51 protein-coding genes (2 of these 51 running past the window's edge) are annotated in these 57,072 nt (G+C 71.1%); 29 read left to right on the top strand and 22 right to left on the bottom strand.

The window, feature by feature from the left end; genetic code table 11:
- The 3 genes from tenA to KIK05_RS37230 form a co-directional block, all read left to right on the top strand.
- Positions 1 to 454: the 3' portion of a thiaminase II gene (gene tenA, locus KIK05_RS37240; RefSeq protein ID WP_250564069.1), read on the top strand. Its footprint begins 296 nt before the window's first position; the window shows 454 of its 750 coding nt (coding positions 297-750); its start codon lies off the left edge, out of view; its stop codon occupies positions 452 to 454.
- Positions 455 to 534: 80 nt separating this feature from the next.
- Positions 535 to 1,215 carry an alpha/beta fold hydrolase gene (locus KIK05_RS37235; RefSeq protein WP_250564068.1) on the top strand — a complete coding sequence of 227 codons (681 nt, stop codon included), beginning with the start codon at positions 535 to 537 and terminating at the stop codon, positions 1,213 to 1,215.
- A 156-nt stretch (positions 1,216 to 1,371) separates the two neighbouring features.
- Positions 1,372 to 2,571: a SpoIIE family protein phosphatase gene (locus KIK05_RS37230; RefSeq protein WP_250564067.1), complete on the top strand. Its 1,200-nt coding sequence runs from the start codon at positions 1,372 to 1,374 to the stop codon at positions 2,569 to 2,571.
- Here the strand turns inward: KIK05_RS37230 and corA are convergent.
- On the bottom strand, positions 2,538 to 3,671 hold the full coding sequence (gene corA, locus KIK05_RS37225) for a magnesium/cobalt transporter CorA (protein ID WP_214415559.1): 1,134 nt from the start codon (positions 3,669 to 3,671) through the stop codon (positions 2,538 to 2,540). The two genes, KIK05_RS37230 and corA, sit on opposite strands and share 34 nt — an antisense overlap.
- 403 nt (positions 3,672 to 4,074) lie before the next feature.
- Here corA and purD point away from each other — a divergent pair, with 403 nt between their 5' ends.
- From purD to KIK05_RS37200, 5 genes are all read left to right on the top strand, one after another.
- Positions 4,075 to 5,307 carry a phosphoribosylamine--glycine ligase gene (gene purD, locus KIK05_RS37220; RefSeq protein WP_214415558.1) on the top strand — a complete coding sequence of 411 codons (1,233 nt, stop codon included), beginning with the start codon at positions 4,075 to 4,077 and terminating at the stop codon, positions 5,305 to 5,307.
- Positions 5,308 to 5,388: 81 nt separating this feature from the next.
- Positions 5,389 to 6,429 (top strand): hypothetical protein, encoded by a 1,041-nt coding sequence (locus KIK05_RS37215; protein WP_214415557.1) that lies wholly within the window; start codon positions 5,389 to 5,391, stop codon positions 6,427 to 6,429.
- A 140-nt stretch (positions 6,430 to 6,569) separates the two neighbouring features.
- Positions 6,570 to 7,841 (top strand): UDP-N-acetylglucosamine 1-carboxyvinyltransferase, encoded by a 1,272-nt coding sequence (gene murA, locus KIK05_RS37210; protein WP_214415556.1) that lies wholly within the window; start codon positions 6,570 to 6,572, stop codon positions 7,839 to 7,841.
- 426 nt (positions 7,842 to 8,267) lie between these two features.
- A complete protein-coding gene (locus KIK05_RS37205) occupies positions 8,268 to 9,515 on the top strand; it encodes a transcriptional regulator (protein WP_214415584.1) in 1,248 nt (415 codons plus the stop codon).
- A 644-nt stretch (positions 9,516 to 10,159) separates the two neighbouring features.
- Positions 10,160 to 11,116: an EamA family transporter gene (locus tag KIK05_RS37200; protein WP_214415555.1), complete on the top strand. Its 957-nt coding sequence runs from the start codon at positions 10,160 to 10,162 to the stop codon at positions 11,114 to 11,116.
- Positions 11,117 to 11,130: 14 nt separating this feature from the next.
- On the opposite strand, the gene hisC is transcribed toward KIK05_RS37200, so the two are convergent.
- The 6 genes from hisC to KIK05_RS37170 all read right to left on the bottom strand — a co-directional run bounded on the left by hisC (position 11,131) and on the right by KIK05_RS37170 (position 19,000).
- Positions 11,131 to 12,192 (bottom strand): histidinol-phosphate transaminase, encoded by a 1,062-nt coding sequence (gene hisC / locus KIK05_RS37195; protein WP_214415583.1) that lies wholly within the window; start codon positions 12,190 to 12,192, stop codon positions 11,131 to 11,133.
- A 44-nt stretch (positions 12,193 to 12,236) separates the two neighbouring features.
- A complete protein-coding gene (locus KIK05_RS37190) occupies positions 12,237 to 12,899 on the bottom strand; it encodes an NUDIX hydrolase (protein WP_214415554.1) in 663 nt (220 codons plus the stop codon).
- Between the two features lie 72 nt (positions 12,900 to 12,971).
- Positions 12,972 to 14,783 carry a DUF4434 domain-containing protein gene (locus tag KIK05_RS37185; protein WP_214415553.1) on the bottom strand — a complete coding sequence of 604 codons (1,812 nt, stop codon included), beginning with the start codon at positions 14,781 to 14,783 and terminating at the stop codon, positions 12,972 to 12,974.
- Positions 14,784 to 14,835: 52 nt separating this feature from the next.
- Positions 14,836 to 15,927: a glycosyltransferase gene (locus tag KIK05_RS37180; protein WP_214415552.1), complete on the bottom strand. Its 1,092-nt coding sequence runs from the start codon at positions 15,925 to 15,927 to the stop codon at positions 14,836 to 14,838.
- Between the two features lie 16 nt (positions 15,928 to 15,943).
- Positions 15,944 to 17,209: a nucleotide sugar dehydrogenase gene (locus KIK05_RS37175; protein WP_214415551.1), complete on the bottom strand. Its 1,266-nt coding sequence runs from the start codon at positions 17,207 to 17,209 to the stop codon at positions 15,944 to 15,946.
- A gap of 129 nt (positions 17,210 to 17,338) precedes the next feature.
- Complete coding sequence (locus KIK05_RS37170; protein WP_308250273.1) at positions 17,339 to 19,000, bottom strand: glycosyltransferase family 4 protein; 1,662 nt, start codon at positions 18,998 to 19,000, stop codon at positions 17,339 to 17,341.
- 76 nt (positions 19,001 to 19,076) lie between these two features.
- Here KIK05_RS37170 and wecB point away from each other — a divergent pair, with 76 nt between their 5' ends.
- The 3 genes from wecB to KIK05_RS37155 all read left to right on the top strand — a co-directional run bounded on the left by wecB (position 19,077) and on the right by KIK05_RS37155 (position 22,948).
- Complete coding sequence (wecB, locus tag KIK05_RS37165) at positions 19,077 to 20,210, top strand: non-hydrolyzing UDP-N-acetylglucosamine 2-epimerase (protein WP_214415549.1); 1,134 nt, start codon at positions 19,077 to 19,079, stop codon at positions 20,208 to 20,210.
- Positions 20,211 to 20,330: 120 nt separating this feature from the next.
- Positions 20,331 to 22,409, top strand: a complete 2,079-nt coding sequence (locus tag KIK05_RS37160) for a glycosyltransferase family protein (RefSeq protein WP_214415548.1) — start codon at positions 20,331 to 20,333, stop codon at positions 22,407 to 22,409.
- A 143-nt stretch (positions 22,410 to 22,552) separates the two neighbouring features.
- Positions 22,553 to 22,948 (top strand): VOC family protein, encoded by a 396-nt coding sequence (locus KIK05_RS37155; RefSeq protein ID WP_214415547.1) that lies wholly within the window; start codon positions 22,553 to 22,555, stop codon positions 22,946 to 22,948.
- A 105-nt stretch (positions 22,949 to 23,053) separates the two neighbouring features.
- On the opposite strand, the gene KIK05_RS49175 is transcribed toward KIK05_RS37155, so the two are convergent.
- Positions 23,054 to 23,827 carry a MerR family transcriptional regulator gene (locus KIK05_RS49175; protein ID WP_214415546.1) on the bottom strand — a complete coding sequence of 258 codons (774 nt, stop codon included), beginning with the start codon at positions 23,825 to 23,827 and terminating at the stop codon, positions 23,054 to 23,056.
- A 57-nt stretch (positions 23,828 to 23,884) separates the two neighbouring features.
- On the opposite strand from KIK05_RS49175, the gene KIK05_RS37145 reads away from it, so the two are divergent.
- The 4 genes from KIK05_RS37145 to KIK05_RS37130 all read left to right on the top strand — a co-directional run bounded on the left by KIK05_RS37145 (position 23,885) and on the right by KIK05_RS37130 (position 29,280).
- On the top strand, positions 23,885 to 25,528 hold the full coding sequence (locus tag KIK05_RS37145; RefSeq protein ID WP_214415545.1) for an amidohydrolase family protein: 1,644 nt from the start codon (positions 23,885 to 23,887) through the stop codon (positions 25,526 to 25,528).
- A gap of 66 nt (positions 25,529 to 25,594) precedes the next feature.
- On the top strand, positions 25,595 to 27,016 hold the full coding sequence (locus tag KIK05_RS49170; RefSeq protein WP_214415544.1) for an ATP-binding protein: 1,422 nt from the start codon (positions 25,595 to 25,597) through the stop codon (positions 27,014 to 27,016).
- 180 nt (positions 27,017 to 27,196) lie between these two features.
- The gene (locus tag KIK05_RS37135; RefSeq protein ID WP_214415543.1) at positions 27,197 to 28,711 is read left to right on the top strand and encodes an MDR family MFS transporter; all 1,515 of its coding nucleotides are present in this window, start codon (positions 27,197 to 27,199) and stop codon (positions 28,709 to 28,711) included.
- A 62-nt stretch (positions 28,712 to 28,773) separates the two neighbouring features.
- Positions 28,774 to 29,280 carry a protein-tyrosine phosphatase family protein gene (locus KIK05_RS37130; protein ID WP_308250272.1) on the top strand — a complete coding sequence of 169 codons (507 nt, stop codon included), beginning with the start codon at positions 28,774 to 28,776 and terminating at the stop codon, positions 29,278 to 29,280.
- Positions 29,281 to 29,288: 8 nt separating this feature from the next.
- Here KIK05_RS37130 and KIK05_RS37125 read toward each other — a convergent pair whose 3' ends face one another.
- Complete coding sequence (locus KIK05_RS37125; protein WP_214415542.1) at positions 29,289 to 30,224, bottom strand: 2-dehydropantoate 2-reductase; 936 nt, start codon at positions 30,222 to 30,224, stop codon at positions 29,289 to 29,291.
- Positions 30,225 to 30,312: 88 nt separating this feature from the next.
- On the opposite strand from KIK05_RS37125, the gene KIK05_RS37120 reads away from it, so the two are divergent.
- Entirely contained in the window at positions 30,313 to 31,050 is a 738-nt protein-coding gene (locus tag KIK05_RS37120) for a CGNR zinc finger domain-containing protein (protein ID WP_214415541.1), read from the top strand.
- Here KIK05_RS37120 and KIK05_RS37115 read toward each other — a convergent pair.
- Complete coding sequence (locus KIK05_RS37115) at positions 31,033 to 31,617, bottom strand: TetR/AcrR family transcriptional regulator (protein WP_214415540.1); 585 nt, start codon at positions 31,615 to 31,617, stop codon at positions 31,033 to 31,035. The two genes, KIK05_RS37120 and KIK05_RS37115, sit on opposite strands and share 18 nt — an antisense overlap.
- A gap of 81 nt (positions 31,618 to 31,698) precedes the next feature.
- On the opposite strand from KIK05_RS37115, the gene KIK05_RS37110 reads away from it, so the two are divergent.
- Positions 31,699 to 32,547: an alpha/beta fold hydrolase gene (locus KIK05_RS37110; protein ID WP_214415539.1), complete on the top strand. Its 849-nt coding sequence runs from the start codon at positions 31,699 to 31,701 to the stop codon at positions 32,545 to 32,547.
- On the opposite strand, the gene KIK05_RS37105 is transcribed toward KIK05_RS37110, so the two are convergent.
- A complete protein-coding gene (locus KIK05_RS37105) occupies positions 32,498 to 33,451 on the bottom strand; it encodes a LysR family transcriptional regulator (protein ID WP_214415538.1) in 954 nt (317 codons plus the stop codon). The genes KIK05_RS37110 and KIK05_RS37105 overlap by 50 nt on opposite strands.
- A 119-nt stretch (positions 33,452 to 33,570) precedes the next feature.
- Here KIK05_RS37105 and KIK05_RS37100 point away from each other — a divergent pair, with 119 nt between their 5' ends.
- On the top strand, positions 33,571 to 33,972 hold the full coding sequence (locus KIK05_RS37100; protein ID WP_214415537.1) for a carboxymuconolactone decarboxylase family protein: 402 nt from the start codon (positions 33,571 to 33,573) through the stop codon (positions 33,970 to 33,972).
- Between the two features lie 79 nt (positions 33,973 to 34,051).
- Here KIK05_RS37100 and KIK05_RS37095 read toward each other — a convergent pair whose 3' ends face one another.
- Both KIK05_RS37095 and KIK05_RS48445 read right to left on the bottom strand, forming a co-directional pair.
- Positions 34,052 to 34,507: a group II truncated hemoglobin gene (locus tag KIK05_RS37095; protein ID WP_214415536.1), complete on the bottom strand. Its 456-nt coding sequence runs from the start codon at positions 34,505 to 34,507 to the stop codon at positions 34,052 to 34,054.
- A gap of 157 nt (positions 34,508 to 34,664) precedes the next feature.
- Positions 34,665 to 35,378 carry a TetR/AcrR family transcriptional regulator gene (locus KIK05_RS48445; RefSeq protein WP_308250271.1) on the bottom strand — a complete coding sequence of 238 codons (714 nt, stop codon included), beginning with the start codon at positions 35,376 to 35,378 and terminating at the stop codon, positions 34,665 to 34,667.
- 157 nt (positions 35,379 to 35,535) lie between these two features.
- On the opposite strand from KIK05_RS48445, the gene KIK05_RS37085 reads away from it, so the two are divergent.
- Both KIK05_RS37085 and KIK05_RS37080 read left to right on the top strand, forming a co-directional pair.
- The gene (locus KIK05_RS37085; RefSeq protein ID WP_214415535.1) at positions 35,536 to 36,969 is read left to right on the top strand and encodes an MFS transporter; all 1,434 of its coding nucleotides are present in this window, start codon (positions 35,536 to 35,538) and stop codon (positions 36,967 to 36,969) included.
- Positions 36,966 to 37,301, top strand: coding sequence for a nuclear transport factor 2 family protein (locus KIK05_RS37080; RefSeq protein ID WP_214415534.1), 336 nt, complete (start codon positions 36,966 to 36,968; stop codon positions 37,299 to 37,301). The genes KIK05_RS37085 and KIK05_RS37080 overlap by 4 nt, the downstream gene beginning before the upstream one ends.
- Before the next feature lie 57 nt (positions 37,302 to 37,358).
- Here KIK05_RS37080 and KIK05_RS37075 read toward each other — a convergent pair whose 3' ends face one another.
- From KIK05_RS37075 to KIK05_RS37065, 3 genes are all read right to left on the bottom strand, one after another.
- Positions 37,359 to 38,378, bottom strand: a complete 1,020-nt coding sequence (locus KIK05_RS37075; RefSeq protein WP_214415533.1) for a CU044_5270 family protein — start codon at positions 38,376 to 38,378, stop codon at positions 37,359 to 37,361.
- The gene (locus KIK05_RS37070) at positions 38,375 to 39,004 is read right to left on the bottom strand and encodes an RNA polymerase sigma factor (RefSeq protein WP_308250270.1); all 630 of its coding nucleotides are present in this window, start codon (positions 39,002 to 39,004) and stop codon (positions 38,375 to 38,377) included. The genes KIK05_RS37075 and KIK05_RS37070 overlap by 4 nt, the downstream gene beginning before the upstream one ends.
- 93 nt (positions 39,005 to 39,097) lie before the next feature.
- Entirely contained in the window at positions 39,098 to 39,685 is a 588-nt protein-coding gene (locus KIK05_RS37065; protein WP_214415532.1) for an ArsR/SmtB family transcription factor, read from the bottom strand.
- A 79-nt stretch (positions 39,686 to 39,764) separates the two neighbouring features.
- Between KIK05_RS37065 and KIK05_RS37060 the strand changes: the two genes are divergently transcribed.
- Complete coding sequence (locus KIK05_RS37060) at positions 39,765 to 41,177, top strand: alpha/beta hydrolase family protein (RefSeq protein ID WP_214415531.1); 1,413 nt, start codon at positions 39,765 to 39,767, stop codon at positions 41,175 to 41,177.
- 19 nt (positions 41,178 to 41,196) lie between these two features.
- Here KIK05_RS37060 and KIK05_RS37055 read toward each other — a convergent pair whose 3' ends face one another.
- Both KIK05_RS37055 and KIK05_RS37050 read right to left on the bottom strand, forming a co-directional pair.
- A complete protein-coding gene (locus KIK05_RS37055; RefSeq protein WP_308250269.1) occupies positions 41,197 to 42,063 on the bottom strand; it encodes a class I SAM-dependent methyltransferase in 867 nt (288 codons plus the stop codon).
- Positions 42,064 to 42,312: 249 nt separating this feature from the next.
- A complete protein-coding gene (locus KIK05_RS37050) occupies positions 42,313 to 43,089 on the bottom strand; it encodes an isocitrate lyase/PEP mutase family protein (protein ID WP_214415530.1) in 777 nt (258 codons plus the stop codon).
- A gap of 47 nt (positions 43,090 to 43,136) precedes the next feature.
- Here KIK05_RS37050 and pdxR point away from each other — a divergent pair, with 47 nt between their 5' ends.
- Positions 43,137 to 44,561 carry a MocR-like pyridoxine biosynthesis transcription factor PdxR gene (pdxR, locus tag KIK05_RS37045; RefSeq protein ID WP_214415529.1) on the top strand — a complete coding sequence of 475 codons (1,425 nt, stop codon included), beginning with the start codon at positions 43,137 to 43,139 and terminating at the stop codon, positions 44,559 to 44,561.
- 244 nt (positions 44,562 to 44,805) lie between these two features.
- Here pdxR and KIK05_RS37040 read toward each other — a convergent pair whose 3' ends face one another.
- Positions 44,806 to 46,338 (bottom strand): SPFH domain-containing protein, encoded by a 1,533-nt coding sequence (locus KIK05_RS37040; protein WP_250564066.1) that lies wholly within the window; start codon positions 46,336 to 46,338, stop codon positions 44,806 to 44,808.
- Between the two features lie 30 nt (positions 46,339 to 46,368).
- Complete coding sequence (locus KIK05_RS37035; RefSeq protein WP_214415528.1) at positions 46,369 to 46,569, bottom strand: NfeD C-terminal domain-containing protein; 201 nt, start codon at positions 46,567 to 46,569, stop codon at positions 46,369 to 46,371.
- A gap of 385 nt (positions 46,570 to 46,954) precedes the next feature.
- Here KIK05_RS37035 and KIK05_RS37030 point away from each other — a divergent pair, with 385 nt between their 5' ends.
- Entirely contained in the window at positions 46,955 to 48,838 is a 1,884-nt protein-coding gene (locus KIK05_RS37030) for an NAD(P)-binding protein (protein ID WP_214415527.1), read from the top strand.
- A 101-nt stretch (positions 48,839 to 48,939) separates the two neighbouring features.
- Here KIK05_RS37030 and KIK05_RS37025 read toward each other — a convergent pair whose 3' ends face one another.
- Complete coding sequence (locus KIK05_RS37025) at positions 48,940 to 49,764, bottom strand: SDR family NAD(P)-dependent oxidoreductase (RefSeq protein WP_214415526.1); 825 nt, start codon at positions 49,762 to 49,764, stop codon at positions 48,940 to 48,942.
- Between the two features lie 110 nt (positions 49,765 to 49,874).
- Here KIK05_RS37025 and KIK05_RS37020 point away from each other — a divergent pair, with 110 nt between their 5' ends.
- From KIK05_RS37020 to KIK05_RS37000, 5 genes are all read left to right on the top strand, one after another.
- Positions 49,875 to 52,493, top strand: coding sequence for a sensor histidine kinase (locus KIK05_RS37020; RefSeq protein ID WP_214415525.1), 2,619 nt, complete (start codon positions 49,875 to 49,877; stop codon positions 52,491 to 52,493).
- The gene (locus KIK05_RS37015; RefSeq protein ID WP_214415524.1) at positions 52,490 to 52,897 is read left to right on the top strand and encodes a roadblock/LC7 domain-containing protein; all 408 of its coding nucleotides are present in this window, start codon (positions 52,490 to 52,492) and stop codon (positions 52,895 to 52,897) included. The genes KIK05_RS37020 and KIK05_RS37015 overlap by 4 nt, the downstream gene beginning before the upstream one ends.
- Before the next feature lie 44 nt (positions 52,898 to 52,941).
- Positions 52,942 to 53,268 (top strand): DUF742 domain-containing protein, encoded by a 327-nt coding sequence (locus tag KIK05_RS37010; RefSeq protein WP_308250268.1) that lies wholly within the window; start codon positions 52,942 to 52,944, stop codon positions 53,266 to 53,268.
- Positions 53,249 to 53,824 (top strand): GTP-binding protein, encoded by a 576-nt coding sequence (locus KIK05_RS37005; protein ID WP_214415522.1) that lies wholly within the window; start codon positions 53,249 to 53,251, stop codon positions 53,822 to 53,824. Before KIK05_RS37010 ends, KIK05_RS37005 begins: the two co-directional genes overlap by 20 nt.
- Before the next feature lie 139 nt (positions 53,825 to 53,963).
- Entirely contained in the window at positions 53,964 to 56,141 is a 2,178-nt protein-coding gene (locus KIK05_RS37000) for a M20/M25/M40 family metallo-hydrolase (protein WP_214415521.1), read from the top strand.
- Between the two features lie 9 nt (positions 56,142 to 56,150).
- Here the strand turns inward: KIK05_RS37000 and KIK05_RS49585 are convergent, their stop codons facing one another.
- Positions 56,151 to 56,417: a response regulator gene (locus KIK05_RS49585; protein ID WP_372455643.1), complete on the bottom strand. Its 267-nt coding sequence runs from the start codon at positions 56,415 to 56,417 to the stop codon at positions 56,151 to 56,153.
- Here KIK05_RS49585 and KIK05_RS36990 point away from each other — a divergent pair.
- Positions 56,416 to 57,072: the 5' portion of a metallophosphoesterase family protein gene (locus KIK05_RS36990; RefSeq protein WP_214415520.1), read on the top strand. It continues 84 nt past the right edge of the window; only the first 657 of its 741 coding nucleotides appear in the window; its start codon is at positions 56,416 to 56,418; its stop codon lies off the right edge, out of view. The two genes, KIK05_RS49585 and KIK05_RS36990, sit on opposite strands and share 2 nt — an antisense overlap.

Genomic DNA, 57,072 nt, shown 5'->3' with positions numbered 1-57,072 from the left:
CTTCGCCGCCGACGCGGTCGGGGCGATCGCCGCCGAGCAGGAGATGCACGCGGAGTTCATGTCGCAGCTCGGCGGGTCGGCCGGGGAGGCGGCGGCGCTGCCCGTCGGGCCGACGACCCGCGCCTACACCAGTTATCTGCTGGCGACGGTGTACGGCGGGTCGTTCCTCGACGGTCTCGCCGCGGTGCTCCCCTGCTACTGGATCTACGCCCGGGTCGGCGAGGCGCTGCTCGAACGTTCGTCTCCCGACCCGCTGTACCGCCGGTGGATCGCGACCTACGGGGACGAGGCCTTCCAGAGCGTGGTGCGCCGCGTGGTCGCCCTCGCCGACCGCACCGGCCGGGAGGCCACCCCCGCGCAGCGCGCCCGGGCCACCGAGCACTTCGTCACGACGTCGCGCTACGAGTGGATGTTCTGGGACGCCGCCTGGCGGCGGGAGACCTGGCCACTCTGAACCCGCCGCGCCGTGATTTGCCCGTTTTCTGGGTAGATGTGGCGAGTCAAGAATTATCGGCGGAATGAGACGATGTCCAGATGGACGTACGGAGCAGGAACAACGTTGTGGTGAACGGTCGGCCCGGTGCGCCGGTGGTGATGCTCGCGCACGGGTTCGGCTGTGACCAGAACCTCTGGCGGCTGGTGGCACCGGTGCTGGCCGAGGAGTTCCCGGTGGTCCTGTTCGACTACGTCGGCTCGGGCCGGTCGGACCTGTCGGCCTGGAGCGAGGAGCGCTACGGCTCGCTGGACGGCTACGCCCAGGACGTGCTGGACATCTGCCAGGAGCTCGACCTGCGGAACGTGGTGTTCGTGGGGCATTCGGTGAGCGCCATGGTCGGGGTGCTGGCCGCGGCCCGCGAACCCGAGCGGTTCGGCAAGCTGGTGCTCCTGGTGCCCTCGCCCCGTTACATCGACGACGGCGACTACCGGGGCGGGTTCAGCGCCGCCGACATCGAGGAGCTCCTGGACTCGCTGGAGGCCAACTACCTGGGCTGGTCCGCCGCCATGGGACCGGTGATCATGGGCAACCCGGAGCGGCCCGAGCTCGGCGAGGAGCTGACCAACGCGTTCTGCCGCACCGACCCGGCGATCGCCCGGGTGTTCGCCCGCACCACCTTCCTGGCCGACCACCGGGACGACCTGGCGACGGTCACGCTGCCGACGTTGATCCTGGAATGCGAGCAGGACGTGATCGCACCGCGCGAGGTCGGCGCCTGAGTGCACGCGGCGATCGGCGGCAGCCGGCTGATCACGCTCGACGCGACCGGCCACTGTCCGCAGCTGAGCGCCCCCGAAGCCACTTGAGGCCATCGCCGGCTTCGCCCGGGAATGATGAACCGATCGCGGCAGACGGATACGGAATTCACGGCACTATTGGAGGACAGCGCCGAGGATCTCTACGAGAACGCCCCGTGCGGTTACCTGTCCACCCTGCTGGACGGCAAGATCGCCAAGATCAACCAGACGCTGCTCGGCTGGCTCGGCCACCGGCGCGAGGAGGTGGTGGGCCGGAAGTACTTCTCCGACCTGCTCACCGTCGGCGGGAAGCTCTACCACGAGACCCACTTCGCGCCCCTGCTGCGCATGCAGGGCGAGATCAGCGGCATCGCGCTGGAGCTGAGAACGGCGGACGGCGGACGGCTGCCGGTGCTGGTCACCTCGGTGGTGAAGACCGGCGCGGACGGCCTGCCGATGTTGATCAGGACCACGGTGTTCGACGCCCGGGACCGCAGGGCGTACGAGAAGGAGTTACTGCGCGCCCGCCAGGAGGCCGAGCAGGACCGCGAACGGCTGCAGAAGGTGCTGGCCACGCTGCAGCAGAGCCTGCTGCCTCCCTCGCTGCCGGACGTCCCGGGACTGGAAGCGGCCGCCCACTACCAAACGGCCTCATCTGACAACCTGGGCGGCGACTTCTACGACCTGTTCGCGCTGGGCGACGGACGCTGGTGCTTCTTCCTGGGGGACGTGTGCGGCAAGGGCCCGGAGGCGGCGGCGGTGACCTCGCTGACCCGCTACACGCTGCGGGCCGCCGCCCTGCACGCCCCCGACCCGGCAGGCATGCTGAGCACCCTCGACACGGCCCTGCACGAGCGCTACGCGAACGAGGCGACGCGGTACTGCACGGTCATCGCCGGGACCCTCACCCCCGGCGCGGAGGGTTTCGAGGTGGCGCTGGCGAGCGGAGGCCACCCTCCGGCGCTGCTGCTGTCCGCGGACGGCCCGGCCTGCTACCTGCCGACGCCGGGCGGCATGCCGGCCGGGATACTGCCCTCGCCGTCATTCGTGTCGACCGGCACGCGCCTCGGGCCGGGTGACACGCTGCTGCTGTACACCGACGGGCTGATCGACGCGCGCACCTGCTCGGAGGAGGGGCGCTTCGGGCAGGAGGCCCTGCTGGCCTTCGCCGACCGGCTGCCCTCGGCCTCGCCCGCCGAGGCGGTCGAGGCCGTCAAGGGCCTGCTGGAGGGCTTTGGCCGGGGCTTGGAGGACGACACCGCGGTGCTCGCCCTCGGCGTGCCCGCCGAGGCGGCGACCGGCGCTCAGAGCCAGCTGTTGCGGCGGAAGCTCCGGTAGAGGAGGGCACAGGAGACGAGCATGACCCCGATCACCACCGGATAGCCCCACACGGCCTTCAGCTCGGGCATGTGGTCGAAGTTCATGCCGTAGATGCCGGCGATCATCGTGGGGACCGAGATGATCGCGACCCAGGCCGAGATCTTGCGCATGTCCTCGTTGGCCAGCGCGTTGGACCTCGCCAGCGCGGCCTCCAGGATGGAGTTGCACAGCTCGTTCGACGACTCGACCTGGTCACAGACCCGCGAGAGGTGGTCGACGACGTCACGGAAGTATTCGCGCATCTCCGAGGGGATCATGCGGCGCGACGGCAGGGCCCTGAGCGGGGCCTGCAGCGGCGTGACGGCGCGCTTCATCTCGAGCATCTCGCGCTTGAGCTGGTAGATGCGGCCGATGTCGCGGGAGCTGACGTCGGCGAAGACGGCGGCCTCGACCTCCTCGAGCTCGACCTGCATCTGGTCGGCGACCGAGAGGTACTTGTCGACGACGTGGTCGGCGATGGCGTGGAGCACGCCGGAGGGGCCGCGCGACATGATCTTGGGCTTCTCTTCGATGCGCCGGCGGACCTCGGCCAGCGCGCAGTGCTCGCCGTGGCGCACGGTGACGACGAAGTCGGGCCCCACGAACACCATGATCTCGCCGGTGCCGATGATCTCGCTGGAGGCGGTCAGCTCGTCGTGGTCGAGGAAGGCGACGGTCTTCAGGACCGCGAAGAGGGAGTCTCCGTAACGTTCCACCTTGGGCCTCTGGTGGGCCTTGATGGCGTCCTCGACGGCCAGGGGGTGCAGGCCGAAGACCTCGGCCAGCCACTCGACCTCGGGGGCCTCGGGCTCGTGGAGGCCGACCCAGACGTAGGCGCCGCCCGCCTCGGAGGAGGCGTTGTGCCGGCGCACCAGGCCGATGGCCTCGGGGATGCCGGCGACCTCGACGCGCTTGCCGTCGACGTACGCGCCGAACTCCACCACCGAGTCACTCGGCGGAACACACTGGCCGGTCGGAATGGCCGGACGCACCGGGACGACCGGCGCGGGGATGCGCAGCCGGACGGGAGCGGTGCGGGGGTGCAGGTTGATCCGCTGGAAAAGCGTGGACGAGCGCATGACGGGTCCCTTCCGCCCGACCTGGCGGAACCAACGCGCGCAAAAGCAGACAGAGGCGACAAACGTCGCTCAAAAGGGGGAAAGACGCGTGGCTCTCAGTCGGACACCGAATTGGAGTGGTCGGGTTTGCGCACGACGTACGTGCGCGAGCACGTACTGCTGGGATCACCAGATGTCATCCCGATTCCACCTCCGATCGGCCGAGAGGGACGGTCTACAGCTGGCCTAACCTACCACAGGCAGGCCTTCTCAAACAGAGTACACCCCCGGGGCATTCCCTGATCATGCAGAAGTTGACGAAAGACCGCCGCCACCCCGTACCCCCGGCACGGTTTGGGCCGTCCCCGAGGCTCTGACCTGCGCCGACGCGGGACACCCCGGACCCGCCCCGTAGACTCCCCACGTGCGCGTACTTGTGATTGGATCCGGCGGCCGCGAGCACGCCCTGTGCCGTGCCCTCGGGCTCGACCCGACGGTGACCGAGCTCCACTGTGCCCCCGGGAACGCCGGCATCGCCTCGGTGGCGACCATCCACCCCGTGTCGTCCACCGACCCCGAGCAGGTCACGGCGCTCGCCGTGCGGCTCGGCGCCGAGCTGGTCGTCGTCGGCCCCGAGGCCCCGCTGGTGGCGGGGGTGGCCGACGCCGTACGGGCGGCGGGCATCCCCTGCTTCGGCCCCTCCAAGGAGGCGGCCCGCGTCGAGGGCTCCAAGGCGTTCGCCAAGGACGTCATGGTCGCCGCCGGCGTGCCGACCGCGGGGGCCCGCGTGTGCACCACGCCCGAGGAGACCGCCGCCGCGCTGGACGCCTTCGGCGCGCCGTACGTCGTCAAGGACGACGGCCTCGCGGCGGGCAAGGGCGTGGTGGTGACGTCCGACCGCGACGAGGCACTGGCGCACGCGGCGGCCTGCGAGCGCGTGGTGGTCGAGGAGTACCTCGACGGCCCCGAGGTGTCGCTGTTCGCGCTGTGCGACGGCACCACGGCCGTGCCGCTGCAGCCCGCCCAGGACTTCAAGCGCGCCTACGACGGCGACCAGGGGCCCAACACCGGCGGCATGGGCGCCTACACCCCTCTCCCATGGGCCCCGCCCGGCCTGGTGGAGCAGGTCATGAACGACATCGTGCTGCCGACCGTCCGTGAGCTCGCGCGGCGCGGCACGCCGTACACCGGGGTGCTGTACGCGGGCCTCGCCCTCACCTCCTCCGGGCCGAAGGTCATCGAGTTCAACGCCCGCTTCGGCGACCCGGAGACCCAGGTGGTGCTCGACCGGCTGGAGACGCCGCTGGCGGGCCTGCTGCACGCCTGCGCGACCGGCACGCTGGCCTCCGCTCCGGCGCCCCGCCATCGCGACGGCGCGGCCGTGACGGTGGTCGTGGCGGCCGAGAACTACCCGGGCGACCCCGTCAAGGGCGACCCCATCGAGGGGCTCGAGCCGTCGGCCAAGGACGCCTACGTCATCCACGCCGGCACCGCCCTCGACGAGGCCGGCAGGGTGGTCTCGGCCGGCGGCCGGGTGCTGAGCGTCGTCGGCACCGGCCCGGACGTCCCTTCGGCCCGCGCCGCCGCCTACGAACAGGTCTCGCGCATCCGCCTGCGCGGCTCCCACCACCGCACCGACATCGCCGCCCGGGCCTGACCCGGCGAAGATCGGGAAGGGGTAGCGCGGGGGGCTCGCGAGGCGATAAGCCGGGGTGACGGCCGAGCCCTGGAGGAGCGTATGGCAGTGGACCCCGCGTTACGGCAGAACGCGCCCGGCGAGGGCGGCCAGCGAGAGGTGCTGCGCTGGCCGGGCGTGTGGCGGGTGCACATCAACTCGCGCGCCGAGGAGATCCAGGCGGACGCCGAGCGATGCGTGATGATCCGCCAGGGCGAGCCGGGGCTTCAGGCGCTCCACACCGCGATCGGACGTCATCTGCTGCTGGCCGCGGAGTACGCCAGGGAACGGCAGGGCTGGCGGCGCTGGCTGACCGGCCAGGCGATCGAGGGGGCCTGGTCGAACCTCTACGGGGCCACCATCCTGCTCTACGGGCTGCTCCCGGCCGGCGAGCTGAACGCCCGCGCCCCCGAGGTGCTCGCCACCGGCCGCGCCTACCTGCCCGCCGACGACGCCCGGATCAGCGTGCTCGCCGCGCGCATCGCGGCCGGTGACATCGGCGAGCAGGACCGTTCGTTGCTGCAGTCGGTGCTCAGGGCCGGCTACAACGCCGCCTCGATCGAGAGCGGGAGGGTGCGCAGCTTCCGCAACATGCTGCTCGGCGGCGTCGCCGTCCTGACGCTCATCGTGGCCGGGCTGGTGACCGTCGGGGCGATCTGGCCGTCCGCGATCCCCATGTGCGGCAGCGGCACCCTGCTCGCGAGCTTCGGGATGAGGGACAACCAGGTCTGCCCGACCGGCGCCGGGCACCCCACGCACGGCGACGTGCCGCTGGTGGCGCTGATCGGGATGCTGGGCGCGGCGCTCGCCACCGCGGCCAGCCTGTCGACCAGGTCGGAGCTCTCGACGCGCTACTCGCTGGCGGTCGCGCAGAACCTGCTCAAGGCCCCCGCCGGCGTCGCCACCGCGATCGTGGGCCTGCTGATCCTGAATTCGGGCTTCGTGCCGGGGTTCGGCGGCCTAAGCTCTCAGACGTCGATCCTGGTGTGGGCGATGGTGTTCGGATACGCCCAGCAGGTGGTGACGAGGTTCGTCGACCAGCGGGCCGACAACCTTCTCCACGCGGCCTCACCAAGTTCGCCGGCGAATACCCCGGGTCGTTGAGTGATCTTGGCTTTCACGGGCAGCGGAGTCACGCCGAAACGGCCGGGTCATCGTCCCGAAAGGACTAATGTGGGCGGATAACTTTGCCGCCGTCCGGTTGTCAGGCGCGTCATTCCCCAGATTCCGAGGAGCCACATCATATGGTTCGTTACCGCGTGCGCGGTGGCAACGCCCTGCGCGGAACCGCGTTCATCCAGGGAGCCAAGAACGCCGTGCTCCCGATGATCGGTGCGGCTCTGCTCGCCGCCGAAGGACGTACGGTGCTCCGGAACGTCCCGATCATCGAGGACGTACGCCGGGCGGTGGAGCTGGCCGAGGCCGTCGGCGCCAAGGTGGAGCTGCACGAGGCCGAGCGGACCCTGGTCATCGACGCCTCGAAGCTGACCAGCCCCGTGCTGCCGGCCGAGATCGCGCGGCGCTTCCGCGGTTCGGTCCTGTTCGTCCCCGCGCTGCTGCACCGCCTCGGCGAGGCGGTCATCGAGGGCGTCGGCGGGTGCAACCTCGGCAGTCGCAACCTCGACTTCCACTACCTGGGGTACAAGCGGCTCGGCGCGGTGGTCGACGAGGGCGAGGCGGTCATCCACGTCAAGGCCGCCGGGCTCGCCGGCGCCCCGCTCTACCTCGACACCCCCTCGCACACGGGCACCGAGAACCTCATCATGGCCGCCGCCCTGGCCAAGGGCACCACGATCATCGAGAACGCCGCGCTCGAGCCCGAGGTTCTCGACGTCATCGAGATGCTGACCAAGATGGGCGCCCGCATCAGCGGCGGCGGCACGGGGTTCATCACCGTCGAGGGCGTCGACGAGCTCACCGCGGTCGAGCACCGAGTGATGCCCGACCGCCTCGACGCGGGCGTGTTCGCCATGGCGGCGGCGATCACCGGCGGCGAGGTCAACCTCGTCGGCGCCTCCCTGGAGCACCTCGGCGTCGTGCGCTGGAAGCTGGAGCAGATGGGCGTCGAGTTCGCCACCGACGGCGCGGTCCTCCACGTGCGCCGCGACCGGCCGCTGCGGCCGATCAACGTCATCACCGACACCTACCCCGGCTTCGCCACCGACCTGCAGTCGCCGATCATGACGGTCGCCTGCCTCGCCGACGGCGCCAGCTACATCCACGAGCGCATCTTCGACGGGCGCTTCGCCCTCGCCGGCGAGCTCAACAAGATGGGCGCCCACATCGAGATCGATGGCAGCCGCGCGGTCGTCCACGGCCCCACACCCCTGACCGGAACCGACGTAACGGCCCACGACCTCCGCTCGGGCATCGCCCTGGTGCTCGCCGGCCTGGCCGCCGAGGGCGAGACGGTCGTATCCCCTGGGTACCTCATCGACCGGGGCCACCACGACCTCGCGGCGCGCATGAACGCCCTGGGAGGGGATGTGGTAAGGGAGATTTCCTCTAGGTCGTGACTCGGCCCGTAAAGCACCTCTGACCTGCTGATACAACCCTCCGCGCCATGCCCGACGGGCATGGCGCGGCTGCTTTCCGGCAAATCCGGGCGTGACATTAGTGCCTCGGCGAGCGATCGTTCCAAGGAGGACTAGACCGGATGGGAGACGAACCCTGGCCGGGAACGCCCGTGGAGCGCCTGCCGGCGAGCCGCTCGGCGGCCCGGCGAGGTGGACTCGACCAGTGGATTTCGAGAGGAAGCCATGCCGGACGCCGGGCGCGCGGGATGTACGTACCGGCCCACCGGCGAGCGGTGTGGCGACCTCGATCAGAGGTATGGCGGGATGGTACGAACATTGGTCGAAAGGGCCGAAGAAACTCCACGAGGGTCACGCGTGGGCGCGTCGGCGCCGGACCTCACGATCGGGGTGGTAGGACCCCATGATCTGGTCGAGCGCGTCATGCTCATGGGCAACGCGGCGGCTCCGGTTCCCTGCCGGCTCGTCGCCGCGGCCTACCGCGACGAGCAGGAGGCCGCCGACAAGGTGGTCCGGCTGGGGCCCGGGGTCGACGCATGCCTGTTCGCGAGCCCGGTGCCGTATGAGCTGGCCAAACGATCCGGCGTGCTCACGATCCCGGCGACCTACGTCCAGCTCGGGGGTCCCGCGCTGACGGCGGCGATCGCCAAGGCGGCGCTGGACGAACGCATCGACCCACGCCGGGTCAGTGTGGACGTGCTGGGTCGTGCCGACGTCGAGGAGGCGTACGCCGACCTCGGACTGCCGACGGCGGGCGTGCAGACGCGCGAGGAACCGGGCGCGACGGGCACCGTCGCGGCCTTCCACGAGCGCCTGATCAGGCAGGGCAGCACGACGGCGGCGCTCACGTGCCTGCCCGCGGTGGCCGACCGGCTCACCGCGGCGGGGGTGCCGACCGTACGGGTCAGGCCGACGTCGGCGGCGGTCCGTACCGCCCTGCACACGGCGGCGCTGCTCGGCGCGCACCACAGGCTGGAGGAGTCGCAACTGACGGTGGCGCTCATCGAGGTACCGACGTTACGCGAGCCCGTACGGCGGGCGGCACCGAGATACTGGCGTGACGAGCTTCGGTTGTCCCTGCACCGGCTGCTGGTCCAGGAAGCCAATCGGATGAACGCCGCCGTATGGGCGATCGACGATCACAGCTACCTGGTGACGGCGACCCGCGGCTCCATGGTCGCGGCGACGGACGGCTTCCGCGTCCTGCCGTTCGCGGCGCGGATCCGCGACGACCTCGGCCTCGCGGTCGAGATCGGCATCGGCATGGGACGCACCACCCACGACGCCGAGACGCACGCCAGGGCGGCACTGGCCCGCACACAGGCCGGCAAGCAGCCCCAGGGCTTCGCCGTGGACCGCGAGGGCCGCACGCTGGTCCCCGCGCCCCGGATGCCTCCCCAGGCTCCAGGACAGGGCCGGCCGAAGGGCGTCGAAGTGCTCGCACGGCTGGCGGCCAAGCTGGAGGGTGGCGACACGATTGTGGACGCGGAGAGCGCCGGGCGCATGCTCGGAGTGACTCCCCGCACGGCTCGGCGCCTGCTGCGCACGTTGGTTGACGAGGGACTCGCGTGGCCGCTTCCGCCGAACCGGACCCCCCAACCGGGCCGCCCCCGGCAGCTGTACCGCCTGATAGTGGAGAAGCTCGGCCCCCGCTGAGGAAGCCGGGCCGCGGGTCACCCGCGTGGGGCAGGTGACCCGCACTCCACACCCAGATCGACCCTCTCCCGTCCGGGAGAACCAGCGTTGACGCGCCGGGTTCCCGACGTACGACGGCGCCGGCTCCACCGCACGCCGTCCCACCGGCCCGGCGCCGATCGAGAACACACCCGTCAGCGGGGAGAGCGACGACGCCCACCGGCGACCCTCCGGCACTCCGGACGCCTACCGGCAAAGACACAGTGGCCCTCCCGCACTCCGTCACGAGGGCGGCCGGGTGCGGCCCACGGCGTCGGGCCGGGAGCCGTGCGGCGGGGCTTCCCTTCCCGCCCCACGCTGACCGCTTCTTCGGCGCCGGGGCGGTGGGATGTGGGACGGGGGAATTCGGCGCCGGTTACGGTGCGGAACCGGCCTCGCTCAGGGGCTATCGGACGCTTTCATCCACAGGCTGTGGATAACTCGTGGCTAGCAAAGGCCCATCGAATCCCGCTGCCCAGATGCAGAAATGTAACCTTGCGCCCGCCCTTGCGGTCACAGTTATCCACACCTTGTGGACAAAGCTGTGACCCGCCTCCTAATCAGGGCATCTCACCGTCCGAAACCCACATGAATCACCCCATCCGAGGCGGGTATTGTCACGAGTCATGGGCCAAAACACTCGTGACATCCGGATCTGGGCAGCGCTGATCGCTGTCTACGTCGTATGGGGGTCGACCTACCTCGGGATCAGGCTCACCATCGAGACGATCCCACCGATGCTCAGCGGCGGCCTCCGGTTCGTCCTGGCGGCGGCGATCCTCGGTGGCGCGCTCGCGGTCACCAAGGGACGCGCGGCGCTCCGCATGACGGGCACGCAGTTCCTCGGCGCCGGTCTGGTCGGTCTGCTCCTGCTCACCTCCGGCAACGGCCTGTTGGCCATCGCCGAGCAGTACATCTCCACCGGCCTGGCCGCCCTCCTGGTGGCCTCGGTGCCGCTCTGGCTGGTGATCTTCCGTATGGTGGCCCGCGACCGTCCTCACCTGCTCACACTGGCCGGTGTGCTGATCGGCTTCTGCGGCGTGGCGGGGCTCTCGCTGAGCGGTGGCGGCGGCCGCGGCAGCGCGTTCGGCATCGTGATCACCCTCGCCGGGTCCCTGTCGTGGTCGGCGGGCTCGTTCCTACCGGGCCGGATCCCCATGCCGGAGAATCCCTTCGTGGCCAGCACCGTCGAGATGCTCGTCGGCGGCGCCGGGCTGTTCGTGGTCGGCACGGTGTCGGGCGAACGCCTCCACCTGGCGTCCATCAGCACCGGGTCCGCGCTGGCCCTCGCCTACCTGGTGCTCGTCGGGTCGCTGGTGGGCTTCACCTCCTACATCTGGCTGCTCGGCAAGGCCCCGATCTCGCTGGTCTCGACATACGCCTACGTCAACCCCGTGGTGGCCGTGCTCCTCGGCGTGCTCGTCCTGAGCGAGCAGGTGACCCCGCCGGTGATCGCGGGCGGCCTGGTCATCGTGGTCGGCGTCGCGCTCGTGGTCTCCACCGAACGCAGCGGCCGGCGTCCACAGCGGACGCCGGCCGATGAGCCCTGGCCGGACGGAGCCCCCTCGCCCGGCAAGCCCTAGTGAAACAAACGGCCCTAACGGCCCCGGAAGTCCGCCGCGGCGGCGAGGAAGGCGTCGTTCGCCTCGGGCGTGCCGATGGAGATGCGCGCGCCCTCCACGCCGTACGGCCGGACGGCGACGCCGTCGACGGCGCAGCGCTCGGCGAACTCGCCCGTGCGCTCGCCGAGCCGCAGCCACACGAAGTTCGCCTCGGTCGGCGGGACCTCCCAGCCCTGGCCGAGCAGCGCGTCGCGCACCCGGGTGCGCTCCTTGACCACCAGTTCGACGCGCTCCAGCAACTCGTCCTCGGCGGCCAGGGAGGCGATGGCGGCGGCCTGCGCGATGCTGTTGACCGCGAAGGGCACCATCGTCTTGCGGACGGCCGAGGCGACGGGCTCGTGGCCGATGAGGTAGCCCACCCGCAGACCGGCCAGGCCGTACGCCTTGGAGAAGGTGCGCAGGACGGCGACGTTCGGCCGGTCGCGGTACAGGTCGAGCCCGTCGGGCACGTCGGCGTCGCGGACGTACTCGCGGTAGGCCTCGTCGAGCACGACGAGCACGTCGGCGGGGACCTCGTCGAGGAACGCCGTGAGCTCGGCGGTGCGGTTGACCGTGCCGGTCGGGTTGTTGGGGTTGCACACGAAGATCATGCGGGTGCGCGGGGTGATCGCGGCGGCCATGGCCCGGAGGTCGTGGGTCTCCTCCGCCAGGGGCACGCGCACCGAGACCACACCCGACAGGTCGGCGAGCAGGGGGTAGGCCTCGAACGACCGCCAGGCGTAGATCACCTCTGCCTCGGGGTCGCTCACGGTCTCGAAAAGCTGCTGGGCGACCGTCACCGAGCCCGCGCCGAGCGCGACGTGCTCCTGCGGGACGCCGAAACGTCCCGCCAGGGCCTCGGTGAGCCCCACACAGGCCGCGTCGGGGTAGCGGTGGATCTCGCGGGCGGCGGCGGCGATCGCCTCCACCACCGACGGCAGCGGGTCGTAGGGGCACTCGTTGGACGACAGCTTGAACGACCGCCCGTCGGCGGACACCACGGCCTTCCCCGGCCGGTAGACGGGCAACTGATCCAGAATCGGGCGGAAGCGAGGCATGTCCATACCTTATTCCTCGGCGACGTCCTACGCCCCTGGGGCGGCTATCCGGCGAGCCGCAGCATCGGCGGGTGCAGCAGCTCCGCGGGCCCCCGGCGGTACAGCATGGCGGGCCGGCCGCCGTCGCGGGTGGTGGTGCGGCCGGTGGGGAGGAGGAAGCCGTCGGCCTTGGTCACCTTGCGGTGGAAGTTGCGCGGGTCGAGCGGGCGGCCCCACACGATCTCGTACACCCTGCGCAGATCGGCCACGGTGAACTCCTCCGGGCAGAACGCCGCCCCGAGGGAGGTGTACTCCAGCTTGGCCCCCGCGCGTTCGATGCCGTCGAGCATGATGCGCCGGTGGTCGAAGGCCATGGCCTCCAGCGACGACACCGGCTGCCAGCTCATGTGGGCCTCCGTGGAGGCGGGCAGGTCGGGGGCGAGCCCGAGGTAGGCCACGCTCACGACACGCTGCCGGGGGTCGCGGTCGGGGTAACCGTAGGTGCGCAGTTGCTCCAGGTGGACGGGCGCGCCGGGCAGACCGGCGCGCTCGGCGAGCACGCGGGCGGCCGCGGCGGGAAGGTCTTCCTCCAGCTGGATGAAGCCCCCCGACAGCGCCCAGCGACCTTCGTACGGCGGGCGGTCGCGCCGCCAGACCAGGGCGCAGAGTTGATGGCAGCGCACGGTGAGAACGACGAGATCCACGCTGACCGGAATGCGCGGGACCATGTCACGCACGTTACACCGGGATCGGAGCACCTCGGACCGCCACGGCCGGTGACCAGGGCGGACGCCCGGCCCTCAGGTCTGGTGGTTGAGGAAGACGGGGGTGGTGCTCCGGCGCCCGTCCTGGGAGGTGACCTCCACCCGGACCCAGGTGCGGTCCGGGACCGACGACCAGTCGACCGGGATCCAGACCTTCTGGACGGCGCCGGGTAGCCCGGCGATGGGGGTGGCGTCCCACCATCCCACCGCGTCGGAGTCCACCACCTTGGGCTCCGGCCCGCCGTACCAGCTCAGCGTGACCTTGCCGTGCGCCACGTTGTAGCCGCGGACCTCGATGCCGTCCTGGATGCCCCGCTTGCCGGGGATGGCCTGGATCGGGATGGGGCGGTCCCAGTCCCTGGCGACCTGTTCGGCGAGGGTGGGCGTTCCGCAGGTGAAGAAGCTGCTCCACTTGTAGGAGATGATCTTCGACACGTAGGGCCCGGCGAACGCGACGGCCTCGTCCAGGCGCTTCTTGTCGGTGACGCCCCGCTTGCCGCCCGCCTCGCAGGCGCCGTCGCCCTGCGGCTCGAACGCCTCCACGTTGGCCCACAGCTGCACGTCGGTGCCCTCGGCGTGCAGTTGCGTCAGCGCCTCCGACATGGCCCGGTAGTAGTCGCGGGTGGAGCCGTAATAGGCCTCGCCGTAGGTGGTGTCGCCCACTACCGGCTTGAGGCGCTCGTCCACCTTCTGGCCCTTCAGGTTGGGCCAGAACAGTCCGACCTTGCCGGTGCCACGGCTGTCCTGCGGCGCGATGATGCCGACGCCACTGCGGGCGAGCGCCTTGAAGCCCTCGCCGACCTGGGCGGGCGTGGCGGTGAACTTCTTCTCCTTGCGCGCGTCCAGATACGGGCTGACCAGGATCGGCTTGCCGGGAAGCTCCTGCTCCACGATCTCGTGCTGTTCGGCGTAGACCTGCAGGGTGGGGACCTTGGACGGGTCCGGCCACTGCCGTAGCTGGAGCTCGAAGGGCTGGTAGACGCCGCCGAGCGAGTAGCGGTCCTTGAAGCGGTCGCCGTAGTCCTGCAGGATGCGCCTGGTCAGCGTGGTGAGCGTGCCGATGTGCCGAGGGTCGGCCTTGGTGGGGTCGACGCGGTCGCGCGGGGCCAGCGGCAGCGCGGGGAAGACCCGCATCGCGAAGCGGTCGGCCAGGTCGAGGATCTCGGTGAGGCTGTCCCTGCTCGCGCCGTCCACGAGGATCAGGTGGTATCCCTTGCCGCCGGAGGAGAAGTCGCACGACGCGCTGTCGGAGCCGTCGTCGGGGGCGATCACCCGGTAGTACACGTCGTTGCCGACGGTGATCGTGTGCTCCATCTGGGGGCAGCGGAACAGGTCGCGGCCGAACGCCTCGTCGGTGCGGTAGACGTAGGTCCAGGTGATGCGGTTGCCGGGGTTGGCGGCCTTGAGCGCGGCCTCGGCGGCCTTCACGCAGCTCATGCCGTTCTCCACGCACCGCTCGTAGCGGGGGTCGGGGTTCTGGCCCTGCGCGTCGAGCACGCGGCCGTCGCCGTCCACCGCGCGCGGCTGCAGGCCGAAGCCGAGGCGGACGACGGTGTCGCCGCCGACCCGGTGGATGGCCTGGAGCTGGCTGCGCCAGGTGCAGTGGTCGGAGGTCGGCACCAGCCAGTAGCCGCTGACCGCGTACGGGCTGGGCGTGGTGGTGTCGAACGTTCCACAGGGGTCGCTGAACGCGCTCGCGGTCGGCGTGGGGCTGCCGGAGCCGCGTTGGGCCGTCGGCTTGCCGGTCGCCGCGGTCCTGGAGCCGCCCGGGGAGTCCGGCAGGACGATGACGACCGCCGCGACAGCGGCCAGGAGAGCCGCTCCCAGGAGCAGAGTGAGCCCGCGCACCTTCAGGAGATTACCGTCCTCGGGTTGTGGCCCTGATAAAGATGGATCAGGACTACTTCTTGTCGCTTGCGGCCCACATTTCGAGCTGCGTGACGAACCTGCGGGCCGAGTTCGGCCAGTGGTGGTTCGCGCGGGCGGCGGCGTAGCCCCGCGCCCCGGCGCCCAGGCGCTCCTCGGGGTTGTTCTTCAGTCGCAGCACCGCCTGGGCGACGGCCTGGGGGTCGTTCCAGGGGACGACCACGCCGCTGCGGTACCGCTCCACCAGCTCGACCGCGCGGGGCGAGGGCGTGGTGATGACGGGGATGCCGTGCGCCATGTACTCCACGATCTTGGTGGGCATGGAGTGGCGGTAGTTCGGCTCGTCGTGCAGTAACGAGAGCCCGGCGAGCGCCCCGTCGAGCCGCTTCAGCGCCTCGTCGTTCGGCATGAAGTCACGCCACTCCAGCACTCCATCGGCCACGGCCTGATTGAGCATCGGACGGCTCTGCGGGTCGGCGTACCCGATGAGCTCGACGGCGACGCGGTGCGGCTGCAGCAGCCGTCCCACCTCGACGGCCTCCCGCACGCCCCGCGCCTCCGACAGCCAGCCGAGGTAGACCACCCGGTCGTCGGACGGTTCGCTGACGTGGTCGGGCACCCAGGTCTCGTTCGGCACGACCAGGTGCGCCCGCCGGAACCGGCCGGCGTAGGCGCTCTCGGCCAGCAACAGGTGCAGGTGACGCTCCGCCGTGCCCTCCAGCAGCCGCGCGAGGAAGCGCGTCGGCGGGCGCAGGAACGACGGCAGCCACGGCTTCAGCGACAGCGTGGCCGGAGTGTCCTCGTGGACGTCCCACACGACCGGGGGACGCTTCCGCACACCGGCGACCGCGAGCAGCAGCTCGGGATCGTGGATGAGCGCCAGGTCGACCTGGTCGCGCAGGCTCTTGAACAGCCGCCGCGCGGCCCGCACCGCCGCCAGCCGCTTGCGCTCGGCCGCCCGGGGCAGGTCGACGCCGGTCACCCACGAGCGGGGCACGACGCCTCGCGCCGTGTACGGCGCGGCGTACGTGACAGCATGACCGGCGTCCACGAGCGCGCGGATCTGCCGGTGCAGGATCCGGGCATCCTCGGGGTGGTGGACCACCGTCATGACGAGCACGTGCACGCGCCGACCCTCCGCCCTAGAGCCGCTCGACGCGTTCGCCCTCGGAGAGGACGCCCCTGGTGTCGAGAAGTAGCTTGGCCCGCTTCTCGACCATGTCGAGGTCGAACGCGGAGTGCTGCTGGAGCAGCACGGTGACGTCCGCCCTGTCCACGGCCTCCGCCAGGTCTTCCTCCCGTGGCACCTCGACGCCGTCGACCACCCACTGCTTGACGTGCGGGTCGGCGAACGCCAGGTCCGCGCCGAGCTCGCGGAACACCCGGGCGACCGGCACCGCGGGGGTCTCACGCTCGTCGGCGATGTCGGGCTTGTAGGTGACGCCCATCAGCAGGACGCGCGAACCGTTGACGGCCTTCTTGTCCCGGTTCAGCAGGCGCTGCACGCGGGCGACGACGTACGCCGGCATCCGCTCGTTGATCTCCTGCGCCAGCTCGACGAACCGGAACGGGTACCCGAGCTTGCGCACCGAGTAGGAGAGATAAGAGGGGTCCACCGGGATGCAGTGCCCGCCGACGCCGGGGCCGGGCAGGAACTTCTGGAAGCCGAACGGCTTGGTCGCGGCCGCCTCGATGGACTCCCAGAGGTTCACGCCGAGCTCGTCACAGAAGATCGCCATCTCGTTGACGAGGGCGATGTTGACGTGCCGGTAGGTGTTCTCCAGCAGCTTGGCCATCTCGGCCTCGCGCGTGCCGCTGACCGTCACGACCTGCTCGATGAAGCGGGCGTAGAACCCCGCCGCCCGGTCGCGGCAGGCCTCGGTGTAGCCGCCGACGACCTTCGGGGTGTTGCGCAGACCGTACTTGGGGTTGCCCGGGTCGATGCGCTCGGGCGAGAACGCCAGGTGGAAGTCGACACCCGCGGTCAGTCCCGAGACCTCTTCGAGGACGGGACGGACGAAGTCGTCGGTGGTGCCGGGGTAGGTGGTCGACTCCAGGACGATCAGCGTGCCCCGCTGGAGGTAGCGCGCCGCCGACTCCACGGCGCCGCGTACGGCCGAGAGGTCGGGGCGGTGGTCCTCGTCGAGCGGCGTCGGCACGCAGATCACCACGGTGTCGCTGGCCGCGAGCACCGACTGGTCGAGCGTGGCGGTGAAGCCGTTCGCCAGCATGGAGTCGAGGTCGGCGTCGCTCAGGTCGTCGATGTAGGAGCTGCCGGAGGTCAGGGCGTCGACCTTACGCGGGTCGACGTCGAGGCCGACGACGCGCAGGCCCGCCCCCGTGGCCTCCTTGGCCAGGGGCATTCCCACGTATCCCAGACCGATGACCGCGAGATCGTATCCGCTCACTTGGTCGCCTGAGGTAGTCCGAAACAACACTGCATGGTGGCAAAGGCTATCTCAAGTCCGCACAGATCACGTCTAATGCGGTTGAACCCACAGCTAACCGCTTCCGTAAGTACGGCCACAATAGGGCAATCAGCTCGCCAGCGACTGGTAGATCGCCTTGTACGTCTCCGCGATTCGGCTCCACGTCCGCTTGGCCGCGACCTCGGCACGGCCGGCCTCGCCCATCTCCGCGCGGCGCGCGGGATCCTCGCGCAGCGAGGCGACGGCCTTGGCCAGCGCGGCGGGGTCGCCGGGCGGCACGAGCATGCCCGCGCCGTCGGAGCCGACCAGCTCCGACAGCGCCGGAAGGTCGCTGAGGACGACGGGCTTGCCGAGCGCCATCGCCTCCACCGGCTTGAGCGGGGTCACCAGGCGGCAGACGCGCAGGTCCTCACGGGGGCAGGCGAAGATGTCGATGGCCGACTGCGCCTGCAGCGCCTCCTCCGGGCCGACGCGTCCGGGAAGGATGGCGAGGTCACCGAGGCGGAGCTTCTCCACCTGGGCGAGCAGCGCGGGCCGTTCGGCGCCGTCGCCGACGATCAGCACCCGTACGGGCGTGCCGGCGTCGCGGAGCAGCGCGGCGGCCGACAGCAGTGTGGCGAAGCCCTCGTAGCCGACGATGCTCGACACCGAGCCGACCACGATCTCGCCGGGGGCGATGCCGTACGCCGACCGGAACGCCGGGCCGTCGTAGTCGGCGCTCAGCAGGGAGTCGTCCACCGCGTTCGGCGCGAGGAAGATCTTCTCGCGGGGCACGCCGCGCTCGACGATCTCGGCCGCCATCGTCTCGGCCAGGGTCACCACGGCGTCCGCCGAGCGCATGATGTGCGCCTCGCGCTCCCGCTGGAGCAGGTGCCGCTCGCTGCCGACCCGCGCGGGGTCGCGCGAGGCCCAGGTCTCCTCCAGGAAGCCCCGCACCTCGTACACCATCGGCGTGCCGGTGCGCTCGCGGGCGGCCAGCGCCACCGAGCCGTTGCGGTGGTCGGTGGCGGCGTGCAGCACCTGCGGGCGCAGCGTCCTGACCAGCTCGGTCACCTCGCCGGCCCCGCGGACCATGCGGCCCCGGCTCTCGAACGGCACCTCGCCGCTCGGCAGCAGCCGGTGGTAGGGCACCCCGTCGATCTCGTCGTACGGCTCGGCGTCCGCGTGTCCCTGGAGCATCGGGTAGCCCCAGCTCGTCACCACGTGCGGGTCGAGCCCCGCGGCGCGCTGGGCGGTGACGATGCGGTGGGTGCGCACGGTGTAGCCGGCCTGGGTGTACGGCAGGGCGTTGGTCACGCAGTGCAGCACACGGCCCTCGACGCGCTCGCCGACGATCACCTTGGACTTCGGCGGGATCGGCGTCGGGCTGATCGCGGCCTTCTCGCCCTCGTAGTAGGCGATCCGGCGGCGGATGAACGGCCAGCGGGCGTGCGGCTGCAGCACCTCGATGGCCTTGGTCATGCGACCGCGCTCGAACTCGATCTTGGCCGCCTCCAGCGGCCCGTCGGCCATGCGCCGCGCGATCTTGCGTGCCGTCACCTTGACCGCGCGGGCCACGGGCCAGGCGACCTTGCCGACGGCGGGACGCAGAGTCGGCGGCATGGCCTCGGCCGCCGCCTGCGCCACCCTCATGGGGTCAGATTTGACCCTGGTGACGAAGACGCGGGAGACGATGACCGGATGCTGGACGAAGCCCTTGAGGAAGCCGCGCAGGCCGGCACGAGCCGACTTTGGGGATACCTTCTCGGGCCGGCTGGCCTCGGAAACCACGCCGTGACCGTACCATAGGCACCGCTTGGCCCATCTGAGCATTAGACGACCTGATTCCGGGTGAAAGGCGAGGTCAATGAGGGAAAACGCCCTCGTTCTGCACGTGCTGGGCGCTCGTCCCAACTTCGTCAAAGCGGCGCCTGTCGTGCGCGCTCTCGCCGAACTGGGCGTCCGGCAGGGCATCGTCCACACGGGGCAGCACTACGACGCGCTGATGTCCGACGTGTTCTTCGCCGACCTCGGCCTGCCCGAGCCGATCGCCAACCTCGGCGTGGGCTCCGGCACCCACGCGCGGCAGACCGCCGCGCTGCTCACCGGGCTCGAAGAGGTCGTCCTCGAGCACAAGCCCGACCTTGTCGTGGTCTACGGCGATGTCAACTCGACGCTGGCCGCGATCCTGGTCTGCGCCAAGCTGCACATCCCGACCGCGCACGTGGAGGCGGGCCTTCGCTCGTTCGACCGGGAGATGCCCGAGGAGGTCAACCGGGTCGTCACCGACGCCCTCGCCGACATCCTGCTGGTGACCAGTCCCGACGGGCTCTCCCACCTCGCCAACGAGGGCGTCGCGCCGTCCAAGGTGCACCTGGTCGGCAACCCCATGATCGACAGTCTCTTCTCGGCGCTGCCCAAGCTCGACCCCGAGCCGCTGAAGGCACGCCTCGGCCTGCCCGGGCGGTACGCCGTGGCGACCCTGCACCGTCCGGCCAACGTCGACGACCCCGAGGCGGCGCGCGAGCTGGTCGAGGCCGTGCTGGCGGTGGGCGAGCAGGTGCCGATCGTGGTCCCGCTGCACCCGCGCGGCCGGGCGCGCCTGGCCGAGGCGGGCCTGGTCACCGGCGACAACCTCACGATCATCGATCCGCTGGGGTACGTCGACTTCCTCTCGCTGGTGCGCGGCGCGGCGCTGGTCGTCACCGACTCCGGCGGCGTGCAGGAGGAGACGACCATGCTGGGCGTCCCCTGTCTCACCGTCCGCCCCAACACCGAGCGGCCCGTCACGGTCACCCATGGCACCAACCGCCTGGTGACGCCCGCGACGCTGTCCGCCGCCGCGTCGAAGGCGCTCGCCGACGGCGCGGCCACCCCGAGCGGGGAGCTGCCGCCGCTGTGGGACGGCGCCGCCGGGCCGAGGATCGCCCGCGTCATCGAGGCGTGGCTGCGCGGCGACAACCTCTCGCCGGCCGCCCAGGGCGTCGCGCCGACGTCCTGACTCGGGTATGCGGCCGCGCTGACCTGCGCGTTCGACCGAGCGGGCCGTAACATCCCGGCGTAAGCCATACGATCGGACATTCCCGGGCAGAGTGCCGGATACGAGGGAGCAAGTCGGACCATGGCCGAGACTGACCAGAAAAATCCGGATGAGCCGCGATTTCAGCGTCTCGGGGCGGCGAACTGGCTGCCCGAGGAGCGCAAGGTCGTCGAGCGCTACGAAGACCGCATCCGCGACCTGGAGCGCCGGCTGCGCACCGCCGAGGCCAAGGCCGAGTACGCCCAGTGGCAGCTCTCGGCGACCAAGGCACAGCGCCCGTACCGGGTGAGCACCGCCCTCGCCGGCGCCAAGCGTCCCGCCAAGCTCGTACGGCTGCCGCGCGACCTCTCGCAGGCCATGAAGCCGAAGAAGGCGCCCAAGGCGCCGGCCACGGTCACCGCGAGCGCCGCCGCCATCGAGGCGGCGCTCGCGCACGCGCCCGAGGTCAAGATCCCGAACCTCGCCTGGCCGGACGGCCCGGTCAACCGTCCCGACCTGAAGGTCGCCGTCATCCTCGACGACTTCTCCCGGATGGCCTTCAAGTACGAGTGGGACCAGATCGAGTTCGGCCTCAAGGACTGGCCCGAGGTCTTCGCCGAGAAGCGTCCCGACCTGCTGTTCTGCGAGTCGGCCTGGCACGGCAACCAGGGGCGCTGGCGCTACCAGATGACCGGGACCAACGCGCCCAAGCAGGAGCTGCGCGACCTGGTGGCCTGGTGCCGCGAGCAGGGCATCCCGACGGTCTTCTGGAACAAGGAGGACCCGCCGAACTTCGACTTCTTCATCGACACCGCGAAGCTGTTCGACTACGTGTACACGTGCGACGGCGACATGGTGCCGAAGTATCGCGAAATATTGGGACATGACCGGGTGGACGTGCTGCAGTTCGCCGCCCAGCCGCGCGTGCACAACCCGATCCAGACCAAGCAGGGCCGGCCGTACGACGTGGTCTTCGCCGGCATGTACTTCCGCGACAAGCACCCCGAGCGGCGCGAGCAGATGGAGACCGTCATCGCGCCCACCCGCGAGCTCGGCCTGCACATCTTCGCGCGCAACGACAAGGCCGGCGAGAAGTACGCCTGGCCCGAGGAGTACCGGCCGCACATCGTCGGCGAGCTGCCGTACGAGCAGATGCTGGCCGCGTACAAGATGTACAAGGTCTTCCTGAACGTGAACTCGGTGATCGACTCGCCGACCATGTGCGCGCGGCGCGTCTTCGAGCTCTCGGCCTGCTCGACCACCGTGCTGTCGGGCTGGTCGCGGGCGATCGAGGAGACCTTCGGGCCGCTGATCCCGATCGCCCACTCCCAGGAAGAGGCCTACAACCAGGCCCTCTACTTCATCAACAGCCCGGAGTTCCGGGCACGGCAGGCCCACCTGGCGATGCGCGAGGTCTTCGACAAGCACCTGTTCACGCACCGCGTCGACCAGATCCTCACCGCGCTCGGCCGCCCGGTCGTCCCCCGCACGAAGTACGTGTCGATCGTCCTGCCCACCAACCGCGCCGGGCAGATCGAGCACGCGATCGCCCAGGTCGCGCGGCAGCGTCACCGCGACCTGGAGCTGATCCTGGTCCTGCACGGGCTCGACATCGACACCGCCGTCGTCCGGGACAAGGCCCTCGCCGCCGGCGTCCCCGCCGTCAAGGTGCTCACCGCCGACCCATCGCTCACGCTCGGCGAGGTGCTCAACGTCGGCATCGCGCAGGCCGACGGCGACTACATCGCCAAGATGGACGACGACAACCTCTACGGCACCCACTACCTGTCGGACCTGCTGCGCGCCTTCGACTACGCCGACGCCGAGATGGTCGGCAAGGGCGCGCACTACACCTATTTCCCCGCGACCAACAGCACCGTGATCCGCCTGCCGGGCCTGGAGCACCGGTACGCCCACCTGGTGCAGGGCGCCACCATCCTCGCCAAGGCCGACCTGCTGCGGACGTTCGCGTTCGAAGCCGTCAACGCGGGCGAGGACACCCGGCTGGTCCGCCGGTGCAAGGAGGAGGGCGTCCGCATCTACTCGGGCGACCGCTTCAACTTCGTCTACATGCGCGGCGCCGACGCCAACGCCCACACCTGGAAGGCCCAGGACTACAAGCTGCTCCGCAACGCCCAGTTCTGCTTCGTCGGCCACCCCGAGGACCACGTGATGATCTGAGTCCCATGCTTTCGGCCCGGGGAGCGGTACGACCGCCCTCCGGGCGGGAACGGTGGGGATGACGAGCCGGCGGGACCCCGCCCTCGTGCCGATCCACCACGAGGGACGAAGGCCTGCCGCCCCCGCAACGGGAGGGCAGCATCATGACGATCTCTCTCAACCACACGATCGTCCCCGCACGGGACAAGCGAGCCTCGGCCGGTTTCCTCGCGGGCATCCTCGGCCTGCCCGTCGGGGAACCGATGGGCCCCTTCGTCCCCGTGCGCATCGGGGAGCTGACCACGCTCGACTTCGCCGACGCCGACTTCGCCTCCAGAGGCGTCGGTGAGATCACCCCGCACCATTACGCGTTCGCGGTCGGTGAGGACGAGTTCGACCAGATCTTCGAGCGCATCGTCGAGGCGGGTCTCGACTACTACGCCGAACCGCACGAGCCCAAGCACCACGGAGAGATCAACACCTGGCGCGGCGGCCGCACCGTCTACTTCGACGACCCCGACGGCCACATCATGGAGGTCATGACCACGGCCGCCGCCTGACGCGGCGCCGGCAGAACATCGGCTTGCCGGCGTTCTTCGGCGCAGTCCCGATCCGTGTTCACGGTTCCGTCCCGCCCTCCTCCGGAACGAGCCGCCGAACCGGACTCAGGTGGCCGGCGGGTGCCCGAGGCGCCGCACGGCATAGGCGCGGATGGCCTCCGCCAGCCAGGGCGGGAGCAGTGGGTCGACGGCTTCGACCATGGCGCGTTGCTCGGGGTTGTCCACGACGAGGTCGGCGAGGGCGTGGTAGGCCGCGGCGTCGGCCGGCCACAGCGCGCGGACGCCCTGGTAGTGCTCGGTCACGAGATCGAGGGCCTCGTCGTCGTCCGGGGCGGCTCCGCGCTCACGGGCCTGGGACATACGGGTGAACAGGCGGCGGCCTTGCTCGGCCGCCTGCTCGTGGTCCGCACGGGTCCAGCCGCCGGTGACCGTCTCGGCGGCGGCCATGTGCGCGCCGGCGCCGTCGCCGTACCGGGCCCGCAGGTCGTCGCGCAGGCGCCGCTTGGCGTCGGCGAGGCCCGCGAAGAACTCCTCGTCGCTCATGCGTCGCTCGCCCGAGAGGTCGGCGATGGTGCGGTCGAGGGTGTGCATGATGCGGTCGAGGCGGTCGCGCTCGGCGGCCAGTTGCTCACGGTGCCGGCGCAGCGCCGTGAGCTCGTCGGTCTCCCCGTCGAGGGTCTCGGCGATCACCCCCAGCGGCATCCCGAGCTCCCGCAGGACCATGATGCGCTGCAGCCGAAGCAGCTCAGGGCGTCCGTACCACCGGTAGCCGTTCGCCGAGACGCGCGCCGGCGACAGGATGCCGATGTCGTCGTAGTGGCGCAGCGTGCGGGACGAGATGCCCGCCATCCGGGCGACCTGGCTGATGGAGTACTCCACAGCGGGGAGCTTAAACGGCTGGACCTTCTCGTTACGTCAACTTCTAGCATCGGCCGCATGGTCACACACGAGCCGTTCACGATCATCGATGTCCGCGTCTTCGACGGTCACCGCGTCCTCGACGCCGACCACCTGCGGGTCACCGACGGGCGCGTGGACGCCCTGGGCGACGTGGCGATCATCCGTCCCGGGGACGCCCTGGTGGACGGACGCGGCGGGACGCTGCTGCCAGGGCTCATGGACGCGCACGTCCACCTGCTGCCCGGATGCACCCCGCTGGCCGCGACGTTCGGGGTGACGACGGTGATCGACCAGTTCAGCAAGCCGGAGGTCATCGTCCCGGAGAGGGACGCCGTCGCGGCGTCCGAACGATGGGAGGGCCCGGTCCGGGCGGACCTGCGCACGTCGAGCATCGGGGCGACCGCGCCGAACGGCCACCCGACCATGGCCTACGCGCCCTTCCCGTACGTCACGGGGCCGGCGGACGCCGCGCCCTTCGTCGAGGCGCGCCTGGCCGAGGGCGCCACCCACCTGAAGGTGATCTACGACGACGGCTCCGGCGCGATGCTCGACATCCCCTCACTGGACGCCGAGACGATCCGGGCGCTCGTCCAGGCGGCCCACCTGCACGGCCTCCCGGTGGTCGCGCACGTCTCGACGTCCGCCGGGGCGGTGGCGGTGGCGCGCTGCGGGGTCGACGTGCTGGCGCACGCGCCGTTCGACCGCATGACGGACGCCGAGCTCGCCGAGGTGGCCCGCAGCGGAGTCGCCCTGATCGCGACACTGTCGATCATCGACGGCTTCCCCGGTTCGGACGGCGTCATGCCCCTCCTCGCCCAGCCCGAGCTGGCGGCCCGGCTCACGCCACGCTGGCGCAGAGTGCTGAAGGCGCAGTCGAGGCGGTGGATGCCCCCACAGGCTCCCGACGGCGCCGCCGCCCGGTACAACACCGTCGCGCTGATGGAGTCCGGAGTACGGGTGCTCGCCGGCACCGACACGCCCAACCCCGGGCTGGTCTTCGGCGCGAGTCTGCACCGCGAACTGCAGCACCTCGTCCGCGCCGGTCTGCGCCCGGCCGAGGCGCTGACCGCCGCCACCGCCACCACCGCCGAGGTGTTCGGCCTGGCCGACCGGGGGCGGCTCGTCGCCGGCTCGCGCGCGGACCTGGTCCTCGTCGACGGGGACCCGACGGTGGACATCACCGCGACGCATTCGGTGCGCCACACGTGGGTGCGCGGACGGCGGGTGGCGCCCGAGGAGTACGCGGGCAGCGAGACCGAGCGCCACGGCATCGCCTGGCTGCGGGAGTCGAACTCCAAGATCATGTCCGCGATCCGCCGTACATGGCCCGGCCTTCCCGTACCCGAGGAGGTCACCCGCGACGACGGCGAGGTCCTCGGCCGCGTCGTCCCCACCGCGGGCGGCTGGCAGGCCGAGACGACGTTCGGCGCTCCCCTCGGCGAGGTCGGCACCCGCGAGGAGGCACTGGAGACCGTTCATACAAGGGGCCTCGCCTGCCTGGCCGAACCGTGGTGGGTGCTGCCCCTGGACGAGGCAGGGTGGCGCGAGGCCCGCCTGCTGGAAGTCGAGCCCGAACGAATCCGCCTCCGCTGGACCGACCCCCTGACCACCCAGCCCCCCTCAGGCCAGTGGTTCGCCCTGACCGACATCGACCTGTCCCTCCACAGGCCCGACAGCTGAGGCGGAGATACTATCGCTGGCGATACTATTCATCGCGATAGTATCGCCAGCGATAGACTTGCTCTCGTGACTCGGTTCATCGGGCGTGAGGTGGAGATCGCGGCGCTGCGGAGCCTGCTCGACAGAGTGACGGCGGCCATCGGTGAACCGCGACCGGGACAGTGCGTGCTGATGCGGGGGCGCAGGCGCATCGGCAAGTCCGCCTTGGCCGAGGAGTTCGTGAGCCGCACCGGCCTGCCGTATCTCTACTTCACCGCCGCACGGGCGAGCGAGGAGCAGGAGCTACGGCAGTTGATGGACGACGTCGCGGCCTCCGAACTGGCCGATCGCGCGGTCTTCGCCGAGACGCCTCCGGCCAACTGGAACGGCGCACTCCAGCTCCTGGCCGACATAGTCCCGGACGACTCCCCCTCTGTGCTGGTGATCGACGAGGTTCCCTACCTCATGGAGCGCGTCGATGCCTTCGAGGGCATGCTTCAGCGGGCCTGGGACCGGTTCCTGAGCCGCAAGCCGGTTCTCCTGATCCTCATCGGCTCGGATCTGTCGATGATGGAGGCCCTCAACAGCTATGAGCGGCCATTTCACCAGCGGGGCACCGAGATGGTGGTCAAACCACTCAATCCCGCAGAAATTCAGGAAATGCTCGGGCTGGACGCCAAGTCGGCCTTCGACGCGGCGCTCGTCACCGGTGGGCTTCCCTTGGTGTGTGCCGAATGGCGGCCAGGAACGTCGTTGTGGGAGTACCTCCACGAGGCGCTGATGAATCCCGTCTCGGCCCTGCTCGTCTCAGGAGAGAGGATGCTGGCCGCGGAATTTCCCGGGCAGGCCATGGCCAGAGAAGTGCTGGAGGCCATCGGCAGCGGAGAGCGGACGTTCGTGAACATCGCCCGAGCGGCCGGGGGCATCTCGCACTCCACGCTCACTCGCGCTGTCGAGGTCCTCACGGCCAAGGGCATCGTCGTCTCGGACGTTCCCCTGAGCACCCGCCCGTCGAAGGAGCGTCGCTACCGGATCAGCGACGCATACCTCCGATTCTGGCTCTACTTCCTCCAGCCTCACATACCGGAAATCGAGCGGCGGCGTGGAGACCTCACCGTGCGGCGCGTCGCCGCGGGCTGGAGCAGCTGGCGCGGAAGAGCCGTCGAGCCCCTGGTGCGCGAAGCGCTGGCCCGCCTGGCGCCCGACGGACGGCTTCCGCAGGCCGCGGCGATCGGCTCGTACTGGACACGGAGCAACGACGTCGAGATAGACATCGTCGGAGCCGACCGCGCTCCCGTAGCGAAAGAACTCCACTTCATCGGATCGATCAAGTGGCTGGAGAGCCCGTTCGACAATCATGACCTTCAGAAGTTGATCCAGCACCGCGCGAGGCTCACGGACAACCCCCTGCCCCTGATCGTGGCCTCCCGAAGCGGTGCTTCGTGTGGCGGAATGGCCACTGTGTACGGCCCCGACGACCTCGTCACGGCCTGGCGGTATCCGCGCTGACCAGGGGCGATCTGTGTGCCGGCGCGCAGCTTCTCGGAAGGTCTACCACGGACAGACCGTACAACTTCGGGCGAGCGGGAATGTAAGTGACCATGTAGACGTTCGCTTACTTCCGTGACGGCGCGCGCCGGCCGGGTGCGTCGCCCTGTTCCACGACGCGCTAAGGAGAACGTGGCCGACGTGACGACGGTAACCACCTCGAAAGGCATCGGTCTCAGGTCGGAGCGCGGTCCGGTGCTCGCCGCAATCATGCTCTGCACCGGCCTGGTCGCCCTGGACAGCACGATCATCGCGACGGCGGTGCCCTCCGTCGTCCGTGATCTGGGCGGTTTCTCGCAGTTCCCCTGGTTGTTCTCGATCTACCTGCTCACGCAGGCGGTGACGGTCCCCCTCTACGGCAAGTTCGCCGACATCTTCGGGCGCAAGCCGGTGATGTTCTTCGGCATCGCCGTATTCTTGCTCGGCTCGATGCTGTGCGGTGTCGCGTGGAGCATGCCCGCGCTCATCGTGTTCCGCGCACTGCAGGGCATCGGCGCCGGCGCGGTGCAACCCATGAGCATCACGATGGTCGGCGACCTGTACTCGGTGGAGGAACGCGCCCGCGTGCAGGGGTACGTGGCCAGCGTCTGGGGTGTCTCCGCCGTCATCGGCCCGACCCTCGGCGGCCTGTTCTCCGAGTACGTCTCGTGGCGCTGGATCTTCTTCATCAACCTCCCGCTCGGCGCCGTCGCCGCCTGGATGCTCGCCCGGCGGTTCAAGGAGAAGGTGACGCGCAGCTCTCACAAGATCGATTACCTCGGCGCGGTGCTGCTGATCGGCGGCTCCTCCCTGGCCATCCTGGGCCTGCTGGAAGGCGGCGTCGCGTGGAGCTGGGGATCGGCGCCCAGCCTCGGCATCTTCGCGGCGGCTCTGGTGATGATCGTCGCGTTCGTGCTGGTGGAACGCCGGGCGGCGGAGCCGATCCTGCCGCTGTGGGTCTTCCGTCACCGCGTCCTCACCGGTGGCAACCTGGTCGGTCTGGGCGTCGGCGCGCTGATGATCGGCCTCAGCTCGTACGTGCCCACCTACGCGCAGGGGGTGCTCGGCACCGGCGCCCTGGTCGCCGGTTTCGCGCTCGCCGCGCTCACCGTCGGCTGGCCGCTCGCCGCGACCGTCTCCGGACGCATCTACATGCGCATCGGGTTCCGTGACACCGCCCTGATCGGAAGCGGCGTGGTCGTCGTCGGCGCCATCCTGTGCGCCCTGCTCGCCCGCGACTCGAGCATCTGGTTCGTCGCGGTGGCCTGCTTCGTCGTCGGCGCGGGCCTCGGACTCGCCTCCAGCCCCACCATGGTCGCCATCCAGTCCGTCGTCGGCTGGGACCGGCGCGGCGTCGTCACGGCCACCAACATGTTCTGCCGCTCCATCGGCAGCGCGGTCGGTGCGGCCATCCTCGGGGCGATCTCCAACGCCACGCTCGCCGACCGCTTCGCCCACCCGCCGGCCTCGGTGGCCGGCCACCTGCCCGCCAGCCTCGACGCCACCAGCCTCGTTCTCGGCAGCTCGGCCGCCGGCTCCCCCACGGCGTCCTTCATCCGCGGCGCCCTCTACGACGCCAGCCACCACATCTTCCTCACCCTCACCGCCGTCGCCGTCCTCAGCGTCGCCGCCATCCTCCTCATGCCGCGCCACACCAAGGAACTGACCTTCGACTGACCGTCGCGCTTTCCCTCACAGCGGAACGATCGGATAAGGCTCCCTGGCGGCAGGATGATGGGGTGGCGGTACAAGCCATGGGAGCCGGGGGTGCGATGGGCGGGCGTCAGGTCAAGGCGGTCGAGTTGCCGGATGGCGGGGCGGTACTGGCAAGGGGGCTCCGGGACACGCCTGCGCCCGAGCCCGTGCCGCAGTTCGGGCTGTACCTGCTGGGGCACCCTCTCGACCGGCCGAATCTGTACGGCCGGTACCTGGTCGGGCTGCGGCCGTGGGCGCCGTCCTGGCCGTACGAACGGGTCGACTGGCCTGATTTCTCCGCGCCTCGCGACCCGCAACAGGCGATCGTCCAGCTACGCCAGACCCTGGCGCGCGTCCGAGCCGGGGAACGGGTCGAGGTCGCCTGCGGGGGCGGGCGTGGCCGTACCGGCACCGCCCTGAGCGCTCTCGCCGTCCTTCAGGGGACGTCCCCGGCGGAGGCGGTCGCATGGGTGCGGGGCGCCTACGACGCGAAAGCGGTCGAGTCGCGGGCCCAGCACCGCTTCCTCCAGCGAGTCGCCGCCTCCGCCTGAAGTCCCGGCTATACGAGGGCCTCCGCGGTGGCGAGGCGGTTCTCGTGGACTCGCAGGTTCAGGGTGGCGAGGTCGAGCAGCGGGGTGTCCACCCCGAACGTCCGGGCTCGTGCCGTCAGGTCGCCGAGGATCTGCTCGACCTCGGTGGGGAAACCGGCGGCCAGGTCCCGGGACATGGACGCCGAATCCCTGGATCCCGGCTGGGTGACCATCGCCGTGGTGACGGCGAGCGCACCGTCCGGGACGGGATACCCGGCCGCCGCCGACACCGCGGCCGCTTCGGCGAGGATGGCCGGGCCGAGCCGCTCGCCGCCGGGGACGGCGACGATGTCGCCGACCGTGCCACGCAGCAGTGACGTCAGCGCGCCGAGGGTGCTGATGAACACCCATTTGTGCCACATCGCCCCGATGATGTCCGCGGAGAGGTCCAGGTCGAAGCCGGCACCGCCCAGCGTCCGCTCGATCTCGTCCAGCCGGCGGGACGGGCGACCGTCCTGCTCGCCGATCGTCATGGCGCCGATCCGCGCGAGTTGGACGATGTCCTCCGCCTCGTCGACGGTGGTCATGACCTTGACGACCCCACCGAGCACGGCGGACGGTCCGAAGCGGGCGTTCAGAACGTCCATGTGCGCCATCCCGTTCAGGAAGGGGACGACGGCGGTGTGCGGCCCGACCGCCGGAGCGGCGTCGTCGAGTGCCGGCGGCAGAGCGCGCGCCTTCACCGAGACGAGCACGAGGTCGTAGGGCGTGGTGATCTCACCCGCCGTCACGAGCGCGGGGGCGATCACCTCGTCCGCTCCCAGTCCGGTCAGGCGCAGTCCCCGCTCGCGAAGGACCGCGGCACGGCGCGGACGGACGAGGAACGTGACGTCCCGGCCGGCCTGGGCGAGCCTGAGGCCGAAGAAGCCTCCCGTCGCACCGGCCCCGATGACGAGGATCTTCATGATCGCGCGAACTCCTTCGGTGACACTGGTTGAGAGGGTGTCATCATGTGACACCATATGAACCGGTGTCAATCGAGAGGACCGGAGCATGAGCCGTTCACCCGCCCCCGCCCCGGCGAGTTCCGTCGACCCGGTGATGGCGTTCCCCTTCGTCGGCGGGCGCCCCTGCCTGAACTTCGTCGCCACCCTGGGCAAGCGCCGCACCGAGCGCATCGAACGGCTGCCGGACCCGGACGCCCTGGCGCGCTGGATCATCGAGGCGGGGCTGCGGGCGGACCCGCAGGACGCGGACGCGGGCGCGGGCGACCTGCCGGAAGAACTTGAGGACGTACGCCCTGGCGGCCCGCTCATCGGGTCCGGCGACGCCGGTCAGACCGCGGCGGGTCACATGCACGCCACCGGCGAAGACCTGACGGCAGCCCGTGCCCTGCGTGAGGCGCTCCATCGGGTGCTCTTCTCGGCCATGGGCGGTCATGTACCTGATCCCGCCGACGTCGCGCAGGTCAACAAGACCGCCGCCCGCGCCGACCTGGCGCCACAACTGACCCTCGGCGGCGCCGGCGGCCTGACCGCCCTGAACTGGCGGGCCGCGCAGCCCGTCCAGGCCGCCTTGGCGACCGTGGCCCGGGACGCCGTACTGCTGGTCGGCGGTCCGCTCCTTGCTCGTGTCAAGGAGTGCGAGAACCCGGAGTGCACACTGCTGTTCCTGGACGACTCGCAGGCACGCCGCCGCCGCTGGTGCTCGATGGAGCGCTGCGGGAACCTCGTGAAGATCGCCGGCTACCGCTCCCGCATGCGTGGCGGAGGCTCACGGCCCGTGGCCTGACGACAGGGCCTCGCGTACGGAGGCCACCGCCGTGGCGCCCGCGACCTCCACCGGCTCGGTGCTGCGCAGGGCGCGGGCCAGGACGAACGCGCCTTCCAGGCCGGCGAGCAGGGAGATCACGAGTCGCCGTGCCTCGGCGTGGGGGATGCCGTCACGAGTGAGGCGTTCCGTACCCGCGTCGATCCAGCTGCCGAACACCTCGGCCGTGGCCTGGCGCAGCGGCTCGTTGGTGCTGGCCACCTCCAGCGCGACGGTCGCGATCGGGCAGGCGTCGGCGTAGTCGGTCTCGATCAGGGTCTCGGCGGCCCCCGCGAAGAAGTCGTGGACGCCGGTGAGCGTGTCGGGCGCGGCGTCCATGACGGCCGTGAACAGCTGGAGATACATCGCGCCCGACGAGCGGATGACCTCACCGCCCAACTGCTCCTTGCCTCCGGGGAAGAAGTGGTAGATCGAGCCGAACGGCGCCTTGGCCTCGGCCACGATCTGCTTCAGCCCGGTGCCCGTGTAGCCGTTGCGCCGGAACAGCTCGGCGCTCGCGTCGATGATGCGGTCTCTGGTGCCTGCCACCTGTCGCTCCCCTCGGGTCCTGGTTATAGATTACGGTCACGCTAGAGCGATCTATCAAATCACTACCACGAGGAGCACCGCATGCCTCAGATCGAGCTGTCCGCCGGGCCGGTGGAGTACGACGACACGGGGGGCGACGGGCCGGTCGTCGTCCTCCTGCACGGCCTCACCATGGACGGCTCGGTGTGGCGGCACGTCGTCCCCGGCCTGCGGGAGAACTACCGATGTGTGCTGCCGACCCTGCCGCTGGGCGGCCACCGGCGGCCGATGCGCGCCGATGCCGACCTGTCGCTGCGTGGGGTGGCGTTGCTGGTGGAGGAGTTCCTGCAACGTCTCGACCTGCGTGATGTCACCTTGGTGCTGAACGACTGGGGCGGCGCCCAGATGCTGATCTCCGAGCGCCGCGCCGAGCGGATAGGCAGGCTCGTGCTCTGCGCCTGCGAGGCGTTCGACAACTACCCGCCGGGCATCCCCGGGCGCGCCATCGCGCTCGCCGCGAAAGTGCCGGGCGGGCTCTACCTGACCATGCAGCTGCTACGCACCCGGGCCATGCGCCGGGGGCCGGGCGGGTGGGGGTGGATGTCGAAGCGGCCGGTGCCCAAGAAGGTCATGGACGCATGGTTCCGGCCGGCGCAGACGGTGCGGGAGGTCAGGCGTGACCTGGCGAAGTACTGCGGGTCGATCCCCTCCAGGCAGAAGCTTCTGGAACTGGCCGAGGAGATGCGCTGGTTCGACCGGCCCGTCCTGGTGGCCTGGGCCCGCGAGGACCGGCTGATGCCTCGGGAGCACGGCCGGCGCCTGGCCGAACTGCTCCCCGGCGCCAGGCTCGTGGAGATCGACGACAGCTACACCCTGATCCCGGAGGACCAGCCGGAAACCCTCACCCGGACCATCCTCGATTTCCTGCACGAGACGGAGGAGGGGCGGTAGGAGAGGCGGTGGAGGTTGCGGTGGGGTGGGCGAGGGTGGTGAGGACGTCGCGGAAGCGGTTGACGAGCGGGTTGGTGTCGGCCGCGCGCCAGACGAGGTAGAGGGTGGTGGAGGTGTCCGCCAAGGGGCGGGCGGCCACGCCGACCCGGCGCAGGGCGCGGTGGGAGTCGGCGAGCACGGCGGCGCCGAACCCGGCCGCGACCAGGGCCAGCAGTGTCTGCACGCTCCGCCCTTCCGCGCCGATCCGCGGCACGATGCCGGCCTGGTGGCAGAGGGCGATGATCTCGTCGTAGGAGCGGGAGGAGACGTCCCGAGGCCAGATGACCAGCGGAATCCGTCCCAGCGTCGAGAGCGGCGCCGGCTCGGGTGCGTGGGCGAGGGGGTGGCCGGCGGGCAGGAAGAGGGTGAGCGGCTCCCGCCACCACGCCTGCGCGGTCAGCCGGGCGTCCCGCATCGGCAGCCGCTGGACGGCGACGTCGAAGCGCCCGTCCAGCACCCCGGCCGACATCTCCGCGTCGTTGAAGCTCTCCTCCAGGCGCAGGTCGACGCGGGGCAGTTCCCGGCGTACCCGCCCCAGCGCCCCGCCGAGCGGCCCGTTGATCCCCGAGCCGGCGAACGTCACGGTCAGCCGTCCGGTCAGCCCCTGTGCCGCCAGCCGCACGTCTTCCAGGGCACCCTCGGCCTCCGCCAGCACGGTGGCCGCCCGCCACACGAGGGCCTCCCCCGCTGCCGTCGGCGCCAGCCCCCGGCCTTCGCGGGTGAACAGCTCGACGCCCAGCTGTCGTTCGAGCTCACGTAGCTGGCGGCTCAGTGTCGGCTGGGTCAGGTGCAGGCGGCGGGCGGCCCCGCTGACGCTTCCCTCCTCGGCGACCGCGACCACGTAACCGAGCACTCTGAGATCCATCCATACCTCCAAGGCATAGGAAGCATAGCGATTCATGCTCTGAGGGCAGCTTGGGGCGGTGGCTAGGCGAGGCTTGAGGCAGCGCAATCGGGCGAACCACCGAAATAAGGAGAAAAGCCATGAACCGTGAGGAACGCTACGAGTACGGCATGAAGGTCCTGGAGCAGGTCGACGGAGAGGCGGGGCAGAGGATCGTGAACTCCCTCGCCGACACCTCACCGGAGCTGGGCCACCAGGTGGTCGCGTGGGCGTTCGGTGACATGTACGCCCGTCCCGAGCTGCCGCCCCGCGACCGGCAACTGGTCACCCTCGGCGTGCTGACCGCGCTCGGCGGCTGTGAGATCGAGCTGGACGTGCACATCAACGCCGCGCTGAACGTCGGCCTCGCGCCCACGGAGATCGCCGAGGCGCTCCTGCACTCGGCCGTCTACTGCGGCATGCCCCGGGCCATCAACGCGACGCTCGTCGCCAAGAAGGTCTTCGCCGAACGGGGGCTGCTCCCGATCACGAACGTGGGGTGACGCCCGGCGCAGCCGTCCGTGCACCGATGACGGCCCGATGCCGCAGGTCGCACTCCACGAGCGGGGGCACTTCCCGGGGTCACGGCTCCGGGGAGTCGTCGCCGGCCCAGGTCCAGCGGGGGACGTGGCGCAGAGGGTGGAGGTCGGCGTCGGTTTCCGCGACGGAGTTCTGGAGAGCGACCCGTGAGCCGAACTCCACGTGCTCACGCACGGCCTCACGGAAGGGCGCGTCATCCGGCAGTCCGGCCTCGTCGAACGCCTCCATGTACAGCTCGACGAAGCGCCGCCGCTGCTCCTCGGTGATCAGGAGGTTCCGGTGTGCCTGGATGATGTAGTCGAAGCCCAGGTTCCGGCTGAACCGGTCAGGCCCGCCGAAGGATTCGGCCGTGAACCAGGTCAGGTGCTTCACGTGATGGGCTTTGGCCTCGGGGAAGAGGGCCTTGAGAGTGGGATCGGCGAGCAGTTTGGCGTAGAACAGCTCTTCCAGCCGGTGTAACCCCTCGTCGCCGCCGGCGTGCGCATACAGACTCGTCATTGCCGTCCATCCGGAGAGTCGTCGCATTCAAGGGAGCACTGTCAACGAACGGGATCTCGTGCCGGATCGTATCCCGCGCTCCAGCCCGGACGCGAGAGTTCATCCGTCATCGGATCCCGCGCCGGTTCGGCTCGGCGTGACCCGGTAGGGGCGCGGCTCACTCGGGGGCCGAGAGGCCCAGAGATCTGATGAGGTCGAGGATTTCGGCGCGGTAGATCGTCTCGGGGTCGTGGAGCTTGTCGCGCAGGTGGCCGTAGATCTCCAGGGAGACCAGGCCGTGCATGCGACCCCACACCCGCAGCGCCAGCGCCACCGCGGCCGGGGGGAGGCCGGGGAAGGCCTCCCGGACCATGGCCACCAGGTGGGGGTCGAAGTCCGACCATTCGTGGCCGTCGGCGGGCTGTGACGCCGAAGCCTGGTCCCAGGCGCCGGCGACCAGGCCGGTGAGACCGGTGCAGGTGCGGTATTCGGCCTCGGGCGCCGCGCCGCCCTCGGGTACCTGGTAGCCCGGCACCGGGTCACCGTAGATCAGCCGGAACCCCTCGGGGTTCGCCAAGGCCCATTTCCTGAACGCCTCGGCCCAGGCCAGCAGCCGTCCGGCCGGGTCTCCGGCGGGCCTGGTGTCGCGGGCCGCCTCGACCGTGTCGACCAGCGAAGTGTGCACGTCGTCGATCAACGTGGTGATCAGGTCGTCGCGCGTGGCGTAGTAGCCGTAGATGGCGCCGGCCGTCATGCCCATCTCGCGGGCGATGGCCCGCAGCGAGATCGCGTCGGGGCCGCCGACCGCCATGAGCTTGAGCGCGATCGTCTTGATCTCGGCCGACGTCTCCGCCCGGAGGCGCTCCCGGCGGGTGAGGTTCCGCTCTACCACCTTGACAGGGTACAGCGTTGCGCTAATGTTCGGCGTGTTGAAACTACACGGCGTTCAGTAAATGCCTGCCGTGTACCACGCTGCATCGCTCGCCGTCATCGGCGACCCCCAACGTCCAGCACACGCACAGGAAAGAGTCACGCCTGTGGTCACCCCCATGTCCCCTTCGCGGCGGCGCGCCGGGCCCCGGCTGGCGCTGCTGGCGTTCACACAACTGATCGTCGCCCTCGACTACAACATCGTCTACGTCGCCCTCCCCGACATCGGCGAGGGCCTCGGCTTCACCGCCCAGTCACTGCAATGGGTGGTCAGCGCCTACGCCGTCGGGTTCGGCGGGTTCCTGCTGCTCGGCGGGCGGGCCGTCGACCGGCTCGGACAGCGGCGCATGTTCATGCTCGGCCTCGCCCTGTTCGGCCTGGCGTGCCTGGCCGGAGGGCTCGCGCCGAACCCGGCCGCGCTGGTGGCCGCCCGCGCCGTACAGGGCCTCGGCGGCGCGCTGCTCACCCCCGCGACCCTGTCGCTCATCAACACCGGCTTCGCCGAAGGCCCCGACCGTGTGCGCGCGCTGTCGGTATGGTCGGCGGCGGGTAGCGGCGGCTTGGCGGCCGGCGCTCTGCTCGGCGGCGTGCTCACCCAGGCGGGCGGCTGGCGCTGGGTGCTGTTCGTGATGGTCCCGCTGGCGCTCGTCCCGCTCCTGGCCGCGCCGAGCCTGCTGGACGGCGACCGGGCACGCGGGCGCGACGACGGCGGCTTCGACCTCCTCGGCGCCGCCATCGCCACCATCGGGTCGAGCCTGCTGGTGTTCGGCCTGGTCAGCGGGCCCGAGGTCGGCTGGGGCACCGTACGCGGCGCCGGCGCGCTCGCCGCCGGCGTCCTGCTGCTGATCGCCTTCGTCGTGGTCGAGAGGCGCACGCGGGACCCGCTCGTCCCCCCGCGGTTGCTCGGCAAGCGGAGCCTGGCCACCGCGATGGCGGTGATCCTGGTCTTCCAGAGCGCGCTCGGCGGGGCGTACTACATCTTCACCACCTACCTGCAGAACGGGCTCGGGTACAACGCGCTGGAGGCGGGACTCGCCTTCGTCCCGGTGACCGTGCTGTCGGTGGTCGCCGGTCTGAAACTCGGACCCGCGCTGATCGGGGCATGGGGCGTACGCCCGGCGCTCTTCGCCGGGATGCTGGTCAACGGCATCGGCATCGCCGCGCTCGCCACCGGCATGTCCGCGAACGGCTCCCTGTGGGGGGTGCTTCCCGGGATCGTCGTCTGGGGCGTCGGCGGCGGTGCGACGTTCACCGCGATGTTCGTCGCGGCGGCCAGTGGAGTCGCCCCCGAGGAGCAGGGCGTCGCCTCGGCACTGGCCACCACCTCCCAGCAGCTCGGCGGAGCCGTGGGCCTGGCCGTCCTCGTCGCCGTCGCCAACGCCGGACTGGGCGCGGCGCCGCCGGTGACCGCCCTCGTGGACGGGCTGCGGACGTCCGGCTGGGTCGCCGGCGGGGCCGCCGTCCTCGGAGCCTTCCTTGCCTTCCTCCTCAAGCGGCAGCCCGCGGCCGTACAGGAGACCACCGCTGTTCGGGAAGAGGAGACAGCTCGATGAGCGAGATCGTGCAGAAGTACTTCGAGATCTGGAACGACTTGGACCGCGACCACCGCGACGCGGCCATCAGGGAGTTGTTCACGGAGGAGGCCGTCGTCCTCGACCCCGACTGGACGGCCGAGGGGCGCGACGCCGTGGTGGAGGCGATCGGCGCGGCGCGCGAGAAGCTGGGCGACTTCGTCCTCGGCCCCGGCCGGGTGATCGGCGAGCACAACGACTCGGTGCTGTACACCTGGTATCTGGGCGAGGAGTCCTCGCCGGTCGCCACCGGGTACGGCCTGCTCGCTCTTGAGGGCGGGCGGATCCGGCGGGCGTACAACTACTTCGGCTGAGGATCGCCGCCGGTCGGTGCCCCTGCTTCTGTCAGGGGCACCGACCGGCCACATCGGTTACGGGACGTCTCCAGCGCGGTCGACGATGCCGTAGGCCACCTGGGAGACCGAGGTGACATCCTCGCCCGGCGTGAGCTTGGCGAACGGGGACGACGGCTTCGCCCCACCGAGGTACACCGAGCGCACACCGAGCAAGGCGTAGCTCTCCGGGTCGACGATGAACTCACGCCGCCATTTCGTATGGTCTTCGGGGTCCGCGGTGTCGCCCTGATCTTCGTCTCTGTAGATTCCGATGCCTTCCCTGCCCACCGAATCACGTACTTTCTGATCCACGCCGACGCCGTCCAGCTGTGAGAGGACGGTGTAGAGGGCGGCACGCAGGCGAGCCTGCGGAGCTCCTTGCTGGAGGATGAGCGAGACCTGCGAGAACACCGCCTGTGCGCCACGTAGAGGCGTGACGTCTTCCGTATCCTTCTTCAGGCGCTCCAGCAAGGCGGACGGTTCCAAGGGGAGGGAGCGCAGATAGTCAGGGTCGTACCGACGCGCGGGATCTTTCCCCCCACGGATCCTCGTGATCGTCTCGCTGCCTTCGCCCCGCCATGCCCTTTCCTTGCCGTCACCCCGAATCCACATCTCCATCGTGTAGTGCGAGCCTGTCTGCCCTCCGCCGAGCGGCGCCACGTCCGGCTTGGGCAGCTTGGGCGAGGTGGTGACGTCCCTCTTCACATAGATCCACTGGTCGGCTCGCGGGTAGACGTCCTCCTGACCCGCCGCCGCAGCCGTCGCCCGCTTCGCGAGCACTTCGGCGTTCGCCACCGGGACCCAAGCGGGAACGCTGACAGTGCCCGTTCCGGGGGTGGCGTCGGGGCCGAGGTTCTGCACGACGGTGACGCCCGCGGAGATCGCGAGGGCGAGGGCGCCGGCGGCGGCCACTCGGAACACGGCTCGGGGGACCGTCCGGGTACGTGGTGCGGTGACCATCGAGGCCAACAAGCGCGAGCGTGCGCCGTGCAGATCACGTTCATCGGTCTGCCGGACCTGGGAGCGCAGGTCTCGGACGATGTCCAGGTCGTTCACGGTGTCTCCTCGATCAGGTCGGTGGGATTGGTGCCGCCGAGCGCCTTGGCGATCTTGCGGCGGGCACGGGAGAGGCGGGAGCGTACGGTGCCGATGGGCACGTCCAGCGCTGTCGCCGTCTCCTCGTAGCTGAGGTCACCCCAGGCGATCAGCAACAGAACGTCGCGCTCGCCCCGGCCGAGCTTGGCGAGGGCGGCGGCGAGCCGTTCGCGGGTGGCCGAGGCCGTGACGCGGGCGACCACCTGTTCGTCGAAGGCGACCGCGACCGGGTCCTCTCCGGTACGCGCGAGGGCGTGGTAGCCGCGTACCTCTTTTCTGCGGTGGGTGCCGATGATGTTGGTGGCGATCCCGTACAGCCAGGGCAGGGCGTCGGGGCGGTCGAAGGCGTACTTGTGGCGTTTCTCGAACGCCCTGGTGAAGGCCTCGGCGACCACGTCCTCCGCGTGGTCGGGGCCGAGGCGACGGACGACGTACCGGTGGAGGACGGCGGCGTGCCGGTCGAAGAGCTCGGCGAACCGTTCCGGCTCGCGCAGGGACGCCTCGATGACCGCCGAGTCCGACCCGGGCGCGTGCTCACGTATTCGCGGCGGTGCCGACCCGGTCATGTGGAGGCCCAAACCCGCCAAGGCCGGCTCCTCGTGGGGAATCGATGTCACGACCGTACTTATCCGGACACCTGAAGCGGGTTCCCAGCCGGGATGACGGTGCCGGGCCGGCCCCTATGGTGAGGTGTTCTTCTTCTGATCGGCCGAGTCGGCGGGAAGGGCGAAGAGCCTGACGTGCATCGGGCGGGCGCCGGGGGGTGCGTCCTCGGCGCGGTGGGCGTGCCGTCTCAACAGTGCGACGTACGCCTCGAAGAAGGCGTCGAACTCCTCCTCGGTCATCCACCCGAACCCACGGGAGCCCTTGACCCAGCGGGGTTCGCGCAGGTAGGCCTCCGGGAAGCGCTCGAACAGCTCCCGGTCCTCCTCCATGCCGGTGCGGTGGATCTCCGCCAGGGCCTGCCGATCTCCCTCGGAGATCTGGTCAGGGGTGGGCAGCCGCAGGTCACCACGGCCCGCCGCCCGGCGCCACCAGCGTTCGCGGCCGGTGGACCGCTCGGGGATCTCCTCGATGAAGCCGTACTTCTCCAACTGCCGCAGGTGGTAGCTGGTCGTGCCGGTCTTGGCGCCGAGCAGTTCGCCCAGCGTGGTGGACGTCGCGGGACCGTACCTGTTGAGGTGGCGGAGCATGAGTCGGCGCATCGGATGCGCCAGCGCCTTCAGCCGGCCCGGGTCGTCGAGCAGGAACGGCTCCTCGTCCTTCATGACGACCACTCTACTTCTCCAGAAGGATATCTGCAGATATCTGTTTGCCGAGATTTCTCTGCAGACTAGTCTCGGCAACATGAGACGCATCCTCGCGGCGCTCCTCGCCGCCGCCTGCCTGCTCGGCACGCCCGCGGCGGCGCTCGCCGCCCCGCCTCCCGCCGTACCCGCCGACCTCACCACCGCGGAGGTCGACTTCCACGGCGCCGGCGGCCTCCCCATGCACGGCACGGTCCTGGCACCCACTTCGGCCAAGCCCGGCCACCCGGGGATCGTCCTGGTCCACGGCGCCGGCACGGGCACGCCACGGACCAAGCTGATGGAAGAGGCCGTCCAGTTCGCCCGCCAGGGCCTGTCCGTGCTGATCTACGACAAGCGGTCGGTGGGCTATTCGCTGTTCCAGCGGTCGTACTCCCAGCTCGCGGACGACGCGCTCGGGGCCGTCGGCGCACTCCGCCGGCAACCGGGCGTCGACTCGCGCAAGGTCGGCATCTGGGGGCTCAGCGAAGGCGGCTGGGTCGCGCCGATCGCCGCCTCCCGCTCCAAGGACATCGCGTTCGTCGTGCTGGTCGGCGCCAACGCGCTGCAGCCGTTGCGCCAGCAGACCTGGGCCGTGGCGGCGGGACTGCTCAAGGCGGGAGTGTCCGGCCCGCTGGTCGACCGGGCGGAGTTCAACCTGTACCGGACACTCGCCGACGGCGGCCTGTTCCCCGAGCCCTGGTACGAACCCGGCCCCACCCTGGCCGCGGTACGACAGCCGGTACTCGCCATCTGGGGGACCGCCGACCTGCTGACGCCCCCCAGGCAGACCCCGCCGCTGCTCGCCCGCGGGCTGGAACAGGGCGGCAACCGGCACTACACCATCCGCTTCTTCGCCGACGCCGACCACGCCGCCCACCGGACCCCGGACGGCGGGGTCACCCGGCTCCCTCAGCTGGCCCCGGGCTACGCCGGCCTGGTCGGGTCATGGGTGGCGGACGTCACCGCCGGCCGGTACCCCACCGCGCAGGTCTCCGGCCCCACCCCCACCCAGATCTCCCCGGCCGTCCCGGTGCCCCCGCCGGCCTGGTGGGAGTCGGCCGCGGCGCAGGTGGCCGCCCTGGCGCTGATGCTCCTGGCCTTCACGGCGTACCCGGTGGTCGCGTCGGTGCGGCGCCTTCGCGGCGTACGACGGCCGCCGGTCACGCGGGCGGCGCGCCTGCTCAGCGCCGGCGGGCTGGTGTCGGTGCTCGGCTCGTTCTGCTACCTGTTCTACCTGGTGCTGACAGGGGGCAAGCTGGCCGCTCCCGGACCCGTGGTGGCGGGACGTCCACTGGTCTGGCTGGCGCTCCAGGCGATCGCGCTGGCCTCGGTGGCGGCGACCGTGATCACCGCCAAGGCCTGGCTGCGGACCCGGGACGCTCGCGGAGAACGTGTACGGCTGGGCCTGCTCACCCTCGGCGGCCTGGTGTTCCTTCCCTGGGCCGTCTACTGGGGGCTCCTGCTCCCGTGACGGATCGGTGCCGCGGTTCTCAGGAGCCCGCCGGCACGCGGGCGTGGGCGAGCACCGACAGGACGTGGGGACGGAGGGCGTCCGTCCGTTCCCACAGGGCCGCGTCGACCGACTCCCGCTGGCCGACCTGCTCGACGACCCGCAGGCCGTGCTCCTCGAGCAGCGCGGACATCTCGTCCGGGGTGTAGAAGCCCAGCCACGGCTCACCGCCTTCGGCGGCCACGGGCATGACGGCGTCGACGTACCCCTGCCCCGCCTCGTCGCGCAGCCCCTCGGGGAGCATGTAGTCCAGGACGATCTCGGTGCCGGGGGCGAGACCGCTGATCACGTCGAGGGTCCGCCCGAGCGCCTCACGGGTGAGGTACATGACGACACCGAGCCAGCCGACGAACGCGGGCCTGGCGAGGTCGAACCCGTGACGGGCGAGGGCGTCCGCCGGCGACTCGCTTTCGAAGTCGACGGGGACGAAGGTGACGATGTCCGGGGGCACGATGCCCGCCTCCGCCAGGAGGCCGCGTTTCCACTGCTGGGTCGCCGGGTGGTCGACCTCGAAGACCCGGATTCCGCTCATGGGATCGGCACGGTAGGCGTAGGAGTCGAGGCCGGCGCCGAGGACGACGTACTGGGTGACACCACGGCCGACGGCCTCGGCCAGGCGGTCTTCGGTGTACCGGCTCCTGGTGACCGTCGCGGCCCGCGCACCGGCCAGGACGGGGTGGTTTCCGTGGACACGGTGGTAACCGAGCAGTTCTTCGGCCTTGGCGCCCAGAAGGCGGCAAGCCAGCGTGTCGGGGAAAATTCGAGGTTCCCGGTCGACGATCAGATGCGCGGCGCGCGCCGCCGCGGCGGTCATCGCCGTACGGCTGGGTTCTCCATTGTGATTCACGTCGGAGACAATACATACGATTTTTAGCAGTATATCAGGAAAGAAAATCTTTTATAAGAGATAACAGATTACATTTCAGCGACAACACCCCGAGGCATGAAAAGGGATCGGTTGCCCCCCCGTACGACGGCGCCGATTTCGCCGTACACCTTCCCACCCCTCGGCGCCGACAAGGAAAAGCCCCCAAGCGGGGAAGAGGCGCGGGGGGCGACGGCCTGCAAGCGAGAGAGAGGCGAGGGCTGGGGGGAGCTAGGCGTCGTACGGGCTCTGGCCTGCCTTGATCGCCGAGAGCAGCGTGGCGTGGTACCGCTGCGTGGCGGCCTGCAGGCCGCTGCCGAAGCTGATCCGGGCGACGCCCAGCGCGGCCAGTTCGGCCAGTGAGGGGGCACCCGGGCGGGACATCACGTTGACCGGGCCGCCGATCTCCTTGACCAGCGTCTTGATCCCGTCGGGGCTCTCGGCGGTGATCGGGTAGACGCAGTCCGCCCCCGCCCGCAGGTAGGCCCGTCCCCGCTCGACCGTCTCGGCGAGCCTCTCCTCGGACGTCCCCGCGTAAGGCCGCACGTACGTGTCGACACGCGCGTTGATCACCAGGTCGGCGCCCGCGGCCGCGCGCACCGCGGCCAGGAACTCCGCCTGCTCGCCGGCGTCGACCAGCTCCTTCGTCCGCGGGTCGGAGTCCTCCAGGTTGAGCCCGACCGCTCCGGCCGCCGCGAGCCGTTCGGCCAACTCGGCCGGCGAGAGGCCGTATCCCCGCTCCATGTCGGCGGTCACCGGTACGTCGACCGCCCGCACGATGCGCGCCACCGCGTCGAGCACCAGCGCGACCGGCGCCGCCTCCCCGTCGTCGTAGCCGAGCACGCGGGCGATCGCACCGCTTCCGGTGGCGACGACGGGGAAACCGGCCTCGGTGACGGCGCGGGCGGAGGAGGCGTCCCACGCGTTGGGCAACACGAGAGGGTCGCCGGGGACGTGGAGCGCGCGCAGCGTGGCCGCCTTCGCCGCGTCGTGGTTCAGCACAGTCATGGCGCTCATGCTAGGGAGGTGGTGGCCCGGCGATAATATCCACTCACGTGTCGAAACAATGGGCCACTTTCGGTGTCGACCTGCATGTCGAGATCGACCCGGCAGACGGCCGGCGCAACGGCCTCGAACACGCGCTGCGCGACGCCATCCGCGACGGCCGTCTCGCTCCCCGCACCAAACTTCCCTCCACGCGCGCCCTCGCCGCCGAGGTCGGCATGTCGCGCGGCACGGTGAGCGCCGCCTACGACCAGCTCATCGCCGAGGGGTACCTCACGGCGCGCCGCGGCGCCGGCACCTCGGTGGCCGACGTCACGCCCGGCCGTGCGGACTCCCCGCGCCCCGGACACGACCCGGCGGCTCCCCTGTACGACCTGCGCCCCGGGCGGCCGGACGTGACGGGGTTCCCCACCGCCGCCTGGCTGCGGGCGACCCGGCGCGTGCTCGGCGCGGCTCCCGCCTCGGCGTACGACTACGGTCCGGCTGAGGGGACCGCCGAGCTGCGCGGGGCGCTGGCGGAGTACCTCGGACGCACGCGCGGGGTGCTCGCCGTCCCCGGCCAGATCGTGGTGACCACCGGGTACGTGCAGGCGCTGGCCCTGCTGGCGCGTCTGGTGGCCGCGAGCGGCAGGCCCGCGATCGCCATGGAGGACCCCGGGCTGTCCTTCCACCGCGACGTGGTGCGCCGGGCGGGCGCCGAGGTGCTGCCCCTGCCGGTGGACGAGCAGGGCGCGCGTACCGACCTGCTCGGCGGGCCGTCGTACGAGAAGGTGGGCGCGGTGGTCGTGACCCCCGCCCACCAGTACCCGGCCGGCGTGACCCTGCATCCCGCGCGCCGGCACGCGCTGGCGGAGTGGGCGCGGCACGGCGGCGGCCTGGTCATCGAGGACGACTACGACGGCGAGTTCCGCTACGACCGGCAGCCGGTCGGCGCCGTCCAAGGGATGGCCCCCGACCAGGTTGCCTACATCGGCACGGCGTCCAAGACGCTCGGGCCGGCGCTGCGCCTGGCGTGGCTGGTGCTCCTGCCGCGCCTGGTCGGCCCGGTGACCGACGCCAAGCTGCACACCGACCACCACACCGAGGGGCTCGGGCAGTTGGTGCTCGCCGATCTGATCAGGCGCCACGACTACGACCGGCACGTCCGCTCCTGCCGGATCCGGTACCGCCGGCGTCGCGACCTGCTGGTCGAGCGGCTCGGCCCGCCGTCCCTGTCGGGGGTGGCGGTGCGCGGGGTCGCCGCAGGGCTGCACGTGCTGGTCGGCCTGCCGCCGGGCGGGCCGGACGAGGCCGAGGTGCTCGCCCGCGCGGCGGCGCGGGGCCTCGCCCTGGAGGGGCTGGCCGGGCACTGGCATCGGAAGGGCGACCACCCGCAGGGGATCATCGTCGGGTACGGCACCCCACCGGAGTCGGCGTACTCGCCGGCGCTCGACACCCTGACCGCCGTCCTCGGCATCGCGGGCGGCAGGAGCTAGCGCGGGGGCGGGCGCTTCGCCGGCTTACCCGACGTACAGCAGCGCCGACTTCACCGCACCTCCTCCCGCCGACCCGGCGCCGATCGAAGCACCAGTTCAACCGGAGCGAACGACCCTCCCAACCGAGAGAAACCACCACTCGAGCGGAGTTACGGAAGAGTGCTGGAGCAGGCGTGGCGGGGGACGTCCCGGCGAGGGCCGCTCCGGGGCCCCGCGACCCGGGTCCCGGAGCGGCGGCCTCGAATCAGCTGCCGTCGGCGGGCTTGACGGCCGTCGGCTCGGCGCCGTTGACGGTCACCCGCTCGACGCCGTTCACCGCCGGCTCGCCGTTCAGGCTCGGCGGGGTGGCGCCGGAGAGAAGGGACCGGGCCAGGCCGAGTCCCGTGCCGCCCAGTGTGAGGGCCTTGGCCAGCATCTCCTCGATGCCCTGCGCGCCGTTCAGGACGACCATGTGGTCGACGTTGCCGAATGCCTTCGACGCGGCCTCGACGATCGCCGGCCAGTTCTCGGCGAGCTGCTGGGCGATGACGGCCTCCTGGTTCTCGGCCAGCGCCTGCGAGCGGGCCCTGATCGCCTCGGCCTCCGCCAGGCCCTTGGCCTTGGCGGCCTCCGCTTCGGCGAGACCGCGGGCCTTGGCCGCCTCGGCCTCCGCCAGACCGCGCGCCTGCGCCGCCGCGGCGTCGCCCTCACCGGTGGCCTTGGCCGCGGCGCCCGCCGCCTCGGCGCGCAGTCGCACCGACTCGGCGTCGGCCGCGGCGGCCTGCTTGACCTGGGACGCCTGGGCGGCGGCGCGCAGCTCGGTCTCCTTGGCCTCCGCCTCCGCTTGGGCGATGCGCGCGTCGCGTTCGGCCTGCGAGAGGGTCACCGTCTCGTACGCCTTGGCGTCGGCCGGCTTGCGGACCTGCGACTGGAGACGCTGCTCGGCGAGCTTGGCCTCCAGTTCGGCGGCCCGGGTCTCCTGGACGACGACCTCCTGCCGCGCCGTCGCCTCCGACAGCGGGCCCGCCTGCCGTGCCTTGGCGGCCGCCTGGTCGACTTCGGCCTGGTAGCCGGACTGCTGGATCTGGGACTCGCGGACGGCCGACGCCTTCTTGGCGGCCGCGATCTGCTCGGCCTCGGTGGCCTCCTGGTCGCGCTGCGCGGCGGCGATGCGGGCGGCGGCGGCGACCTTGGCGGCGTGCGGCTTGCCGAGGTTGGAGATGTACCCGGTCTCGTCCTCGATCTCCTGGATCTGGAGGGAATCGACGACCAGGCCGAGCTTGCTCATCTCGTCGGCGGCGCTGCCGCGGGTCTCGCCGGTCAGCCGCTCACGGTTGAGGATGAGGTCCTCGACGGTCAGGTTGCCGATGATCGAGCGCAGGTGGCCGGTGAACAGCTCGTGGATGGCGCCGCTCATGCTGTCCTGCTGGTCGAGGAAACGGCGGGCGGCGTTGGCGATCGAGGCGAAGTCGTCGCCGACCTTGTAGATGACGACGCCGCGCACCTGCACGGGGATGCCCTGCTGGGTCACGCACTTGACTTCGAGATTGGTGGCCCGGCTGTCCAGCCTGAGCCGCCGCGCCGTCTGGAAGCCGGGCAGCACCGCCGTGCCCTTACCCGTGACGATCTTGAAGCCGAGACTGTCGGCGAGCTCGTTCCTGCTGCGCGCGCCGAGACCGGAGATGATCAGCGCCTCGTTGGGCTCGGCGACCCGCCACACCGCGCGGAAGAGGAAGATCAGTATGCCGAGCAGGACGACGACGCCGCCCGCCCAGAGGGCCGGCTCCATGGTGGCCATGAGACCTCCGAAGTGAGGAAGAAGGGAGAATCAGACGATCGCGCGTGCCACGTAGACCGTGCGTGGCGGTGAGTAGTCGACGACGATGATCACAGTGCCCACGGATATCTCCTCGTCGGGCAGGGCCGGATAGGCGTAGAAGGCCTCGACGCCCCCGCGTATCGGCACCATCACCTCGCCCACAAGGCCCGGCCCTATCCGGCCGGTCACCCTGCCCTGCCTGCCGACCACCTGTGCACACCCCGTCGTCCGACATCGACCGCGAACGCGAACGGCGCCCCCGTCGCCCCGTCCCATCGTCGCCGGTGAAGCGCCCCGAGCACTTCGCCGCGACGTCGACCGTTCGCGCGTCTCGCCTTCATCTCGCCCAACGTGCGGCCTGATCGCCGCGTTCCCGTCAAGGGCCGCGAATCAGCCCTAAAGCAGGATCTCCCACCCTTACGCCGCGTGCAATGAAAGCGAAAAGACTCGGCGCGCGCTCACCGGCATGCTCCTTTTCTTCGTCGCCTGGGGTGATGATCGCGGAATGACGGCTGATTTCCCAGTTGGCGGAGATTTCCGGGCCCGATCGAACGCCGAACCATCCCCTCATGGCCGTCCATCAGTCGGGCTCGGAATGGACCGGAAGATCTCCCGCCGCGACTTCTTCGACGGCGTGGCGACGGCGGCCGGATGCGCCGCACTCAGGGCGCCTCGGCGGCGGGCCGGGACCGGCCCCGTCTTACCGGTTCCCCGGCCCGCGCCCCGGCCGCACGGGCTCCGGGGGAACACACCGGACGCGATCGGCGTCCCGCACGCGGTGCGCGACGGGAGGTTCTGGCAGCGCGCGGGCACGCCGGAACCCACCGGCGAGAGCTACGACCTGGTGGTGGCCGGCGCGGGCGTCAGCGGCGTCGCCGCCGCCTACGCCTGGACGCGGCGCCACCCTCGGGCGCGGGTGCTCGTCCTGGACAACCACGACGACGTGGGCGGCCACGCCCGCCGCAGCGTGTTCCACCCGGCCGGACGCGGTGACCCGCTGATCGGGCACGGCGGCTCCGGCTCGCTGTACGCGCCGTCCACCTGGTCGCCCGAAGGGACCGCGCTGCTCGCCGACCTCGGCGTCGACCTCACCCAGGCGGGCCGGCGGCTGGACACCTCTCTCTACCCTCGGCTGGGGATGCACGATGCCGTCTTCTGCGACCGGGAGACCTTCGGCGCCGACCGGCTCGTGGTGCTCGACCCGCGCGGGACGACGGAGCGGTGGGTCGCGGGGCTGCCGATCGCCGCCGAGGCCCGCCGGGACCTGGTGAGGCTGTTCGACGACCCGCCGGACTGGTTGCCGGGCCTGCCGGACGGCCGCAAGAAGGAGCTGCTGGCCGGGCTCACCTACGCGGGGTTCCTGAGAGAGGTGTGCCGCGTCCACCCCGACGTGGTGAGGTTCTGCCAGACCATGCCGAGCGCCACCTGGGGCTACGGGTCCGACGTGCTCGGCGCCATCGACGCGTGGGCGTCCGCCGGCCCGTTCACCTACCCCGGTTTCGCCGGGCTGGGCCTGGACGCCTCCGAGCCCTCGCCGTACAACTCTCCGGGGGTGGCGCGGCGGTGGGGGGCCAGGGACGCCGACGTCCGTTACTGGCCCGAGGGCGCCGACGCCCTGGTCCGCATGATGATCGCGCGCATGGTGCCCGGCTTCGCCACCGCCGCCTCGGCGGACGGGATCACCACGGCCTCCTTCGACCTCGGCGCCCTCGACCGTCCCGGCAACCGGGTGCGGGTGCGGCTGTCCAGCCCGGTGGTGCTCGCCCGCAACGACGTGCGGGGGGCCACGGTGGGGTACTTCGACGGCCACCGCGTGCGCACTGTACGGGCGGGCGGAGTGGTCCTGGCCTGCTGGAACGCGATGATCCCCTACCTGGTCGACGACCTGCCCGCCGAGCAGAAGGAGGCGATGCGGCAGGCGGTGAAGATGCCGCTGGTGCACGCCACGGCCCAGTTGCGCGACTGGCGCGCCTTCCGGGAGGCGGGGGTCCGGCGGGCGCGCTTCACGGGGGCGTACTGGGTGACCGCCGAGCTGGCGCCGCCGGTCGGCACCGCCTCCTACCGCTGCCCGAGGTCGCCGGACGAGCCGATCGCCGTCCATCTCGTCCACCCCCCGGCCCGGCGCGGGATGGCGCCCAGGGACGCGGCGGCGGCCGGGCGCCGCACCCTGCTCGCCACGCCGTACGAGGCGATGGAGTACCGCGTGCGCGAGCAGTTGGCGCGGCTGCTCGGCCCCTACGGCTTCGACCCGGCCCGTGACATCGAGGCGCTCACCGTCCACCGCTGGGGCCACGGCTACGCGCCGGAGTACGTGCGGCCGTGGGACGCGTTCTATCCCGACGGCCCGCTCCCGGCGGACACCGCGCGGCGGCGCTTCGGGCGGATCGCGATCGCGAACTCCGACTCGGTCCCGGGCGCGGACGCCGACGCCGCCGTCAGCTCGGCCTACCGTGCCGTCCGCGACCTGGAGGACGCGTAGAGGTCTAGCGTGACGGGCTCGGGCGGCGGATCAGGAGTACCACGTGTTCGGGGAACGGCCGGTGACCGGTGAGCGAACAACCTGCGGCGGCGGGCTCCGGCTCAGATCTTCTCGCCGGCGGACAGGCCGGTGAGCGACAGGCTGACGTCCCAGAGGGCGGCGGCGAGGGCCGGGTCGGACATGCTCTTGGGCGCGGAGGCGGGCGCGCTGTCGACGAAGAAGCGTCCGGGGTGCTTGGCGCCGTCGCCCGTGGTCGCCAGATGGACCAGCGTACGGGCGCCCTCCTCGGGCGTGCGGGCGGTACCGGGCAGCACCATGAGCAGCTTCATGAAGAAGCTGTCGGGCGCGAAGTCCGTGCGGATCACGCCGGGGTGGAAGCAGGTGGCGGCGACCCCGCGCCGGGCGAGGGCCGTCGTGAACAGGGCGTTGGCCTGCTTGGTGTCGCCGTACTGCAGCCAGGCGCTCCAGCGTCTGCGGGAACGGTCCAGATCGGAGGGGTCGAGGCGCCCGCTGCGCGCGGCGCGTGAGGACGTCGTGATCACCCGGCCGCCGGAGCGTCTGACGCGGTCGAGCAACAGGTTGGTGAGCAGGAACGGCGACAGGTGGTTGACCTGTGCCATCAGCTCGTGGCCGTCGCGGGTGAGGCGTTTCCTGGTCGACATCACGCCCGCGTTGTTGGCGAGGACGTCGATTCGCGGGTAGCGGTCGAGGAGGTCGGCGGCTAGCCTGGTGACTTCCTCGAAAGAGGCGAAGTCGGCTGTGGCGGTGTCGGGACGACGGCCCGACGCGCGGGCGATACGGTCGGCGACGGCGTTCAGTTTGGCGCGCGAGCGGCCGACGAGGACGACGTCGTGTCCGGCTCGTGCAAGCGCTTCCGCGGCGGCCGCACCGATGCCCGAACTCGCCCCCGTAATCACAGTAATCATCTGACCTCCCGTACGCCGGAACTCTATCGGTGCTAGCCTTCTGAGCGATCTTCCGGAGGTGCATTTCCCCCCAAATGCGGCAAGAGCCTCCGAGCGATGCAGGAGTGACCATGAGTTCTCGAAAGCGGTCGATCCGTTTCAAGATCTTCTCGTTGTTGCTCCTGCCCCTGCTCTCGCTCAGCGCCCTGTGGGGATTCGTCCTCAATCTGACGGTCGGCGACGGCGTATCGCTGTTGAGGTCGAACACGATCTATCAGAGCGTCGGCGTAACTTCAACTGATCTCGGGCTTCAGGTCCAGGCCGAGCGCTCTCTGTCCGCCGCCGTCCTGAGTGTCCGGTCCGCCGACCAGAGCCGCCTCGCCACCCAGCGGCACACCACCGACGTGTCCCTCGCCAAGTTCGAAGCCGCCGCCACCTCCGACGGCCTCCAGGGAGCGCTCACCCCGGCGATGAAGACGGCGCTGACCGCGCTGCTCAACGACCTGGAGCACCTGCAGAGCATCCGGGCGAGCGTCGACACCAGGCAGGCGGGCCGCCTGGCGACCATCCAGGCCTACAACCGGATCATGGACTCGCTGTTCCGCCTGTACGACCGCATCACCTCGGTCCCCGACCTGTCCATCTACGGGCAGGCCGGCGCGATGCAGGGCATGGGCCACGCACGCGAGACCATCGCCCGCGAGAACGCCCTGGTCAACGGCGCCATCAGCTCCGGCAGCCTCTCCGACGACGAGTACGCCGCCCTTGCCGAATGGATCGCCGACCGGCGCTTCCTGTACGCCAAGAGCATGTCGACGCTCGACGACGAGCTGCGCCGGCCGTACGAAGAGGTGTTCGCCTCCGCGAACTACAAGCGCTTCACCGAGATGGAGCAGGCCCTCATCAGGGAGGCGCGGCTCGCCGGACCGCTGCCCGACTCCGTCGACAGGTGGCGGCCGGTCACCGACAGCCTCTCCGCGGCCCTCGACCAGGTCAACAGCAAGGCGTCCGACAAGCTCGCCGAGCGCACCAAGGGCGTGGCGATGGGCATCCTGCTGCGCATCGCGCTCGCCGGAGGCCTCGGCCTCGTCGCGGTGGCCGCCTCGATCATCATCTCGGTGCGCTTCGGCCGCCGCCTCGTCCGCGAACTCGCCGACCTGCGCAACTCCGCCCGCGAGCTGGCCGACGTACGGCTGCCGCGCGTCGTCGAGCGGCTGCGCAGGGGCGACGAGGTCGACGTCGACACCGAGGCCCCGCAGATCCCCGAGGGCAACTCCAGCGAGACGGCGGACGTCGCGCACGCCTTCGGCTCCGTGCAGCGCACCGCCGTCGAGGCGGCCGTCGGGCAGGCCAACCTGCGCAAGGGCGTCAGCCAGGTGTTCCTCAACCTCGCCCGCCGCAAGCAGGGGCTGCTGCACCGCCAGCTCACCCTGCTCGACGCGATGCAGCGCCGCGCGACCGAGCCCGAGGCCCTCGACGACCTCTTCCACCTCGACCACCTCACCACGCGCATGCGCCGCCACGCGGAGAGCCTGATCATCCTCTCCGGCGCCGCCCCCGGCCGCGCCTGGCGCAAGCCGGTGCCCGTCCTCGACGTCGTCCGCGCCGCCGTCGCCGAGGTGGAGGACTACACCAGAGTCCGGGTGCTGCCGCTTCCGAACGCCCACCTGAGCGGCACGGTGGTGGCCGACCTCATCCACCTGATCGCCGAGCTGATCGAGAACGCGACCATCTTCTCCCCGCCGCAGACGACGGTGCAGGTGCGCGGCGACATGGTGGCCAACGGCTTCGCCGTCGAGATCGAGGACCGCGGCCTCGGGCTGACCCCCGAGGAGTACGACGAGATCAACGCGCGGCTGGCCGACCCGCCGGAGTTCGACCTCGCCGACAGCGACAGGCTCGGCCTGTTCGTCGTCGGCCAGCTCGCCGCCCGCCACGACGTCAGCGTGGTGCTGCGCTCGTCCCCGTACGGCGGGACGACGGCCATCGTGCTCATGCCGAAGGAGCTGGTGGTCGACCCCGGCTCCGCCCCGCCCGTCCCCGGTTCCCTCGCCGACGGCGGCCCGCAGCACGCCCGGGACCCCCTGGCGGGTCCGCGGCCCCAGCAATCCCTCGGCACCACCGCCGAACCGGAGGCCGAGCCGCCATTCTTCGCGCCTCCCGCCCAGCGGTCCTCCGACGGGCCGGCGCTCACCATCGTGCCGAACCTGGCCGACACCGGGCCGTTCCACGTCCCCTCCCCGGACACCGCCCCCGAGCCTCAGGCCGCGCCGGCGCCGGACGAGACCGAAGACCGGCCCTCCCCCACCCCGCCGCAGCGCGGCTCGGTGTCCAGCGGCACCCACCGCGGCCTGCCGCGGCGCGTCCGGCAGGCCAACATGGCCCCGCAGCTGCGCGAGAGCACCGGGCCGTACGCCGCGCCGACCCCGCCCTCCGGCGCTCCCGTGGCGTCCGGACCGGCGGAGCGCTCCCCGGACGAGGCGCGGGCGATGTTCTCCGCCTTCCAGCAAGGCGGACGGCGGGGCCGTCTCGAAGCCGGGCTCGAGGGTCCGGACGCGGCCGAGAAGGGCGAAGATCAGCTGAAGGGGCCCGCGAGCAGGGGGGATGTCGAAAACCCCTTGCCCGGAAGGCATTCCGCGACCGGCGAACGAGCCACCACGCAATCCGGTGAACGTGACCAAAAGCGCGACCTGCGCGACCATAGTGGAGGTTACGTACACCAGACGACTGGCGAGAAGGGTGACGAATGACCGGCAAGGCTTCGTCGAACGGCGAACTGAACTGGCTCCTCGACGATCTCATCAGCAGGGTCGCCGCCGTGCGCCAGGCAGTCATCCTCTCCACCGACGGCCTCGTCGTCGGAGCCTCCAAGGCGATCAGCAGAGAGGACGCCGAGCACCTGGCGGCCGTCTCCTCCGGCTTCCAGAGCCTCGCCCGCGGCGCCGGGCGCCACTTCGGCGGCGGGGAGGTGCGGCAGACCATCGTCGAGATGGAGTCGGCGTTCCTCTTCGTGACCGCCGCGGGCACCGGCACGTGCCTGGCGGTGCTGAGCAGCTCGGACGCCGACGTGGGCCACATCGCCTACGAGATGGCGATGCTGGTCAAGCGGGTCGGCCAGCACATCTCGACCAACCCGCGACGGGCGATGCCATGACGGCCCGCGGGGAACAGTGGCTGGACGAGGAGGCCGGGCCGATCGTGCGGCCCTACGCCCTCATCCGTGGCCGCACTCGGTCATCCGGTGACAATCTGGACCTGATCGCTATGGTCACGGCGACGAGGTCTCCGTACACTGGCGAAGCCGGTCTCGGCCCCGAGGAACAACGCATCCTCGAGCTGACCGAACGGTCGATGTCGGTCGTGGACATCGCCTCCGAGATCGACCTGCCGCTCGGCGTGGTCCGCGTTCTCCTCGGCGATCTCCAGGACCAGGGCATGATCCGCGTACGACCTCCCGCCCACACGGGACCGCGCCCGAACGAGCGCATTCTCAAGGAAGTGATCAATGGCCTACGAGCCCTCTGAGGAGCCCGTCGCCCTCAAGATCCTGGTGGCGGGCGGCTTCGGCGTCGGGAAGACCACCCTGGTCGGCGCGATCAGCGAGATCCGTCCCCTTCGGACCGAAGAGGTGCTCTCCGACCGCGGCATCGGCGTCGACGACACCGACGGCGTGGAGGCGAAGACGACCACCACGGTCGCCATGGACTTCGGCCGCATCACGATCCGCGAGGGCCTGGTGGTCTACCTGTTCGGCACGCCCGGCCAGGAGCGGTTCTGGTTCATGTGGGACGAGCTGTCGTACGGCGCCCTCGGCGCGGTCGTCCTCGCCGACACGCGGCGGCTGACCGACTGCTTCCCCTCCATCGACTACTTCGAGCAGCGCGGGACGCCGTTCATCGTCGCGGTCAACTGCTTCGACGGAGCCGAGAGGCACGAACCCGAGGACGTGCGCATCGCCCTCGACCTGGATCCGAACATCCCGGTGCTGCTCTGCGACGTCCGCCGCCGCGCCTCGGCGAAGGTCGTCCTGGTCACCCTGGTCGAACACGCCCTCCGCACCCTCACCCCCGCCGCCGGCTGACGACCCGCGCCCCGGCCGGCGGAGGCGGTGCCGGCGCGCGGCCCGCGCGTGGACGGAGTACGGCCTACCTCTTTCGATGTACGGGTGAATCGTCATGCGGCGCGATCTCCGGCGCGAGCGTCCGGCCTAGCTTTGAGGCATGCCCCGCACCGCTCTTGTGGGGATGGTGGCGCTCGCGGCCCTGCTCGCGATCACGATGCTCGACCTCGCGCCGCCCTCCCCGCGTCCCGCCGACACCCCGGCCGGCTCCTTCAGCGCCGTACGGGCCCACGAAGACGTCAAGGCGATCGCCCGCGCTCCGCATCCGATGGGCTCGGCCGAGCATGAGCGCGTGCGCGACCACCTGGTGGCACGGCTGCGTGCGTCCGGTTTCGACGTGACCGTTCAGGAAGGCGTCGGGGTGCTTCCGATCGCCTACGACGGTGTCACCCCGGTGGCCAGGGTGCGCAACATCGTCGCCGTCCGCCGCGGCACCGCGCCCACCGGCCGGGTGGTCCTGACGGCGCACTACGACTCCGTGGACGCCGGCCCGGGCGCCGCCGACGACGGGGCGGGCGTGGCGACCATGCTGGAGGTGGCCAGAGCGCTGCCGGCGCCGCTCAGGAACGATCTCGTCCTCCTCATCACCGACGGCGAGGAGCGCGGCCTGCTCGGCGCCGAGGCGTTCGTCCGGGACCACCCCCTGGCCAAGGGCACGGTCGTGGTGCTCAACAACGAGGCCCGGGGGAACCGCGGGGTCGTCCAGACGTTCCGCGGCTCCCCCGGGCTGATCGAGGTGTACGGCCGGGTCGTGCCGCACCCGTCGGCCGATTCCGCCTTCGCCTCGCTCATGGACCTGCTGCCGAACAACACCGACTTCCACGTGTTCGAACGGGCGGGGTGGCTGGGCCTCGATTCGGCCTTCGTCGGCGGAGGCGCCTACTACCATTCCCCGCTGGACGACCCGGCCCACCTCGACCTGGGCAGCCTGCAGCAGATGGGTGACAACACGCTGGCCCTGACCCGTGCCCTGGGCGCCGCCGACCTCCCGGCGCTGAAGTCGGCGCGCCGGTCGGTCCACTTCACGGTGCCGGGGCTGCTGGTGCGGTATCCGGCCTGGCTGGAGCCACCGATCGCCCTTGCCTCGGCGGCGCTCGCCGCGGCGCTGGTGTGGGCGCTCCGCAGGCGCTCGCTCGTCACCCTGCCGCGTCTCGTGGCGGCGACCGGACTGGCCGTCGTGCCCGTGGTGGCCGCGGCGGGTGCCGGGTACGCGGTGATGCCGCTGCTCGGGCTCATCAACCCCGCGTACGGCGACATGTACACCGGAGACCCCTACCGGCCCTGGCTCTACCAGGCCGCCCTGCTGGTCTTCGTGGCCGCGATCGTGCTGGCGTGGCGGATGATCCGGCGCCCCGCCGAGCTCGCCGCCGGCGCCGTGGTGCTCGTCGCCCTGCTCGGCGTGGCCTCCGCGGTGCTGCTCCCGGGCGGGTCGCACACGCTCGCCTGGCCGGCGTTCTTCGCGGCGCTCGGCCGGCTGGTCGCGCTGCGGGTGCGATGGAAGGTCACGGCGCTCACCCTGGGTCTGGCCCCCGCCACCGTGCTGCTCGGCGGCACCGCGCTGAGCTCGCTGGACGTGGGGCTGGGCGTCGGCGGCACGCTGTCCGCCCCGCACTTCGCCCTTCTCCTGCTGCTCCTGCTCGCGCCGGCCGACGTGGCCGCCCCGCCGCCGGCTCGTCGTCGTCCCGTGGTCACCCTCCTGCCGCCCGTGACGGCGGCGGCGGTGGCGGTGGCGCTGCTCGGGGCCGGGACGGTCGTCGACCGTTTCGACGCCGGGCATCCCCGGCAGGCGCATCTCGCCTACGCGATGGACGCGGACACCGGTGAGGCCGTCTGGGGGACGCGTTCGGGGCAGGCGAGCGCGAGTAGCAGGAGGTTCTTCGGCGAGGACGGCTGGACCACCCGGCCCGCGCGTCCGGCGGCCGTCCTGCGTCCCCCCGTCGTGGTCGTCCGCTCCTCCGGGCGGCAGATGCCCGGCACCGGGCGCACGGTGACCCTGCGGCTGACGCCGCCGGACGGTGGGGCTCCGGTCATCGGCCTGAGTCTCGCGCGGCCCGTTCCCATGACCGTGGACGGCAGGCGGCTCGGCGAGCGGAAGGGGTTCGAGTACCACGCGCCGCCGGGAGCCGTCGAGGTGACGATGCTGCTGCCACCCGGCCAGACGCGGGTCCGGGCTTTCACCCACGGCCGCGACCTGTCGCTCGTCCCCGGCTTCGCCCCCGAACCGGCCACGGCATACATGAGCCCCCAGACCACCGCCTTCAGCGACCGCCTGCTGTGAGGGCGCGCGCTATCGAGACGGTGACACCAGGCCCGTCTCGTAGGCGAGGATGTCCTCCAGCGCCATGTCCTTGACGATGAAGCCGCTCGCGCCGGCGCGAAGCGAGCCGTAGACGTTCTCGTCATCGTCGAAGGTCGTGAGGATGACGACCCGGACCCGGAAGCCCCCCCGGCCGGCCTGACCCCGCCGTCCACCGGCCGGGCGCCGCGGGCCGCTGATCGCGGTGCGCGAACGTCCGTGCCGGTGACGGCCGGTCGCGGGCAGAGTGGGGAGCATGCGCGTAGCCGTACTCTCCGACGTCCATGGGGTGCTCCCCGCCCTCGAAGCCGTTCTCGCGGAGCCCGATGTGGCCGCGGCCGATCTGGTCGTGCTCACCGGTGACATCGCGGCGGGGCCGCAGCCGGTCGAGACGCTCGATCTGCTGGTCTCGCTGGGTGACCGGGCGCTGTGGGTGAACGGCAACGGCGACCGCGAGCTCGTCGAGGTGGCCGAGGGCAAGCCGTGTCAGTACGCCATCTCCGAGTGGGCCGGCAAGCAGCTCCGTGCCGACCAGGTGGCGCTGCTCGCCGCCCTTCCCGCCCGGCAGGTGCTCGACCTCGGCCGGCTCGGCACCACGCTCTTCGTGCACGCCACGCCGCGCAGGGACGACGAGATGATCCTCGTCGACAGCACGCTCGACCGGTGGGCCGAGGTGCTCGACGGCGTCACCGCCGACACCGTGGTGCTGGGCAACACGCACATGCCGTTCGTCCGGCTCGTGGACCGCAGGCTCGTGGTCAACCCGGGGGCGGTCGGCATGCAGTACGGCACGACGGGCGCCCACTGGGCGCTGCTCGACGCCGCCACGGGCGCCGTGACCCTGCGCCGCACGCCGTACGACGCGGCGGCCGCGGCCGAGCGGCTGATCGCGGGCAGCGGCTTCGGCGAGATC

Source organism: Sphaerisporangium fuscum, assembly GCF_018531465.1.
Taxonomy (GTDB): Bacteria; Actinomycetota; Actinomycetes; order Streptosporangiales; family Streptosporangiaceae; genus Sphaerisporangium; species Sphaerisporangium fuscum.
This window is presented reverse-complemented; position numbering and strand designations above follow the sequence as displayed.

Bases quoted from the DNA above. Each gene is read 5' to 3' on its own strand.
- KIK05_RS37235 (WP_250564068.1), top strand. From the start codon at position 535: ATGGACGTACGGAGCAGGAACAACGTTGTGGTGAACGGTCGGCCCGGT.
- corA (WP_214415559.1), bottom strand. From the start codon at position 3,671: ATGCGCTCGTCCACGCTTTTCCAGCGGATCAACCTGCACCCCCGCACC.
- KIK05_RS37215 (WP_214415557.1), top strand. From the start codon at position 5,389: ATGGCAGTGGACCCCGCGTTACGGCAGAACGCGCCCGGCGAGGGCGGC.
- murA (WP_214415556.1), top strand. From the start codon at position 6,570: ATGGTTCGTTACCGCGTGCGCGGTGGCAACGCCCTGCGCGGAACCGCG.
- KIK05_RS37200 (WP_214415555.1), top strand. From the start codon at position 10,160: ATGGGCCAAAACACTCGTGACATCCGGATCTGGGCAGCGCTGATCGCT.
- hisC (WP_214415583.1), bottom strand. From the start codon at position 12,192: ATGCCTCGCTTCCGCCCGATTCTGGATCAGTTGCCCGTCTACCGGCCG.
- KIK05_RS37190 (WP_214415554.1), bottom strand. From the start codon at position 12,899: ATGGTCCCGCGCATTCCGGTCAGCGTGGATCTCGTCGTTCTCACCGTG.
- wecB (WP_214415549.1), top strand. From the start codon at position 19,077: ATGAGGGAAAACGCCCTCGTTCTGCACGTGCTGGGCGCTCGTCCCAAC.
- KIK05_RS37160 (WP_214415548.1), top strand. From the start codon at position 20,331: ATGGCCGAGACTGACCAGAAAAATCCGGATGAGCCGCGATTTCAGCGT.
- KIK05_RS37155 (WP_214415547.1), top strand. From the start codon at position 22,553: ATGACGATCTCTCTCAACCACACGATCGTCCCCGCACGGGACAAGCGA.
- KIK05_RS37145 (WP_214415545.1), top strand. From the start codon at position 23,885: ATGGTCACACACGAGCCGTTCACGATCATCGATGTCCGCGTCTTCGAC.
- KIK05_RS37125 (WP_214415542.1), bottom strand. From the start codon at position 30,224: ATGAAGATCCTCGTCATCGGGGCCGGTGCGACGGGAGGCTTCTTCGGC.
- KIK05_RS37120 (WP_214415541.1), top strand. From the start codon at position 30,313: ATGAGCCGTTCACCCGCCCCCGCCCCGGCGAGTTCCGTCGACCCGGTG.
- KIK05_RS37110 (WP_214415539.1), top strand. From the start codon at position 31,699: ATGCCTCAGATCGAGCTGTCCGCCGGGCCGGTGGAGTACGACGACACG.
- KIK05_RS37105 (WP_214415538.1), bottom strand. From the start codon at position 33,451: ATGGATCTCAGAGTGCTCGGTTACGTGGTCGCGGTCGCCGAGGAGGGA.
- KIK05_RS37100 (WP_214415537.1), top strand. From the start codon at position 33,571: ATGAACCGTGAGGAACGCTACGAGTACGGCATGAAGGTCCTGGAGCAG.
- KIK05_RS37095 (WP_214415536.1), bottom strand. From the start codon at position 34,507: ATGACGAGTCTGTATGCGCACGCCGGCGGCGACGAGGGGTTACACCGG.
- KIK05_RS37085 (WP_214415535.1), top strand. From the start codon at position 35,536: ATGTCCCCTTCGCGGCGGCGCGCCGGGCCCCGGCTGGCGCTGCTGGCG.
- KIK05_RS37080 (WP_214415534.1), top strand. From the start codon at position 36,966: ATGAGCGAGATCGTGCAGAAGTACTTCGAGATCTGGAACGACTTGGAC.
- KIK05_RS37065 (WP_214415532.1), bottom strand. From the start codon at position 39,685: ATGAAGGACGAGGAGCCGTTCCTGCTCGACGACCCGGGCCGGCTGAAG.
- KIK05_RS37060 (WP_214415531.1), top strand. From the start codon at position 39,765: ATGAGACGCATCCTCGCGGCGCTCCTCGCCGCCGCCTGCCTGCTCGGC.
- KIK05_RS37050 (WP_214415530.1), bottom strand. From the start codon at position 43,089: ATGACTGTGCTGAACCACGACGCGGCGAAGGCGGCCACGCTGCGCGCG.
- KIK05_RS37040 (WP_250564066.1), bottom strand. From the start codon at position 46,338: ATGGCCACCATGGAGCCGGCCCTCTGGGCGGGCGGCGTCGTCGTCCTG.
- KIK05_RS37030 (WP_214415527.1), top strand. From the start codon at position 46,955: ATGGACCGGAAGATCTCCCGCCGCGACTTCTTCGACGGCGTGGCGACG.
- KIK05_RS37025 (WP_214415526.1), bottom strand. From the start codon at position 49,764: ATGATTACTGTGATTACGGGGGCGAGTTCGGGCATCGGTGCGGCCGCC.
- KIK05_RS37020 (WP_214415525.1), top strand. From the start codon at position 49,875: ATGAGTTCTCGAAAGCGGTCGATCCGTTTCAAGATCTTCTCGTTGTTG.
- KIK05_RS37015 (WP_214415524.1), top strand. From the start codon at position 52,490: ATGACCGGCAAGGCTTCGTCGAACGGCGAACTGAACTGGCTCCTCGAC.
- KIK05_RS37005 (WP_214415522.1), top strand. From the start codon at position 53,249: ATGGCCTACGAGCCCTCTGAGGAGCCCGTCGCCCTCAAGATCCTGGTG.
- KIK05_RS37000 (WP_214415521.1), top strand. From the start codon at position 53,964: ATGCCCCGCACCGCTCTTGTGGGGATGGTGGCGCTCGCGGCCCTGCTC.
- KIK05_RS49585 (WP_372455643.1), bottom strand. From the start codon at position 56,417: ATGCTCCCCACTCTGCCCGCGACCGGCCGTCACCGGCACGGACGTTCG.